Origin of the sequence: Vibrio sp. SG41-7, assembly GCF_014164465.1 — a bacterium.
GTDB lineage: Bacteria > Pseudomonadota > Gammaproteobacteria > Enterobacterales > Vibrionaceae > Vibrio > Vibrio splendidus.
The window spans coordinates 1-55,837 of the sequence record NZ_JACJFF010000005.1; the positions used below are offsets into that span (position 1 = coordinate 1).

Consider the following 55,837-nt stretch of genomic DNA (forward strand, 5'->3'; position numbering starts at 1 on the left):
GCCTGGCTTCCCTACTTCATCGCCGATTTTAACCATCGCTTTGCTAAGCCCGCTCAATACCCAAAAGACATGCATCGTCCGGTTCGAGAGTCCAAGCAAGAACTCGACGATATTTTCAGTTGGCAGGAAACGCACAAGAGTCAACTAGAACACTTCCTTTATTAAATTAACCTTACGATTCTCACAAGCTATTTAGTCTAAACAAAAAGTTACGTTGTATCTTATTTACAACTAACCTACTTTAGTTCGCTATTGCTCAACTACAAAACAAACCACTTAAACCGGTCACTATTTCGTGTTTAAATTTTGATCTATCAAACAGTTGTGCCAATAAATTTGGTGATTGAGCAATCAAATGCTATGCATTCGGGTATGAGTTATGAATTAAAGTGTTAACATCAAGCAATGTTGTAAACTAGGTGTTTGATATGTTGCCTAAACTTTATAAGTTCAGATCGCTCCACGACAGAAACATACAATCTATTGCCGAATGTTCGTTATGGTTTGATTACGCTAAGACCTTTAATAACCCATTTGAGTCTAACCATCTGCTCGACAAAGAACTTCAGAACGATTTCAAGGTTGTGTGTTTTTCTCAGTCAAGTGACCACCCAATACTATGGTCTCAGTATGGCGACAACTTTAAAGGCATGTGCATCGAGTATGATCTCAATTGTTATAATGGTGAGGCCAAGCTCAATTGCTTTGAAGTCCAGTATGAAGACGACCCAAACATGTTCCACTTAGAATCGTTGAATGAATTCCAAACATCTGAATTGGAAGCAGAAATATTTAAGATCAAGCATTCTAATTGGCGTTACGAAAAGGAATATCGCTGGGTGTTACCTAATGAGGAGATGCTCGGCAATAAGCTGTATCTTAATAGAGAATGTCTAAGTTCTGTGATCCTCTCTGAACACGCTCCTGCCGACAGGAAACTTAAAGTTCTGATGACTTGCCAACGCCTTGGTATTCCCGTTAAACACGCAACAGCCAAACAAGAGTCGTTTACATTCGAAGTGGTCAGTTAAAATATTATAACCTACTGATTCTTATTAAAAATAACAGTAACCATCAAAAGTTACAGTGTAAGAAAAGGGAGCCGCATTTAATGTGGCTCCCTTCTCTTATTTACATGTTCGTTGTCAGTTTTCCAGGCACTCTACTCTGCATTTGTTCAATTGTCGTTATAGACATTTGAACTGTGGAAAACCAATAAGGGCGATGCTTAACGTTAAACAATTCGCTGTTATCTAACGCTTCAAAAATAGAAAACTTTCTTCCCTGAGCAAGAGCTGCACCATAAACTGTTCGCTCAAGTACGGGGGTATCATTCACTTCCTCTAGAAGCGCCTCCTTTATAAATTGGTTACCCGGGCTCCAATCTATAAACTCAACAAAATTTTTGAGTAGCTTAAGATCCAATTGATCTACCATGGTCTCGAGAAACTGTGTGTTTGGGAGGATTTCAGTACAAGCATAATACTCATCATACTTGTCACTTGCTTCACGATAGCCAAGCATCGTTTTTACCAATGCATCTTCAAATATTGAAGAAAAATGGTTACAAATCAAAAACAAAGGCAGAACTCTCAAAACACCCAGTAGAATACCGACGTTAGGATCCTTTATCGACGTGTCTTGAAGTCGAATTCGAGTCGCGTTAGAAGTTACGACTAAATGTTGCCAAACCTTAGGAGTAATGTGTTTGATGTTAGCGTCGTTCCATTTAATTAGTTTCTGGCTCATTAGTAATGGAAACAATAAACGACAGTTGTCGATACCTATCTGCTGTGCTGCAACCTTAGGGTCGAGAATCACCTTAGACTTTCTGCCGTATTTCTCAGAAAACTCCGGATTGGAAACAAACTCTATTAAATTTGAACTCAACAATTTGCTCGTATCTAAAACCTGATGGATCTTAGAAAAGTTTAAGGATGGCGTATACGCAACACTAGCAAACTGGTTGTAGTCTGGTAGCTCTGAAAACAATGTGCTTATTAAGGTCCCTTGAAGCTTCTCAAGCATAAGCGCAGTGGCGGCATTACTGACATCTTCGACCACGTAGCGCAATGTTTGTTGCTTCGCGACGACTTTCTCACGATGAGCGTTAACTCTATCTTGTTCACAACGCAATAGAATACGTTGATTGCGAGATATGCGGTCAGATTCATCAAATATAACGCTATCACAGTATCTATTTTCCAAACTCAGTAATGTATCTACCGTAGATTGCTCGAGTTTATATTCCGGTGAGATCAGCCACCGATTAAAGCGAGCCTCAACATTGATTGAGACTTTTCTAGATATCTCAATCACTTCAGGGGTGTAATTTTTATGTGCTAACAACAACCGTGACTTTCCTTTGCCCTAAATGCTCTTTTACCGGCATACTCTGCCTTTATAATAAAACTAATATTAATAGAAATTAGAGATTGGTTCACGTAATTGTTTCAATAAATTAAGGTTATTTAGTTATAGTGCATGATGTCGGATTATTCTGAGATATGGAGGCGGATGTACTTTTCAGGAAAGCTGTATTTGAACTTTTTCTTCCTCGGTAAGTGCTTTTTAGCTTGTTTGCATGCTTTGCTATCGCCAGATGCCCTAACCTTTTTAATTCTGGCAAAACCTTTAGAGTGCTTCATTTCTATCATCAGGTCGCAATAACCATCAAAATCAATAGTACTCTTGTTGAGCCCTTTCAGCACTGTGGCTTTGATTTTTTTGGCTACGGGGTTAACCAATGCATCGTCGGCAAAAACGAATGGGGATAAAAAACACGACAAGAATATTAGATATCTCATACTGCTCTCTCTTTATTGGGGGGGAGAACAGTATGCTTACAGTTTAGGGGGATGAAGAATTAACTAAGTATGACGTTTTACCAGATAACTCGTAATTCTCGACAATTACGCTTTCTTTGAACCTTTGGATTTAAATCCATTATGCGGAAATACGTTACGAATACGTTGTTGAACGCTTTTAGGTACATCTTTAGTAAATTTGAGATTGTAACCAGAGCGCTTCGCATACACTTTCAACTCACCCTTGAAGGAATTATTGTGGCCAATTTCTTGAAGGTTGTGCTTAAAGCTCGGTGGAAGATGACCTTTAACTTGTTCGATCGCCCCGTCACTAAATTTGATTTTCAATACCGGCCGATCAACTGCGACTAACCAAAAAACCAACGCTGCACCAATTAAGATTACATACATCATAATGTCACCACTACTGTTGACGGTTATTTATCGTCAGAAAGGAGCTTACTCAAATCTTCTTTAAGGCTAGTAACTGTCTTGCTGGCCTGCTCACTTCGAGACGCTTCGCTAACCAAATACTCTATCGCATCAGATAACGTACAACCGAGTTCGTTTGCTCGTTGAGATAACTTCTCCCAGACTCGATAATCAAGATCGATAGACTTCTTTTTAGTATGAACTTGCTCAGCGTTGAAATGGCGCTTACGTTTGGCTCTGATCGCTTGCTTGAGTTTGTTATCAAGTTCAGGCGACATGTTATTTGAGATCCACTCAAGAACCCCTGTAGGTTGGTGTTCTAGCTCCAACAAAGCTTTAACGGCTACATCAGCTTCACTTGAATCTATATGGCAAGTGATCGAATCACCTTCTTTCCATTTTTTTACCAAGTAGTTCCATTTCCAACCACATTCTAAATTTTCAAGCTGCTGATATTTCATGTCTAATCTCGAGAGTTAACCTAGTGACAGCGTAACCCATAATAGGTCACTTAACAATTATTGTCTTGAAAGAATAGACCAAGATCATACTTATATTAGCTTAGTGTTTAGTAACTACAACATAGACCTATATGAGTCCTCGGTTTTTCTATATACTCCCTACCTTATTATCATTATCAGACATTTAAATGACTCAAGTAGATTGGCGACATGTAACGCCTCAGTACGATAAATATAGCGCTCAACTAGAGCAATTCCCTGACATCTCTCCTTTCACATTCTCAGATATTCAACATAGATTTAGAGATGCGCTAACCCGTTTTGTACGCCTATCCAATCTTTCACGAGTTCTACTTGTTAATGCGCCTGACAACTCAATCTATCGTCAACTTATCGTTGAATCTTTGACGACAGAATTAAAAGACGATGCTCAGCCTGTTATAAAAACCGAATCTTTAAATGCAGCCACTTTATTTGACCAAGTTCAGTCTAAAAATGGTGAAATTGTAGCGACCAAGCCAGGTCTACTTTCTAGAGCGAACAATGGTTACCTCGTTGTCTCAGCGAATCTGATCCTTGCAAATCCAGGAAGTTGGTTGTTATTGAAATCCGCACTTCTCGGTGAAGCAGTCGAACCAATTAGCAGTTTTCCAGAGCATCTAAATCAGACGCCTATCGCTGCACTGACATACAACATTAAGTTGATTGTTGTCGGAGACCGCGCTCAACTTGGTGATCTGGATTATCTAGATGGCGATATTCAAACAGGGTTTTGTCTATTCAGTGAAATAGAACAAGATATTAAGCTTTCACACGATACTTTGACCCAATATCTTGGGTATCTAAGATGGCTTCAGCAACGTTATAACCTCCCATACATTACGCAACAGGCACTAATTGGGATTCTTACCGCTGGCGCGCGTGAGACTGAAGATCAGAGCTATATCCCTTTATGCCCTATTTGGCACAATGCGCTATTGAGCGAAGCTTTGGTTGAAGCGGACAATGGTGACATTGATATTCACCATATTCAGCAAGCTCAACAACACAAATACAACCGCGAGTCTTACCTTCCTGAACGTGCTCTCGATGATATTCGAGATGGCCAAGTCATAATCGAAACTGAAGGTGAACAAGTAGGCCAAGTTAATGGCCTGACTGTTATCGATGTACCGGGGCACCCAATATCGTATGGTGAACCTGCACGAATTTCATGTGTTATTCACTTTGGTGATGGTGATATTGCAGATGTTGAGCGCAAAGCCGAACTTGGTGGTAATCTTCATGCGAAAGGCATGATGATCATGCAAGCATTTTTAAGTAGCTCGCTAAACTTAGAAGACCCGTTGCCATATGCTGCTTCTGTCGTGTTTGAGCAATCATACTGCGAAGTTGATGGCGATAGCGCTTCCCTTGCTGAGCTTTGCTCTCTGGTAAGTGCTTTGTCGGAATACCCTATCAATCAACAAATAGCGGTAACCGGTGCTGTCGACCAATTCGGCCGTGTACAAGCCGTTGGTGGGCTAAACGAGAAAATCGAAGGCTTCTACCATGTGTGTAAACACAACGGGCTAACTGGCGAACAAGGTGTGATCCTTCCAAGATCTAACTTAAGACACCTTGCTCTGAAGCCAGACCTAATTGAAAGCATCAAAAACAAAGAGTTTCATATCTGGTCTGTGTCTAATGTAGATGAAGCGATTCCTCTTATTATGAACGCACCATTTAGGGACGAAGAATAAGAAAGCGTTCTGAGTAAAATCGCGGAACGTATTGAAAACTTTGAAAGACATGAGCACCCTATTGGAATCGTTGGACGCATTAAAAACTGGTTTGTCTAGTACTGATCGGACTTGTTTAGCGTACACCTGTTCACTAATATGCACCTATCAAAAATCGGAGTAATTGATAATGCAAAACAAACGTGATTCTTACACTCGCGAAGATCTTCTAGCATCAAGCCAAGGCGAACTATGGCCAGAAGGTCCTCAACTACCAGCACCGAACATGTTGATGATGGATCGCATCACTAAAATGTCTGAGACTGAAGGTGATTTCGGTAAAGGTTTGATTCTTGCTGAACTGGATATTACTCCTGACCTATGGTTCTTCGACTGTCACTTCCCTGGCGACCCAGTAATGCCTGGTTGTCTAGGCCTTGATGCGATGTGGCAGCTTGTTGGCTTCTACCTTGGTTGGGTTGGCGGCAAAGGCAAAGGCCGTGCTCTAGGTGTTGGTGAAGTTAAATTCACTGGCCAAATCTTACCTACGGCTAAAAAAGTAACTTACGAAATTCACATGAAGCGTGTTGTTAACCGTCGCCTAGTAATGGGCCTTGCAGACGGTCGCGTTCTTGTTGATGGTAAAGAGATCTATGTTGCTAAAGATTTGAAAGTTGGTCTTTTCCAAGACACATCAGCATTCTAGTCTAATCGTTAGATTTATAATAAAGCAGCCAATGGTTGCTTTATTTTCATCCCAACAAATTTAGTTATAGTGCACCAAGATGTGACAAAATAACTCTCATCAATTATATGTCCACCAGCGAAACAACCTTAAATCACTTTCTAATCAGCCAGTTTTCGGTTTATAAGGCCTTGTATGGTTCTCAGAAACTAACAAGGCTCCAGCTGTTATACAACATGGAGCCTTGACCTTTGAATATGTTCGCCCTATCTACTTATAGAGACCTGAATGCTTATCATCTTTGGCATCACGCCAACCACCTAACCAATACGATTTAGAATCCATTTGACTGTATGGGCAAGCTTCTTGTGACCTGCCGTTTAAACCAGCTTTGTAACCTTGAGATTGTGCTCGTTCTAGGCGATCACGCTTTTGTCTCTTCATAGTACAGTCCTCATACGGGTGTTCGTTTACTAACATACAATGATTACAACTTCGTGGAGTTTTGTTGACTCCAACTTTAAGAGTCGACCACTTTTGCACTTTTCTCAAGGCGAAAAAAAGCCCGAGTTCAGAATTGTGAACTCGGGCTCAAGAGATAAAATTATTTAAATTTTCTACGGAACCCTAACAGGCCAAGCACAGTCAAACCTAACCAACCTAACCCTGCACCTTGGCGGTCAACTTTTACTGTATCTGTGCTACGAGTCTGGATATCTTCTTTAATAGCACCGCTAATAGGAACCAACTTAACCGCGACAACTTCTTCGACTGCGTTAGATGACGCTCCACCACAATATGAGTTATGTGACGTTGTATCGTATGGTTGTGTTGTTCCACCAACGGTACACTTGATAGCTGTTGCTGAGATCACACCTGCATCATTGATATCAGAAGCATCAATAATTCGGAACTTGTTGTTTTCTCCAGAAGCGTTGCCATCATTTGTTAGGTCATCTAACCACCAAGCTTGGCCGTTGAAGATGTCTACACGACGCTCATCTTTCGATGAAGCAACATTATAAGGATAAATAAAGCCACGGTGTCTACGCTCACTACCATTTACTTCACGAGTCGTCTCAGCGTCAATCTGGCCAACAAACTCATTGAAGTTGTTAACTGCTTTAGCTTCACCGCTCGAACCACCAAAGAATATGCCACCAGACAAGTATGTTGCAGTAGGAGTAGATGCTGATGCATCAGTTACAACGAAAATCTTGTTACCTGCGCTACCACTCTCTGGTACATAACCGTTGCGTTTAGAATAACCGACAGCAAACAAGTTATCGTTAATATCGGTCGCTACAGAGTTACTGTATCTAGCGTCATTATTAGAAGACCCAGAATTAACCTCAGTACCACTGATTACTTTAGTCGTCCAAGTAGCACCAGAAATATCCAATGAGTCACTCACAAAAACGCTTGCGTTCATGTCTTGTAGATCACCACTTCCATTTACTGTATCGAAACCAACGCCATACAGGTTTCCTGAACTCTCCACCAGACCACGCATGCTTCCCTGAGCAAAATAATCTCCGGTTTGAGGAATATCACCTTGTGTCCATGTAAATTGGTGAACTTCACCAACTTTCCAAATCGCAGCTTTAGAACTAAATGTAGTGTTTGAAGTACCTGTCGCTGGTCCTTTGACTGAAATACTACCAAAGTTGTAAATGATGTCAGTACCACCATTATCAACAGTGAGTGCACCCCAAGCTCGAGATTCAGAAGAAGCAGACAGAGGAACTGTTGCAACGGCATTATGACGAATATCACTACCGTTCGATTGGATACCCAATGGAGAACCAATTTTATTCAGAGAATTAATAACAACGTTGTATTGACTTATAGATGCTCCGCCTTGAACAAATGCTTGCGCACTAACATAACTTAAGTCATTTATTTCTCTGCTCCATGTATTCCAACGCTCGCCAGCCCAAGAATTGCAAGTGTTGTACTTTAATTCACGATCACAATAGTTTTCAAAATCTTTGAATTCCTGAATGTATTGAAATGCTGCATCCATCGCGAATGGAACTTCTTCACGGTAGCTCACGCCTTCCTCAAATAGTTTTTTATTGTCACCAAAACCTTCTTGGGCAAGTCTAACTTCTACAGCAGCTAAAAATTTATTATCTGCTGGATCTTCGTTAGGAGCATTTGAGCAATTTGTGGCCGTTGAGTCAAAGCAACCTAACAATAAATCATTGGTTCCATCGTTCGCCGAACCCGGTTGTATAGCAACACCAAAAGAGTTTTGGACATCACCGAGTACTATTGAAGTTGGTACCTCAACCTCAACAATATCATAAAGCGCAGCATTCGCATTAGTTGCAGCCAAAACTAGGGCTGCAACTGTTGTTAATTTAAATTTAGTACAAGTCATTATTACTTCTTAACTTTCCTGTTGTAGTGCCTCGAGCTCTTCCCAGCGCTCAAAAGCAACTTCAAGCTCCTGCTCTGCTGCAGATAGCTTATCTAATACTGGTTGTGTCTGCTCTACAGATTTTGAAAAGAAGCTTGGATCGTTGACTTCTTCCTGAAGAGTTTCAATTTGAGTTTCCAATTCTTCTAAACGCATTGGTAGCGCTTCTAGTTCTCGTTGTAGCTTATACGATAACTTCTTAGGTTTAGCTTTAACTGGAGCAGTTTTGGGAGTTTCCTCAACAACTTTTTCAGTCTTTGCTGGCTTTTCAACCTGACGATACTCAAGTGCTTGTGCTCTTTGCTTCTGAGCATCATGGTAACCACCAACAAACTCTTCAACTACACCGTTACCTTCAAATATCCAACTCGTCATTACCGTATTATCAACGAACTGACGATCGTGGCTCACGAGAAGCAACGTACCCTCATAGTTGGCAAGCAAATCTTCTAAAAGTTCCAATGTTTCGATATCTAAATCATTGGTAGGCTCATCGAGAATCAACAAGTTATTCGATTTAAGGAAAATACGAGCCAATAACAATCGGTTTTTCTCGCCACCAGATAGTGCTTTAACAGGGGTACGAGCACGTTTAGGAGAGAACAAGAAATCTTGTAAGTAGCTCAGTGCATGACGCTCACGTCCGCCTACTGTTACTTCTTGCTTACCGTCAGCCAGGTTATCAATCACCGACTTCTCAGGGTCTAGAATTTCACGGTATTGGTCGAAGTAAGCCACTTCCAGCTTAGTACCACAATGCAAACGACCTGAATCAGGTTTAAGTTGATCAAGAAGCAGTTTAAGCACCGTGCTCTTACCACAGCCATTTGGCCCGATAAGTGCGATGCGATCACCGCGCATGATGTTGAAGCTAAAGTCTGTAACGATCTCTTTACCTTCAAATGCAAAGTTAAGGTTCTCTGCTTCAAATACGATTTTACCTGAACGTGCAGACGTATCGATTTGGATATTCGCTTTACCTTGTACTTCACGACGATCTTGACGCTCTTCACGAAGCTTTTTAAGAGCACGAACACGGCCTTCATTACGCGTACGACGCGCTTTGATGCCTTGACGAATCCAAACTTCTTCTTGCGCTAGCTTTTTGTCAAATTCTGCGTTTTGCATCTCTTCAACACGTAGCGCTTCTTCTTTCTCTAGCAAGTAGTTGTCGTAGTCACCAGGAAAAGAACTTAGCTTGCCACGGTCAAGGTCGACAATGCGTGTTGCCATTGATTTGATGAAAGCACGGTCATGCGAGATAAAGATGATTGAACCACGGAAATCTTTTAAGAAAGCTTCTAACCATTCGATCGTAGCTACGTCCAAGTGGTTGGTAGGCTCATCAAGCAGTAATACGTCAGGGTCACATACAAGCGCACGTGCAAGTGCGGCTTTACGTTGCCAACCACCTGACAGTTCCGTCAGTTTAGTATTTGCTGTGAGTTTAAGTGCAGCAAGAACATTACTTACGCGATCTTCAAAACGCCAAGCATTTGCATGATCCAATTTTTCTTGAACACGAGTAAGACGGTTCAAATTCTTTTCGCTAGGATCTTCTGCAATCACATCAAGTAAGTTGTGGTATTCCTTAAGCAACTCACCTACCTCAGCTAAACCACCCGAGACGTATTCGTAAACAGAACCTTGCTCATTACGCGGTGGATCTTGCTCTAGACGAGATACAACCACATCTTGTGTGATCTGCATCTTGCCGTCATCCATGATGATGTTGCCAGATAAAATTTTCATCAACGTTGATTTACCTGCACCATTACGGCCAACCAAACACACACGTTCGTTTTCTTGCAGTGCGAAATCCGCACCATCTAATAATGGGTGATCGCCAAACGCTAATTGCCCATTATGAATTGTAAGTAATGCCATTCTTCTTTAACCAATCGTTAAGTTCTAACAAGCCAAAAGGCCAGTTAAGCTCTGAGTGTTTAGACAAGTCAGAGCTTTCAAATTTGAGTACCGGAATAGTGACCCCGTAACGGGAGAAGAGCTCATCATCCAATGCGATATCCACCACATTGATCTGATGACTTATATTCAGCTGTTCCGTGAGTTTGAATGCCATCTCACATAGATGGCACCCTTCTGTACTGTAGAGAGTCAGCACTATATATCCTTATACAATCTCTTAATTACTGATGAGTAATCAACCAGCAGTTATGAATGTGCTTGTTGCGAGAGAAATCCAGAGGCAACGTCTTAGACGAGATATTCTGAGCTTTAAGACCCAACTCTTCCAGTCCTTCCATATCCATCTTGAAATGACGCTTGTTGTTAGAGAACACAATCGTGCCTTCTTCTCTTAGAAGACGCTTTAAATCTTCCATCAACTGGATGTGGTCACGTTGAACATCAAAAGATTGATCCATACGCTTAGAGTTTGAGAATGTTGGTGGATCAATAAAGATCAAATCGTAAGATCCTTGCTCTTTCGCCAACCATTGTAAGCAGTCAGCTTGAACAAATTGATGTTGACGACCAACACGGCCGTTCAGTTCCATGTTCTCTTTTGCCCACTCAAGATACGTGTTCGACATATCAACAGTCGTTGTAGAGCGAGCGCCACCTACTGCAGCATGAACAGAAGCGCTGCCTGTGTAAGCAAACAGGTTCAAGAAGTCTTTACCACCAGCCATCTCACCAATACGACGACGAGTAATCTTATGATCCAAGAACAAGCCTGTATCTAAGTAGTCATGAAGGTTAACAATCAGCTTAACGCCGTATTCGTTTACTTCTAGGTTAGAAGAGTCTTGAGCCATCTTCTGATATTGAGAACGACCCTTCTGCTTCTGACGAACCTTAAGCACGACGTTGTTTGCTTCAACGCCAGTCACTTGAATCGAAGCTCGGATGATATCGGTTAAACGACGCTTAGCTTTGTCTTCCGGCACATCTTTAGGCGCTGCGTATTCTTGAATCACAAGGTGACCCGGATACACGTCAATCGCTACATTGTATTCTGGTAAGTCAGCATCGTAGATACGGTAACAATCTAGTTGCTCTTTCTTAGCCCACTTACCGATTTTGCCGATGTTCTTTTTAAGACGGTTCGCGAAATCAGGAGCAATCAACTGTTCTTGCTCGCCAGTTGGACGCTCAGACATAGGACGGTCTGAAATTGAGTAGTTTTTCTGGTGACACGGTAACGCACCGTTATTCAGTTTGAACTGTTTGTCTGCACGCATACGCAAGCAGCTAAGTAATTCATCAGAACTTGAGAAGATAGACGCGTTGCAGCCGCCAAACTCAGCCTTCAGTTGAGCACCAAATGCTGTGTACAGTGCAATCAAGCCCGGCTCTGTACCTAAACGCTCACCATAAGGAGGGTTTGACACAATCACACCATCATTGAACTCTGCAGGGCGTTTAAGCTTTGCTGCGTCACCTACTTCGAATTCAATCAACTCTTCAACGCCAGCACGACGTGCATTGTCACGCGCCGTTTTGATCATGCGTTCGTCGTTGTCATAACCGAAGAACTTACATTCTACTTTCTTAACGCCACGACGGCCTTGAACGTTCGCTTCTGCTTTCACTTCAGCCCAAAGCTCTGGTTCGAAATCTTCTAATGATTCAAAACACCATTTCTGACGTTTCACACCAGGTGCCATGTTTGCAGCCATCATCGCCGCTTCAATCACTAACGTACCTGAACCACACATAGGGTCTAGGAAAGGTTTCGTTGCATCCCAACCACTACGAAGAAGAATCGCTGCAGCAAGAGTTTCACGCAGTGGTGCGCGACCTGATTCTGGACGGTAGCCACGTTGATGAAGGCCACTGCCTACCATATCCACACCAAGAATCGCTTTGTCACGATGCAGACGAACGTGAATACGAATATCTGGATTTTCTTTGCTAATAGATGGGCGCGGTAAAGACTTCTTCTCGAAGCAATCTACAACGGCATCTTTTACTTTCATCGCACCGTATTGGCTATTACGGATTTCGTTGTTCGTGCCATTGAAGTCAACAACGAAACGCTTAGTGCTATGGAATTGATTTACCCAGTTAACCGCAGTGGTCGATAGGTAAAGATCCATGTCATCCATACAAGTGAATTCTGAAAGGACACGTACAAATCGAGAAGCCAAACGGCTCCACAAACAACAACGATAAATTTGCTCATTGGTGGCTTTGAATTTAACACCTGCTTGAACAGGTTTTGCGTTTGTAATCCCTAGTTGGGTTAGTTCTTCAACTAATAAATTCTCAAGGCCATTTGAGGTAACCGCTAGATATTGATTCATAGTGTTCTTTTATTGATAAAAATGAGCTCGATTATACCTGAATTTGCTATTAGAGCATCACACTAAACTCGTCTTTTCATTGAATCTTTCTACTAACTGCTTAGCAAATGGTCAGTCATGAAGCGATCGCTTACCCGCACTCCCTTACAACACAACAACTCTCAATCTTACAGAAATAACACTCATCGATAGGCTTAAATCATTAAGTGCATTTATATTCACCCTTAAATTGGTATATACCATACTGAAATTTAGGTTGAAATTTAGCAACAAAAGACCCCAAACAGGGAATAAACAGAGGAAACCCGCTATCGATAATGAGAGAATCGGTCTAAATTGAGGTTAAAAAAGATACGTTTTTTACAAATTAAATAAGTGAACAACGTCATTCAAATGAATGAACTACGTCGTATTTATTGAGATAGGCTTTTTTAGGCACAAAAAAATCGGCTATTAAGCCGATTATGGGGAAGGTATTACTGGTTTATTCGTAGCGATGGTTGGTCGAAATAATGCTCTAGTGATGCTCTAGATTAGAGATTAGAGGTTAACCCACCATAGCAATATGCGTTTGATGAAGGATGGCATTTGCGTCAGTCATTCTATCGTGCATGACTTTAATCGAGTCTCCAAAGCGTAAACCTTTTGAAGGGGTTAAGAGGAACTCTTCTAAGTCTACAAATGCACATAAGCTCGCACACTCTCCTACTTCCAATACAATGAAGTAACCAAGACTATGCTCGTTATTCATTTGTACAATATCCCCTTCTTGAGGATATTCATGGCCAGTGCCTTGTGAGTCGAAGAACCAGCTTTTAGGCTGTACAGGCTTATGAAAACGCTTCGCGGCCACGCAATAAAGTGCAAGCTCTGCTTGGCGTGGCTCAGACAGTTCTAAGCCAGAAATTTGTTCTTTGAAGGTTTGGTAGGAAGATGCATCATCAACAGTGAATTCATTATCTTTAAAAGCGCAGTCCACCAGCTTATTGCGGACCAGATTCGTTTTAAAAATCATATCCTCTCCGAGGTTTAGCATCAATGAACATTGCTGCTCATCGTAATACCAACTCCATGTATCGCTAGGTTTAAGCATCATTTCGTCTCACACTGTTGAACCATTCCATTAGGTAAAACGCAAAATTACCTTCAATTACAGTAATTTTACTGTGCGATAGGCAAAAAAAAAGAGGAAATGAATTCCTCTTTCTTATTGCTTTTCTCTACAACTCAGTGAGTTACAGTGTCTCTTTTATTAAGACGATGCCGGATTGTAGTCTTTGGACTAAGATCGTTTTTACGAACTATAGATTTTTGACGATATCGCCTACAAGACCTGGACCTTTGTAGATGAAACCAGAGTAAACTTGTACAAGCTTCGCGCCCGCCATCATTTTCTCTTTTGCAGCAACGTAAGAGTCAACGCCACCTACCCCGATGATCGGTAGTTGGTCACCCAGCTCTTGGTGAAGTTTGCGAACAACTTCAGTACTGCGAGATTGAACTGGACGCCCGCTTAGGCCACCCGCTTCATCGCAATGCTTCATGCCTTCAACGATACTGCGATCCAATGTCGTGTTGGTTGCGATCACACCGTCGATCTTATTTTTGATCAATGATTCACAAATCTGGCTGATTTCGTCATCACTTAGATCCGGAGCGATCTTAAGAGCAAGCGGGACATATTTGCCATGCTTCGCTTCTAATTCAGATTGCTTGGTTTTTAGCTCAGACAACAGATCATCAAGTGCTTCACCGTATTGTAGCGAACGAAGTCCTGGAGTATTTGGTGAAGAGATATTTACCGCAATGTAACCCGCGTATTGGTAAACCTTCTCCATACAGATAATGTAATCTTCTGCGCCCTTTTCAATTGGCGTGTCTTTGTTCTTACCAATATTGATACCTAAGATGCCGTCATAGTTAGACTTCTTAACATTCTCAATTAGGTTATCTACGCCTAGGTTGTTAAAGCCCATGCGATTGATAATACCTTCGGCTTCAACAAGACGGAACAGACGTGGTTTGTCATTACCTGCTTGTGGACGAGGAGTAACAGTCCCTACTTCTACAAAACCAAAACCCATTGCGCCAAATGCATCAATACATTCGCCGTTTTTGTCTAGGCCGGCAGCAAGGCCAACTGGGTTTTTAAAAGTAAGACCCATGCACTCTACAGGTCGGTGAGGTAATTGTTGGCGATACAAAAGATCAATAGGTGTGCCAGTGAAGCGTTTGAAATTTTGAATTGCAAGATCATGAGCCTTTTCGGCATCAAGTTGGAAAAAGCCAGTTCTGGCTAGACGGTAAAGCATTGTGCCTCCGATAGAAAAAAGCGCCGTGTAAACGGGGCGATATTATTTACTTATTTACCCAACTATTCAATCTATTACTGTCTGTAAGGGTAAGATAATCGAGTTTGCTAACGAATGAGGTTTATTATTAAGTAAACGTTACCGTATCCTCCGGCGAATAGTCCATTTGACTATCATTCGTGTAACGAGCATAGATTAACTCGACCTGGGATAAGCTAACTTGACCAAGCATAAGTGACTCAATGAAATAATCGGACACGTCATTCACTATTCAGCCAAATAGCACTGTTCTGTCAAATAACACTTTTCTGCCAAATAACATTGTTCGGCCAAACGAAAAAGGCAGACCTAATGGCCTGCCCTTGTTTCTTTTCGTTTTTATCTAATCGCTAGTCTGTTGACATGCAGTTCAGATTCAATAGCATCAATTCACGTAGTGCTACTGAGAACTTAGCAAACTCATGAACCGAACCCACTTTGAATTCATTCAAGATGCTTTCCCAACGATGTAAAGACACAGAATTACTTTCCATCCAATCATCAAGCGCTTTAATCACATCGATGTCTGAAGCACAACCGCAGTTAAGCACTTGGCCAGTTAGCTGACGTTGCTGCCAATCCAGATCTTCTCTGAATGCTGCACGCGCCAGTGCTTGCCAGTTGTTGTCTACTGCTTGGCCATTGATTTGCTTCAAGAACCAGTGCAAAGACAAGCGATCACCAAGATTGAAGTAAAGCTTAGACGCTTGTTGTACTGTTTTACCTGTTTCACGAGCTACTGTGGATATATCCAGTGCTGAGTACAAGCTAGACAAACGTGCGACGGAATTGGCTAACTCAGCGTTTACGCCTTGGTCAATCCATAGCTGTGCCATTGCGTTATGCTCTTCTACTTCAGAAGCCACTAGGTTTTCATCCAGTTTCTCTGTGATAGTAAGAACATCACCTTGGTAAAGTTCAATCAGTGCTTTCACCGACTGTTTACCGGTACGGTTTCTTAACAACCAACGAGCCAAGCGACGAAGTGTACGGCGAACATGGTAGATCAATTCATATTGAGCTTCAGAACTTGAAACATTGTCCAGTTCACGGATGCTCTTCAGAACTTTGCCAAGACCGTAGATTTCACGTGATGCCGCGTAAGCATTGGCAATATCAACGATATTTGCGCCCGTCTCTTCTTGCAGACGAGTGACGAAGTTACAACCCATCTCGTTAACCATTTGGTTAGCCAGTGCCGTCGCAATGATTTCAGAACGTAGTGGATGATTATCCATGTGCTGAGAGTAGTTACGACGTAACGCTGTTGGGAAGTATTGCATAAGCTGTTGAGCATGGAATTCATCATTAGCGATATCATCACTAACAAGATCTTCTTTAAGCACCATTTTTCCGTAAGCGACAAGTACAGAAAGCTCTGGTCTTGTTAGGCCTTGGCCCTGCTTTTCACGCTCAAGCAGTGTTTCGTCATCTGGGATGTATTCCAAACCACGATCCAAGTACCCTGCTTTTTCCATTGTATGAATAAAGCGGATTTGCTCTTTGACTAAGCCAACACCTTGATGCTCAGTAACCGAAATAGACTCAGCTTGGCAATATGCGTCGTCTAATACGATTTCGCCCACTTCATCTTCCATCGATTCAAGCACTTGGTTACGTTGCTTAACGGTTAGATCACCATTAGACACCAAACCATTCAAGAAGATCTTAATGTTTACTTCATTATCTGAGCAGTCAACACCGCCAACGTTATCAACGAAGTCAGTATTAACGCGGCCACCCGTAAGCGCGTATTCAATACGACCCAATTGAGTCATACCCAAGTTACCGCCTTCACCAACAACCTTAGCTTTCAGGTCACGGCCATCAATACGAAGCACGTCATTTGCACGGTCACCCACATCAGTATGAGTCTCGTTTGAAGACTTAACGTATGTACCGATACCGCCATTCCAAAGAAGATCAACCTGCATAGACAAGATCGCTTTGATCAAGTCATTCGGTGCCATTGATGCTTTCTTGGTACCCAGCATTTTCTGAATTTCAGGTGTCAAAGGGATAGATTTAGCTCGACGAGAGAAGATGCCACCACCTTGAGAGATAAGGTCTTTGTTGTAATCTTCCCAGCTTGAGCGAGGCAGATTAAACAAGCGCTCACGCTCTACCCAGCTTGATGCTGATTCTGGATTCGGGTCGATGAAGATATGCATGTGGTTAAACGCAGCTTGCATACGAATATGCTTAGACAACAGCATGCCGTTACCAAACACATCGCCCGCCATATCACCTACACCGATAGCGGTGAAGTCCGTTGTTTGACAGTTGATGCCCATTTCACGGAAGTGACGTTTAACAGATTCCCAACCACCTTTCGCGGTGATACCCATTGCTTTATGGTCGTAACCGTTAGAACCACCAGAGGCGAACGCATCGCCTAACCAGAAATTGTATTCATCAGATACTGAGTTTGCTAGATCTGAGAACGTTGCAGTTCCTTTATCTGCAGCAACAACCAAGTACGGATCATCTTCATCGTGACGAACAACACTCTTAGGTGGGATAACCTCGCCTTCAATGATGTTGTCTGATACGTCTAGTAGCGCACGGATGAAGCGCTTGTAACAACGTTGACCTTCAGCGAAGATCTCATCACGGCCAGACATCATGTGCTGACGCTTACAAACGAAACCACCTTTTGCACCAACCGGTACAATTACTGTGTTCTTAACTTGTTGTGCTTTAACTAGGCCTAGAATCTCAGTACGGAAATCCTCTTGACGGTCTGACCAACGTAAACCACCACGAGCGACTTTACCGCCACGTAGATGCACACCTTCAATGTCTGGTGCGTAAACGAAGATCTCAAAAGCAGGAACCGGCGCTGGAATATCTGGAATCTCGCTTGGTCTCATTTTCAGAGCCAACCAAGGTTTAGACTGTTTGTTGTCGTCTAACTGATAGTAGTTAGTACGAAGCGTTGCTGTGATCATTTCCATGTAGCGACGAATGATACGATCATCATCCAAGCTCTCTACATGATCCAACTGCTCAGTGATCTTCTTGATAAGATCTTGTTGGCCTTTCGCGCTGCCCTTCAATTTAGGATCAAAACGCTTGCCGAATAAGCTCACTAACCCTTTCGCTAGATCTGGGTAATGAGACAATGTGTCTTCAATGTATTGTTGACTAAATGGGAAACCAACTTGGCGCATGTAACGCGCATACGCACGTAAGATTGAGATTTCACGGCCAGAAAGACCTGCACCCAATACCAAGCGGTTGAAACCATCGCTGTCTAACTCACCCGCCCAAATCGCAGCAAAGGCTTGTTGGAATAGATCGCGAGCTTCACGAAGATCAATCGTCTTGTCACTCTTGTGTAGCATCGAGAAATCAAGGATCCAATAAGTCACCCCATTGGTCTTGCGCACTTCATAAGGTGATTCACCAATAACGCGCAGACCAAAGTTTTCAAGCATTGGCATAACATCAGACAAGTGAATCGGCTCATCACTGTGGTAGAACAATTTCAAACGAACAGCTTTAGAGTCTGCCGCCTCTTCTTGAGGTCGGTAGAAAAGCATGCCCAGTTTGTTGTCTTCACTTAGTGCTTCTAGACGCTCGATATCCGCAACAGCAGAACCAGGCATCATGTCTTCTTTGTACGAACGTGGGAATGCACGCATGTACTCTTTCGATAACGGAAGACCTTTGCTCTCACCGAAGTTAGCAACGATTGATTCAGACAGGCGGTCATCCCACGTAGACGATACTTCCATTAAATTTTGCTCAATTGTTTTCACGTCCACATCCATGTTGTTGTTATCAACACGAACAATATAGTGCGTTCTTGCCAGTGGGCTTTCAGAGAAGTACGTCGTGAATTCAACTTCTTCTTCGCAGCCAAAGTATTGCTTCAAGATGCGCTGGGTTTGACGACGAAGCTCGGTGTTGTAACGATCTTTTGTTACGTAAACCATACAGCTGAAGAAACGGCCAAACGGGTCTTTGCGAACGAACAAACGCAGAAGATCGCGATCCTGCATTTGTACAACGCCCGTACCCACTTCAAGTAGCTCTTCTTCTCGAGCTTGAAGCAGTTCATCACGCGGATAGTTTTCTAGAATATTGTGCAGTGCTTTATAAGAGTATGAACCCTTGCGGTAACCACTTGCATCTAAGATACGCTCAACTTTCTCGCGAACTAGAGGAATGGTTTCAACGGTTTGGTTATAAACGGCAGAAGTGTAAAGACCCGTAAAGCGGTGCTCACCAATGACCTTGCCGTTTTTATCAAACTTTTTGATACCGATGTAATCATTGTAAGCTGGGCGGTGAATACGTGAAGCCGTGTTGCCCTTGGTTACGATCAATACATACGGTTTTTTCGCTTCTAAGCGTGCCGAGTCTGAAAACTCAGACAGCTTAACGTTGCGTACACGATCTGAATTTGCGAACAAACCAAGGCCTTGCTCCTTGGTAGGTTGTAGTTCCGTGTCGCCATTTACAGAAACAAGGTCATATTCCTTGTAGCCCATAAACGTAAAGTTGTGCTCGCCTAACCAACGAAGGAAAGCCAGAGTTTCATCAAAGCGCTGGCCATCGACTGGAATCGTCTCTTTTTGCTGTTCAACTTGATTGGTGACTTCTTCAAGTCTTTCTACCATTTGTAGCCAGTCATTAACCACAAGGCCAGTATCGGTAAAAATATCCAGCAGCTCTGTTTTAAGCGCTGTCATTTCAGCTTTGCTGCTAAGACGGTCAACCTCAATATGGAAAAGCGATTGGAATGCACCTTCATTGTTGCTGACACCAACAACACTTCCCTTATCAGAACGGGAGATTTGTGTTGGGTTGTGAAGCATAAGGTGAGAAGAGAGGTCGAGGCGAGTTAATGCCATTTTTACAGAGTCAACGAGGAATGGGCTATCTGGTACCACTATCTCAACGATAGTGTGAGTAGATTGCCAGCCTTGGCGACTTACTGTCGGGTTAAAAACACGGACAGAAATTTCGTCGGCTTTCTTTTCATTGATGTGATGCCATAAGCTAACTACAGCACCGTATAAATCGGATTCGTTTCTCTGAGTCAGGTCGTCGTGAGAAACGTTACTAAACAAGTGTTGAGCAAGTTGAGTTACGAGAGGTCGATGAGCAAGGTCAAGTTTGTCTTGAATCAGTTTGTACACTTTTTCAAGTAAAACTGGAACCACAGTTTCACGTGCGGTCATAGTCACACTCCACAATTAGAATTATATTTTATTATTAGGGGGCTTACTTAAGCTGGTGTTTGAATTGAGCCGTTGAGCTCTTTTCTACTAACGAGTTAAGCAAAGGTAATGCATTCATTTATTGTAAAAGCATTATTGAGAAATAGTTAATTGTTTTGGAGGTGGTAAGAGGTGAAATGTTTGATTATGTGATTAAGATTCCTTTTAACTCACTAGGCACGCCAAGGTTTACAGAGCTTCCAACTTAATAAACTTATTTTTTTGGTCAGTTGTCAGTCTAAACTGCCCTCTAACCCCTATTTGTGTAAGAAAAGGTCTGAACCGAGTTGCAGGTAACTGTAGGCGTAATCCAGTGGTCGTTATCACTTGGACTTTACTTGCCGCACCAGAATAGCTGGCCAAAAACTGCTGATATGAGATGTTAAGTTGGAAAATATAGCGATTCATACGATACCTGTGTAAATATACAGCACCAGTGTTTTTTGGCACTTAACGATGTCTGACTGTACAACTGAGCTTGAAAACTTGTCTAGCTTATCGAAAATTCGATGACCCAGAAACAAAAAAATCAGTGGCAGATATTCTCTACCACTGATGACTTTTGTTATTAATAACCAGTTTATTAGCAAGCCGCTTATTAGCAAACCACTTATTAACAAACAGTTACCTTAATGAGCGCGAACTTAAGCCTCTAGTGCTTTCGTCACTTTCTCAAACAAGTCTTTTGCTAGGTTGTCCATGTTCTTTAACGTCTCAAGTTCTTTTCTGATCAGAGCTTGGCGGGCATCGTCGTACTTACGGAACTTAAGCAGCGGGTCAATCAAGCGCGAAGCCACTTGCGGGTTGCTGCTGTTCAGCTCACGTAGGATCTCGCCAGCAAACGCATAACCTTGACCTGACTTGTCATGGAATTGAACCGGGTTCATGTTTAAGAACGAACCAACCAAGTTACGAGTGCGGTTCGGGTTTTTCAAACTGAACGCTTGGTGTGACATAGACGCCTTGATCACTTCAAGTGCGTTTGAACTTGGGTTCGTTCCTTGAAGAGCAAACCACTTGTCCATGACAAGACCATCGTGTTTCCACTTATCGCTGTAATCCGCCATTAAAGTTTCACGACATGGGAGTTGAGCACTATTCGCCGCGCCCATTGCTGCCATTGTATCTGTCATGTTGTTTGCTTGCTGGTACATAGCGACAACCAAGTCATTACCCTTTTCAGTATGAGCCAAGTAACTTAGACAAACTTTACGCAGAGTTCGCTTACCAATTGAATCATGGTCAATCGTGTATTCTGTTAGTGCGTGACTGTGGTAAACCGCAGCAAGTTCATCTTCGAGCTCTTTCGCTAGCGTCACTTTCATCGCTTTCAATACAGATGCAACCGCATCGATATCGACACGCTCATACCAACCAGACACTTCATTATGACTTGGTAGAGAAAGCATCTCTGCAATAAAAGCTGGCTCTAAAGAATCACTAAGCAGTACGCCACGGAATGCATCAATAACAGAAGCTGAAAGCTCAAACTCTTGACCTTGTTGAACCTTCTCAACGTTACTGCGGATGTACTTAGCCAATAGCATTTGACCCGCATCCCAACGAGAGAACTCATTGCGAGCATTCACCATCAGGAAGATCAGCTCTTCATCTGAATAATCGTATTCCAATTTCACTGGCGCAGAGAATTCACGAAGTAGCGATGGGATCGGTTGATCTGAAACGTTTTCAAACACAAACGTTTGTTCCGCTTCTTTCACATCTAATACATTGTGAACTGGCTGACCGTTACATTGTAACTCAATCACATCACCCGACGCTGTGTATAGCTCGATATCTAGTGGAATATGCAGAGCCTGCTTTTCGGTTTGCTCATGAGTTGGCGCTGTTACTTGGCGAGTCGTTAACGTGTACTCTTTTTTCTCTGCATCGTAGTGGCTTTCAACAGAAAGCGTCGGCGTACCAGACTGGCTGTACCATAAACGGAACTGAGACAGATCAACACCCGACGCATCTTCCATTGCCGCGACGAAGTCTTCACATGTTGCCGCCGTGCCATCGTGACGTTCAAAGTACAGCTTCATGCCTTTTTGGAAACCTTCCTCACCCAACAATGTGTGGATCATTCGGATCACTTCACTGCCCTTTTCGTATACTGTCAATGTGTAGAAGTTATTCATTTCTATCACTTTTTCAGGACGAATTGGATGAGACATAGGGCTCGCATCTTCAGCGAATTGTGGGCCGCGAATAATACGAACGTTATTGATGCGGTTTACTGCACGAGAACCAAGATCAGAAGAGAACTCTTGGTCACGGAATACCGTTAAACCTTCTTTCAAGCTTAACTGGAACCAATCGCGACACGTCACTCGGTTACCAGTCCAGTTATGGAAATATTCATGGCCAATGACGGCTTCAATACCTAGGTAATCGGTATCAGTTGCTGTTTGGTCATTTGCTAAAACAAACTTAGAGTTGAATACGTTCAGGCCTTTGTTTTCCATCGCGCCCATGTTGAAGAAATCAACGGCCACGATCATGTAGATGTCTAAGTCATACTCAAGATTGAAACGCTCTTCGTCCCACTTCATTGAGTTAATCAAAGAAACCATCGCGTGATTTGCGCGGTCGAGGTTACCTTTGTCGACAAAGATTTCTAGATCGACATTACGACCTGACTGCGTTGTATACACGTCACGAAGTACATCGAAGTCACCCGCAACTAAAGCAAACAGGTACGCAGGTTTTGGATGTGGGTCTTGCCATTTTACCCAGTGACGACCATTTTCAGCTTCGCCTTCATCTACACGGTTACCATTACTTAATAAGAATGGGTTTTCGGCTTTGTCTGCGATGATCGTTGTCGTGAATTTCGCCAACACATCTGGGCGATCCATGTAGTAAGTAATACGACGGAAACCTTCCGCTTCACATTGAGTACAGAATGCACCACCCGATTTGTACAAGCCTTCAAGAGCGCTGTTCCCTTCAGGGTCGACTTCAGTCACGATCGTTAGCGTAAATTCTTTCGGAAGGTCATTCAGAGTAAGTAGAGTTTCAGACTGCTCATATTGCGTCCACTCCGTACCTTCTACCAAAACAGACACCAACTTCAAGCCTTCACCATCAAGTACTAATGTCGAGCTTTCTTTCTCCTGCTTAACACTAGAAACAGCGGTAATGATGGATGCCGAATCGTACAAATCGAAAGTAAGATCAATTTCAGAAATAGTGTGAGATGGTGATTGATAATCTTTACGATATTTGGCTTGAGGTGTATGTGCCATGACGGGTTCCTTTTGATCGTTATACGTAATTATATTTTAACTGTATATATCTAAAGGTTGAGCGCCAAGAACACAAGAGGATTATTGAAAAAAGGAGGCATTGTAGGAAAATGCCTCCATGTTTTGCTATTTTATCAATCAAATCAGGCGGGAACGGCTAAGAAATGAACTGTGAACCATATTATCAACGAGCCTGACTTTACGGCGAGATATAGTGCTTAACGAATGCGATTAAGCACCGCAAACATGTCTCCTTCTTCACCTTGAAGCGTCAACACATCACTGTTCAATGTGTAACGAGTACCGTGTTCGCCATTTTCATACAGCAATACTAATTGGTCGCCTTCGGTGTAATACACTCCGCGACGAATGACTTCTCCCCCTTCTTCATCGGACACTCGGAACATGAAGATAAAGTCAGGCTGAAGCACTAAATCCATTTTTTGAATGTTACTGGCACGCAAATCGCTTCCGGACAGTTCGGCACTTGACCATATTCCTGCCAGGGCGTTGGGCAAGGCTTTGGTGAACATAACGCCGTTAAGGTTCAGCATATTGTGATTACTGCTGTAAGCGTAAACCTGAGGCTCAGAAGTATTCAAACCCAAAATAATGGTGTCTTCATTGGCGTTATACAAACCTTCCCAATGGTCGACACTGTAGTCTTTCTTCTGAATATCAATGGAGAAAGAGTAGTTTGAATCGAGAGTCAACTTGATTGCTCTAAAATTTTCAGTGCCTTGTTCAGGATCTGGGTTCATCAAATACCAATCACCAAGCAACAGAGGAAGGTCAAAATGAGATAGATTGCTATCACTTTTTGATTGTTGATCGTTCGAAGCTACCTCGCTCCCAAAAGCAACAAAACTTAAACAAGATAAAAATAGTAGAATCCATTTCATACGCGCCCCCTCGTTTTCTTTAAGCTTAGGCACGTAATGAATAGAAAGCGAAAAAATATGATCCAAGTCACTAAATTTTAAGTGCAAAGTAACTTAAATGTCATTATTCGACGCAAAATAGAGCTAAATAACCCTGAGTATTGAGTGTTCTTTGCGACTATCTCAACGGTTACAATCAGGTATTCCTGTCAAATCATAGACACAAAAAAAGCGAGCCTAGGCCCGCTTTTTAAATTGTGCATCTTTAAACAATCACCTTTTAACAGGTATTTGCTCTATTTCTTGATCATATCCAGCATGATAGCAACAGACTCATCAAGATAAGCATCCGGGGCTTCATAGTCTTTAGGAATATCATCTAACGTTTTAAATGCCTCTAATTTAGCGGCTTTTTGACGTTGGTTGATACGATCTAGACGAAGCATATCCGCATCATCGCTCTCTTGCTGACGTACCTTTTCATTCAAAGAAAGGTCGTTATCGTCTTTATCTGCCTTATATTTTTCAATATCTTGCGCAATAAAACCGAATTCCATGTCAGTAGCAATGCGAGCTTGATGTTGGGCAGTCAAAGCAATTATTTCGTCATCGTTACGCTGTAACACTGAATAATTTGCTTTATCAATACTGTCCCAAGGCAGAGCATTATCTTCAACACTTTCACCAGTATCAGCAGGATCAATTGGCGTTGGATAAGCAATATCAGGTACTACACCTTTGTTTTGCGTACTGCCACCATTGATTCGGTAGAATTTCTGGATTGTGTATTGAACGTAGCCCAACTCTTTATCGAATAAATCATAGATATGATTCAAAGAGCGATGTTGTTGTACCGTTCCTTTACCGAAAGAGTTTTCGCCAAGAATGATTGCACGACCGTAATCTTGCATCGCTGCCGCAAAGATCTCAGAGGCTGAAGCACTGTAGCGATTGACCAATACCGTTAGTGGACCTTGGTAACTAATTTCGCCATCAGTATCACTGTTCACTTTGACACGACCGTAGCTATCACGCACCTGAACAACGGGTCCCTCTTTGATAAACAAACCAGAGAGTTCAGTTGCTTCAGTGAGTGCACCACCACCGTTGTTTCTCAGATCAACAATAATGCCTTCAACACCTTGCCCTTTAAGCTCAGTGATCAGTTTGTCTGTATCTTTAGAAAGACCAACATAGAAGCTTGGTACTTCTAGTACACCAATCTTCTTGCCATCTTTCTCGATAACTTCTGATTTAACAGCGCGGTCTTCTAAACGAATCTTATCGCGTACAATTGTGACAACGTGACTTTTTGCATCTTTACCATCTGGCAGGATCTGTAGCTTAACTTTGGTCCCTTTCGGTCCTTTGATTAATTGCACTACATCGTCTAAACGCCAGCCGATAACATCAACAATCTCTTCGCCATCTTGACCGACACCAACAATACGATCACCGTCGCTCAATTGTTTGCTGTTTGACGCAGGGCCACCAGCAACGAGAGATCGAATAACGGTGTAGTCGTCAGTCATCTGAAGTACAGCACCAATACCTTCTAAAGATAGATTCATCTCTGATTGGAATTGCTCTGCATTTCTTGGAGAAAGGTAGCTGGTGTGAGGATCAACTTCACGCGCAAATGCGTTCATGTAGATTTGGAAAGCATCTTCATTATGCGATTGCGTGATACGCTTCATCGCATTGTTGTAACGCTTTTCCAAAACTTCTTGAATCTCTGGCCACTCTTTACCAGTAAGTTTTAGGTTCAACGCATCGTATTTAACACGCTTCCTCCAAAGCTCATTCACTTCGGCGATATCTTTCGGCCATTCCGCTTCATTGCGATTGAGCTCAATACTTTCATCGGTATCAAACTTAATCTCAGTGTCTAGCAAAGACAGCGCATACTGAAAACGTTCAAAACGCTTCTGCATAGAAAGATTATAAACATCGAAAGCAATCTGGTTATTACCCGCTTTCAGCTGATCATCAATTTGAACAGATGATGAGGAGAAAGAGTCAATATCAGCTTGAGTGAAGATATTACGATTATAATCCAGCATCTCTAAATAACGATTAAAGATAGCTTGAGAGAAATCATCGTTGAGATTGAAGTGTTTATAGTGAGAACGAGTAAATCGAGAAGTAACACGTTTACTAGCAGTTTCGTGTTGGGCCTCAGGAACGAGTAAAGGTAAATCGTCCTGATCTAATTTGGCTTCAAGAGCCTGAGCTGAAGCTGCTAGACAAAAGCTAGCAGCAATCAGTGTCAATTTTGAACGGCATTTCATGCGTAGGAGTATCTCCTTTAAGCGCGCAAGTGCTCCGCTTTAACAACCATTTGTAGGCCGTTTGCTAACTGAACACGCACATCTTCCTTATTGATTTCAACAATGGTCGCAGCCATGTTTCCTGTACCCATGTTCACATTTACTTCTTTGCCAGCGATGAATTCGTCAGCGTTCAAAGCGCGTGTTTCTACAGGCTTTTCTACTTTCGGTGCTTTAGGCGCTTGACGACGAGGCTGTTGAGCTTTCTTCGCCTTAGCTTTCGCTTTGCCTTCTTCACGAGCTTTCTGTGCTTGTTCTTTACGACGAGCCTGAACTTTCGCTTTGCTTTCTGCAAGTGTAGCTTTAGCGTGCTCAACGTGCTCTTCTTCTAACGTGCCACACGTGTTGCCGTCTAGGTCAACACGATCTGCGCCAGCTTTTACGCCGTGCAGGTAACGCCATGATGATGTGTACTGTCTTAACGCTGCACGAAGCTGAGTCTTACTTACTTTTTCGTCTTCATTTAGACGTTCAGCAAGATCTTGAAAAATACCAATTTTAAGTGGTTTTGCTTCACCTTCTAGAGTAAAGCATTTAGGGAAACATTCAGCAATATATGCGATAACTTCTTTGCTGTTTTTTAACTTTTCAGTGTTTTCCATGTGGGTTCCTGGTTTTTGCGGTTTTCCGCGAGCATTAAGAAAATATTTTTACGTATTATAGAGAGATGCTTGGGAAAAACCACAGTAAGAGAATAATTTATGCCTTGTTCGCGTGCGAATTAAGCACCTTTTCCACTTCAGCCATAAAAAATGTCAATCCGTCTTCATCAATTTGCGAAAAACGACCAATATTTGGACTATCGATATCAAGAACACCCACAACTTTGCCACCGATAGAGAATGGAATAACGATTTCTGAGTTACTTGCAGCGTCACAAGCGATGTGACCTTCGAACTCATGCACATCATGAATACGCTGAACTGTATTTGTCGCAACCGCAGTTCCACACACACCACGCCCTACCGGAATTCGAACACAAGCAGGTTGGCCTTGGAATGGGCCCAGTACTAGTTCGTCTTTTTCCTTAGCTAGGTCTTGCTTGATTAAATAGAAACCTGCCCAATTCAGTTCATCCAATTCCATGAATAAGAATGAACTAATGTTTGCAAGATTTGCAATTAGATCGGTTTCAGATTCAATTAATGCAACAGCTTGTTTGGTTAAGCGTTGGTAATGTTCTATTTTCATATTAACTTCCAATTAAATTGAGACTTCCATTATCAAGAGAACGCAGTAAAATGCGGCCATCAAACTAAATAGGACTTATTCTCATTACAATGAACAATTCAGAAGACACTATTAGCCGTTCTTGGTTGATAACTCAAGTAAAAAAACACAAGTCCAAATTACTGTTTGCTAACTTTGTTGCCATTCTTGCAACATTAATTAGCGTCCCTATCCCTCTGCTTATGCCACTCATGGTCGATGAAGTTTTGCTTGATAAGCCAGCTTCAGGGTTAGAGATGATGAATCATCTACTTCCAGTCTCATTGCAAACGCCGACTGGTTATATTGCGCTTACTCTCTTGTTGGTTATCTTAATGCGCTCGGCCAGCCAAGCGCTGAATATTCTACAAGGTCGACAATTTACTTTGGTTTCCAAAACGATCACCTACCAGATGCGTAGCAAGATGATCGATAAACTTGGCCGCATTAGCATCCGACAATATGAGACCAAGGGCAGCGGCGGTATTAATGCTCACCTAATTACAGACATAGAGACCATTGATAAGTTCATTGGCTCGACCCTTTCTAAATTTATCATCAGTTTCTTGACGGTGTTCGGAACCGCTATCGTCCTACTATGGTTAGAGTGGCGACTTGGGCTATTTATCTTACTGGTCAATCCTGTTGTTATTTATTTTTCTCGTAAACTCGGCAGCCGAGTTAAACACCTCAAAAAATATGAGAACCAGTCTTTTGAGCGTTTTCAGAATCGCTTAGTTGAAACCTTGGATGGCATCTATCAACTCCGTGCCGCTAATAAGGAGCGTATCTTTCTTGATGAACTTAAAGTTCAAGCAAACCAAGTGAGAATCGATGCTGATAAATACGCTTGGCAATCTGAAGCCGCCGGTCGGGTGTCCTTTTTACTGTTTCTGTTAGGCTTTGAACTGTTCCGCGCCGTCGCCATGCTGATGGTGTTATTTAGTGATTTAACCATTGGCCAAATTTTCGCAGTCTTCGGCTACTTATGGTTCATGCTCGGCCCTGTTCAAGAGTTATTAGGCATTCAGTTTTCGTGGTATAGCGCGAAAGCAGCGCTGCAACGTATTAACGACCTACTGCAACTAGAAGAAGAACATCGCCCTGTTAGCAAGGTAAACCCTTTTGATGACCATAAAGAAGTGACAGTCGACATTGAAGACGTTACATTCTCTTACACATTAGAAAACACTGTTTTAAACAGGCTATCGCTACACATTCCAGCAGGAAAAAAAGTTGCCTTAGTAGGTGCTAGCGGTGGTGGTAAATCAACGTTGATCCAGTTGTTAATTGGGGTTTATCAAGCCGACTCTGGTTGTATACGCTTTAATGGTGAAACAACGGACGACATCAGCTTTGACATAATACGCAGTCAAATTGCCGTTGTTTTACAACAACCTATACTCTTTAACGATACATTAAGGCATAATCTGACCCTTGGTGCTGAATACGATGAAATGTCGTTGTGGCGGGCGCTTGAAGTCTCTCAAATGCAAGATGTTATCAAACAGCTGAGTAATGGCTTGGATACGCAAATTGGTAGGAATGGCGTTCGACTGTCTGGCGGTCAACGACAACGCTTAGCGATCGCCCGCATGGTGCTGAGTAACCCTAAGTTTGTTATTCTTGACGAAGCGACATCTGCACTGGATACAGCAACAGAGTCAGCACTGCATAAAGCACTAAGCGAGTTTTTGAAAGATCGCACAACTTTGATAGTGGCTCATCGATTATCAGCGGTGAAACAGGCCGATCTAATCTATGTTTTAGAAGATGGGCAAGTCACACAGACGGGAACGCATGGTGAATTGGTTGAACAACAAGGACTATATCAAACACTCTATGGCAGTGTGCAATCGCACGCCTGATGTTTATTGTTCTAGGGACTTAAATCAGTGTAGTTCTAGGCATTTAAATCAGCTTAAAAGTCTGATTAGTGTTTCAACTTGGGAGGTCGCGTGACCTCCCCATCCGAAACCAACTCTTTATCGACTCAGCACCAGTTGTCAACTGAGTCTCCGTTGACAACTAAGTCTCCGTTAGCAACTGAGTCTCCGTTAAGAACCGAGCACCAGTGCGATAGCAGCTCTGTACGTCTGTGTCAGGGCTGCGAACTCCCCGTTGATAAAATGGATATCCCTCTGGGAAAATCCGCATATTGTCCAAGGTGCGGCACCCAGCTTTACCGAGGCGGTACACCGAGCCTGTCTGGAAACCTAGCAATCGCGATTACCTGCTTATTGCTGTTTATCCCCTCACACTTTTTTGAATTTATCAGTATTCGTCTGATTGGCGTCATGATACCTGCGACGTTACCATCAGGTGTCTTTACTTTAATGGGTGAAGGCTTCCCTCTACTAGGCCTACTCATCCTATTCTGCAGTTCGATCGCCCCGTTACTCGTTTGTACCTCTGTACTCGTCACTCATGCAGCATTGCGCTTTAAGATTTTCACGCCATTTAGGTATGCGTTATCCATCATCCAGACATTAAAGCATTGGATGATGTTGGATGTATTTCTGGTAAGTTTGGCTGTCTCATGCTTCAAACTGCAGGATTACTCCGATATTTTTGTCGGCCCTGGTTTAGTTGGATTGATTTTACTGCAGCTTTTCAGTGTATTACTGGTAAGCCGTATCAGTGTGCGTCGCTATTGGGAAGCTTGGGCTCAAGAGTCTGATTACTCTTTTGTAGAAAGTAAGAACGTACACTGCCACAACTGCCACCTTTCTCAACCTGAAGGTCATACTTGCGTACGTTGTCACCATGACTTATATCACCGTAAGCCCTACTCTATACAGAAGACATGGGCTCTATTGTTTGCTGCGTCAGTGGCTATCGTACCAGCCAACGTTATTCCTATTTCAATCCTTATTACAAACGGACAAAGGTTAGAAGACACGATAATTTCTGGTGTCGCTTCGCTAATCAATAGCGACATGTATGGCATCGCAGCGATCATTTTCATTGCCAGTATCGTCGTGCCTGTTGCGAAAATACTTGGCCTAACGTACATCTTGATTTGTATCAAGATGAAGCGCGCGGTTTACCACAGGCAGCGCATGACCATCTATTTCATTGTGAAGTGGGTGGGAAAATGGTCGGTGATGGATCTGTTCGTTATTTCGATCATGATGACCTTGGTCGACCGTGGACAGATTTTAAACTTTACACCAGGTTATGGTGCAGTCGCTTTTGGTGTCGTTGTTGTTCTCACGATGCTGGCAGCGGAAAGCTTAGATCCTAGGCTAATTTGGGATAACTACACCTCTAAAGATGAGTCAGTGAATGAACAACGATAACCAATCACAAACGTCATATTCACCAGAAGTAAGAAAAAACAAAGGCATCTCACCTTTGTGGATTTTGCCGATATTAACCGTCGCCTTAGCCGGTTGGTTGGTCATGAAATCGATACACGATGCAGGGCAACGTGTGCAGATATACTTCTCAAATGCCGCAGGTTTAGTCGCAGGTCGAACAACGATTCGTTACCAAGGCTTAGAGGTGGGTATGGTACGCGACATCACCTTGTCCAAAGATTTATCGAGCATCTATGTCGATGCTGACATCTACCCAGAAGCGAAGAAGCTACTTTCAAAGGGCACACGTTTCTGGCTCGTAAAACCAACGGCGAGTTTGTCTGGTATCTCAGGGCTAGACGCGCTTGTTTCGGGTAACTACATTGCTATTCATCCTAGCGAAACGAAAGAAGAACCAGAAACCGTTTTCCAAGCCCTAGAATCGTCCCCTTCTGATTTACTCGCTTCTGAAGGTTTGAACATTTCACTGACAACCAAAGATCTGGGCGGCGTGTCTGTTGGCTCTCAAATCGTTTATCGTAAAATTCCAATTGGTGAGGTTTACAACTACCAGTTAAACGACAACGCGAAATCCGTTACGATCCAAGCGTCGATTAAAGATGAATACAGCCATATCATTACCGACCAAAGCCGTTTTTGGAATGTCAGTGGTTTAGGTGCCAGTATCGGATTTTCTGGTGTTGATGTTCGTTTAGAGAGCCTAAGTGCATTGCTTGGTGGTTCAATTGCGGTTGACTCTCCCGGAGAAGGTCAGCCCGTCGAGATGAACACCAAGTTCAAGCTCTACCCAGATTTGAAAACCGCCGGTCGTGGCATCTCTATAAAGATCGCCGTGCCAGATGACAACAAGATCAGCGCAACAGGCGCTCCGATCATGTATCGAGGCATTGAAATCGGTCAGATCACTGATTTATCTTTAAGCGAAGGTCGCGAAAATGTGGTCGCATCTGCGGCTATCCAACCGGCATTCAGTGACTTTTTGAATAGCGGCAGTAAATTCGTTTTAGAAGAAGCTGAACTGTCACTCACTGGTATGAAAAACATTGCCAACTTAGTGACAGGTAACTTTTTAACCTTGGTACCGGGCGAAGGTGAAAAGGCGCGTCGATTTACTGCGATTCGTAAAAACGAGTTCAGTCAGGAACAAGAAAAGTCAGTCGCGATTCGCTTAACATCGAACAATTCATTCGGATTGGATGTCGGTACACAACTGCTCTACAAAGGCATTGCCGTTGGCTCTATCATTCAAGTTGGCTTAGTTGATGGTGTTGGTACTGGCTCTGACAAGCACGAAGTGTTTATGGATGCGCTTATCGATAACGAATATGCGCACCTAATCAAAAGCCACAACCGTTTCTTTGTGACAGGCAGTGCGACCGCAGAGCTGACCGAATCAGGTCTAAGTGTTACGGTTCCACCGGCAAAACAGCTTCTTACTGGCTCGATCAGCTTTGTGAGTGAAGGTAAACCTGAAGTTCGAACTGACTACCAGCTTTTCCAAAGCAAGTCGTTAGCAGAAATCGCTAAGTTTAATCAGTCAGGCTCAAAGACGCTTTCGTTATTTGCTAGTGAGTTACCTTCAATTTCTAAAGGCAGCCCACTGCTCTACCGTAACCTACAAGTGGGTAGCATTTCGGATTTTCAGCTTGCAGATGGTGGTGTAAGAATCAAAGTCACGATCGAAAATCGTTACACGCACTTACTCAATAAACATACCGTTTTTTGGAACCGCTCAGGCGTTGAGATTGATGCTTCGCTATCGGGTATTAGTATTAAAGCGGCACCCGTTAAAACGCTAATTCAGGGTGGTATTGCTTTTGATTCGCTTCCCGGTATAGACAATAAGCTTGGCGATGTCTGGAAGCTGTACAAAGATTCTAAATCCGCTCGAAAATTTGGCCGCGCGATTACGATTACCTCTTCTGGCGATCAAGAAGTCAGCAAGGGTATGGCGATCAAATACCAAGGTGTCACTGTAGGTGAGGTCACTTTGGTGATCCCTAACTTCAATAAAGGCGGCATTGAAATTACCGCGCGAATCTTACCTGAGTACGTTGACAAGATTGCCGTGGCGAACAGTCACTTCTGGTTGGCAGAACCTGAGATCGGCCTTAATGGCATCAAAAACGTCTCTGCGCTTCTCTCTAAGCACATCAACGTAGATCCGGGCAATGGTGACAGAAGTACGAAATTTAAGCTTAGCAAAGGACCAGTGCAGCCTGAAGGCAAGATATTCCAGCTACAAAGCGAAACGCGAGGCTCGGTGTCTGAAGGCACGCCTATCCTATTCCGTGAGCTAGAAATCGGTAGTGTTATCGATGTTCAACTCGGCGAGTTTGCTGACCGCATCATCTCTACGATTCAAATAGAACCTGACTACGCGTATCTGATCCGCGCAAACACAGTGTTCTGGAACGTGTCGGGTGTCGATGTTTCTATCGGTCTCTCGGGTGCAAACATCAAAGCCGGAACGGTAGACAGTTTATTAAGAGGCGGAATTACCTTCTCAACGCCACCGACGAGTGAACTTCAGCCTGTGGCAAGCGAAGATCAGTCTTTCTACCTATACCCTCAAGCAGAAGATGAGTGGAAATCATGGAGAACCGCGATTCCTCGCCCATAGAGTGAATCCTCAGAAGATCCATGCAAATTAATACAGCTTAACGAAGATTAATTCTTCATCAAAATGCAGCCATTCGGCTGCATTTTTGTTGTTTGCCGTAAATATGGTTTAGGACGACCTCATTTTGCTTTAAACTCCCCGCATTAATGCAATAATTCGAGATACTCTTTTGCACGCTAACGTATATATTCCTGAAGAATTCCTAACGCACATCGAAGCGATCATGCCTAGTCACCTAGATATGGCTTCTTTTGTTGCCTCATGCCAAAAACCACTGCGTAAAAGTATTCGAGTCAACACACTGAAAATCAGTGTGGAAGACTTCCTAGTAAGAGCAAAAGAGAAAGGCTGGGAACTGGAACCTGTACCTTGGTGTGAAACGGGTTTTTGGATTACAGCCGATGAAAGTGAAGCGCCTCTAGGTAATACGGCAGAACACATGTCTGGTCTTTTCTACATCCAAGAAGCCAGTTCTATGATGCCACCTTCGGCTCTTTTTCAAGGCGAAGCTGATTACCAAGCCGTGCTAGATACTGCTGCTGCACCCGGATCTAAAACAACGCAAATCGCTGCGCTAATGAATAATCGCGGCGTGTTGGTTGCCAATGAATACGCTGCAAGCCGTGTGAAAGTACTTCACGCCAACATCGAGCGTTGTGGCGTTCGTAATGCCGCACTCAGTAACTTCGATGGTCGAGTTTTCGGTGGTTGGTTGCCAGAACAGTTTGATGCTGTCTTACTGGATGCACCCTGCTCTGGCGAAGGTACCATTCGTAAAGACGCTGATGCGATGAAGAACTGGACGTATCAATCTGTAGTCGATATTGCTGACACGCAAAAAGACCTGATTGAAAGTGCATTCCATGCTCTTAAACCTAATGGTGTTTTGGTTTACTCAACATGTACGTTAAGCACTGAAGAGAACCAACAAGTGTGCCATCACCTAAAAGAAACCTTTGGTGATGCGGTTGAGTTTGAATCTCTTGAATCACTGTTCGACAACGCAAAAGCAACGACTACTGAAGAAGGCTTTCTTCACATCTTCCCTCAGGTGTATGACTCTGAAGGTTTCTTTGTTGCACGTATCCGTAAACTAGCGTCTGTGACTCCACCAGAAGTTAAAAAACGCATGGGTAAATTCCCATTTGAAAAAGCGTCAAAGAAAGCTCAGCAAGAAGTCGCTGAACAACTGCTTAGTGCTCTCGATATCGAACTACCAAGTGATACTCAAGTTTGGATCCGAGATAAAGACGTTTGGCTATTCCCTGAGGCGCTTGAGCCTATGATCGGTGCATTCCGTTTCTCTCGTATGGGCATCAAGATCGCTGAAACCCATAAAAAAGGTTACCGATGGCAACACCAAGTCGCGACAACGCTCGCGACAGGTAATGAAACTAACATTGTAAACCTCAGCATCGAAGATGCTCGAGAATGGTTCATGGGCCGAGACGTTCGCCCAGAAGGCTTGTTAGGCAAAGGCGAAGTGCTAGTAAAATACAACGGCGCAATCATCGGCCTTGGTAAATGGGTAGGTAACCGAGTGAAGAATGGCTTACCAAGAGAACTAGTACGCGACAAAAACCTTTTCTAGTCGTTCGATTAAAGCTCTCACTGTACTGAGAAAAACAAAAAGCCCAAACAACCTTCATTGTTTGGGCTTTTTCTATTCTTGTCGGCTAGTTCATTTCAAGAGAAGCACTGAAAAATCAACACTTAATTACACAAATATCAATTCAAGTCGCTATTTCCAATAACAAAAATCGCTTATTAGGGAATTTAAACTAGACTTCAGTCTAACAGTCAAAGAATTAAAACGATTAGCGTAGGCTCTTCGGAGCCCTTTCCCCTAAGCCCAAACAGGAAGGTTTGGGCTTTTTTTTGACCGACAAGCTCGCTTATTTAACTAGGCTGATGCCTTCTTTGTCGATAGTGATCTTGCCAGACTTGTACAAACCACCAATTGTCTTCTTGAACGTACCTTTGCTGGTTCTGAATGCAGAGAAAATAACTTCCGGAGAAGATTTATCATTCAAAGGTAAGTAACCACCTTTCTTCTCAAGCAGATCGAGAACCTTAGTGCTTAGGTCATCCATTTTAGCCACACCAATTTTCTGAAGAGACAAGTCAATCTTACCGTCTTCTTCACGAACGTTTTTAATGTAGCCTTTTAGCGCTTTACCTATGAACAGCTTACCGATGATGTCTGATGGGAAAATCATGCCCCAGTGCTCGCCGTTCACGATCGCTTTATAACCTAACTGGCTGCGCTCAGCGATAATGAGATCCACTTGCTCGTTTTGCTTATAAGTCGCAGGCGTGTTGTCTAACCACTTGTTGAACTTTGTTGTACCTACAATGCGGCTAGATGCTTTATCAATATACACATATACTAAGATTGACTGACCTTCGTTTAAACGGCCACGTTGCTCGCTGAAAGGAACAAGAAGATCTTTACCTTTCACGCCCCAGCTCATGAATGCACCGGTGCTGTTTACGCCTTCAACCGTCATCAAGCCAAATTGCCCCACTTGAGCAATTGGTTTTTCAGTCGTTGCAGCGATCTGGTTGTCAGAATCAATGTATAAGAAAACATCCAGTTTTTGACCAATTTCAACACCTTCAGGAGTAAATCGTTTTGGCAGCAACACGGTTCCATAGTCGCTAGCGTCAAGGAATACACCGAAGTCGGCTTGCTTTACTACTTCTAAGTTGTTTATTTGACCAATATTAATCATCAAGATTTTCTCTACTTTAAATTTGGCGGTGATTATACGTGATCTCTGATATGCTTTCGCTAGTTTCATTCATATTTTTACATTCTAGGAGACATCGTTGATCACCGTTGATAAACAAGATGCGATAACACTTAAAATTAACCATGCAATGGCGAAGACCAAAAAGCTCGACATGGACGTTTATCTATTCATTCCCGGTGAACTCGGACTCACTCCCGAAGTACTTTCTGAAAGTGCCTTTTTCTACAGCTCAATTACTCAAAAGCGCGCCTACTACAGTGACAAGACACTGTTACCTTTGGTACACAGTCGCTTGGCAAAACGTGGACGCTTATCAACGACACAGTATCGTGTGAGTTTGAGTTTGTTCGCATATCAATATGTTATTGCTTTAGATAAAGCCGTGAGCAGTTTAAATAAGACTGATAGTGACGACGTAACCGCTGATGAGGTTGATGAAGTCATTGAGCTCGCGTTAGACATCTTGAAGAAGCTTCGCCGAAGTATTCCTTATGAAGAAAACCTCAAACGCTACTACGCAAACATTGATAACTATCTTTCTTGGTACACAGAGCAAAAGTTCTTATCTCTGGTCTCTCATATGCCGCGTGGCAGTGAGTACTCGACGATAAAAGAGCGACTCTTGACGCTGTGTGACAAAGAGACAGCTCATCGTAAACTTAATCGCTATAACTCAGCCAAAGTTCGTGAAGACGTCACTCGTTTGAGTAACAAGATGCGACTGCTGCGACGTTTGATAGAGCACCCTATCGTACTCAAAGAAAAGACTACCTCCATGGGTAAAAACGTTAAGCGTGCCGTTAAAGGTATTGCGACAGGCTTAGTCATGGTAGTCGTGACGACAACCGTCATATTAGCTCGTGATTTTCTGGGAGAGATTACTGCTTCTTTCATCGTGTCGATGTCATTTATCTACGCACTGCGTGAAATATTTAAAGATGACTTGAGAGACATCCTTTGGCGTTGGCTTCGTAAAGGCAAACCCAAGTGGAAGCGTCGCTACTTTGACCCAACAACCAATAAATCTGTCGGCCACAAGCTTGAATGGTTGGACTATGCGAACTTTTCCAAGTTAGCTGATCGTATTCAATCAATACGCAAGAAACGTGTCGTTCAGCGTGAAGAGCAAGTCTTGCACTATCGTTCACATACCGAGATGTCGACGTCAACATTCATGAGTGGTTACGAAGAGACTCGTGAAACGTTATCGATCAGCCTGAGAGCACTGACACGCTTGATGGACAAGGGGTCAAATAACGTATATCGCCTGAATGAAGGGCAAGTAAGCCGTGAGTCTGTCGAAAAGCGTCACCTGCTCAACCTGATCATTAAAGAGAACAATCACGATACTGAACCAACCTATTACCGTTGGAAAATCGTAATGAACCGTTCAAAGATCGTCGACATCGAGCAAATCACTCAAGAATCTTAACTTTGCTACGGTGTGCGGCACGGTATGTGGATATTCAATTCACATACCGCTCTTCCACTTGTTCAACAAATGCTTTCTGTTGAACTATAATCTTCAGATTCCGACCAACCTTATACTTCCGAGCTATTTTCTAGAAGGAACTTTCTTAATCGAAAGCGTTAGCGTGAACTCTGCCATTGGTTCATCGCCATGCAAAGACGGACAAGTCGCGATTATGGTTACGGGTTGATTCACACGCTCGCCAGTAGACATAGTTTCAGCCAGCATAGTGTTGATCAGCTCACCATCGTTACAAGTGAAGTGTACGTCACCTTCCGGGCGCTTCAAGAAGTTACCTGTTACCTCTTTAAATGCCAGCGAGATCTTTTCGCCTTGCTGCTGGGATTTACTCATTGCAAGAAAGCCCCCCGCCACATCAGCACCTACTGCTAACACACCAAAGTACATGCTATTGAGGTGGTTCTTAGTTCGTCTTTTGAGAGGAATTTTCACTTCAACATGTTGATTATCCAGCGCGAGCAGTTTTGGTCGGCATAGCCAGATCAGAGGCACTTTGAAAAAGCCAAACATGCTCAAGTAGAAATTTGCTTTTTGTAGAGGGGTCAACATTCGAGTTACCTAGTCAAATAAGTCATCAGACCAGTTAATCGATTAGCGCTCGAGATGTCAAAAAAATGTTACAAAAAAGAGATATCATCGCATAATGATATCTCTTTCATTCTCAAAGCTTTATTGCTTTAAATAAACTCATACAGCAAGTTGATTTATTTAGACAATAAGCTGATCTATGCAGTAACGACTGTCTCAACACCGTCAAGATCAGCGATAAAGCCTTGTAGACGCGGGTAGTCCACCAAGCCTTGAGTCACAAGCAGGACGGGCTTCTTCGCGTTCAGCGTTGCTTTAACAATCATACTCAACAAGGTAATAACCGCCTCGTTTTGTGGATCAAAAGCATGTTGCTGAGCTTCATTGTGCTTGTCTACGCCTAAAGTGAAAGACGCTAAGCTATCAACGTTCACTACAACACCATCAAAGTAATGCAGCAATCTTTCGCTCAGTAGCACTGCAGACGGCACATCGCACGAGAACAGTACTTTCAAACCATTAAGGCCTCGCGGTAAACCTTGCTCTGCAAGCAAATCAATAATCTTAGCGGCATCGCTTAATGCTCGTACATACGGTACAACCACTTCAACGTTAATACCCTGCTCTCGCAATGCTTTAATTACCTGACACTCTAAAGCGAATGCTTTGCTGTACTCTGATGTTGCATAACGAGCAACCCCACGAACACCTAGTGCTGGGTTTATCTCTTCGGCTTCACAGCTACCACCAAGTAGTGAACGGAAGCTATAGCTGTCAGCACTACTTAACGCGATACGAACAGAAGTATGATTTGGCTGAACGGCAGCTTGGATGGCAATCACTAAGGTCGAAACAAAATGCTCATCGACTGTTTTATCGCCAAGGATCGCATCTAAAGAGGTTTTTTCGATATCAGTCAGTGTATCTAAGTGACTTTCAATACTTGGGTGATAGAAGATACGATCCATAACCAATTCAGATAATGAAACGTATAAATGGTTAGAATTATTATTATCGTTGTAAGAAGGCAGCACATCACCTAAGACTAGTTCTGGGTGCAAAGTGCTTTGATTTTCTTGAGTCATTGCTGCTCCAGCATTTTTATGTTGTGTTCAAACGAAAATACCGATAGCTGCCTGTTAATACAAGTGAAAATCCCTTATTTGGCGCTGGCCTGCTGATAAAAATAAGAATATTAGCAATAACAGAGATAACTTTGACTTAAGAGAGTTTATTCCTCTGTTCAATTCCGTTATCTTAACCACTTCGCAATAGAATAAAAAAGCCATCACATGCCATTAAAAACTGATGAGTTGAGAACCCAAGCTCTGGGTCCTATGCCAACTCCTGCCGAACTAGGCAATGCACATCCTATTACTGACGACGTTGCTGAGCGCATTAAAAATTCTCGCCGCCAAATCGAAGATATTCTAACGGGTCGTGATAACCGCCTATTAGTTATCGTAGGCCCTTGCTCTGTTCACGATACAGAAGCGGCACTTGATTACGCCGAGCGTCTAAGTCAGATTCAAGACCAGTACAAAGATGAACTGTTCGTTGTAATGAGAACCTACTTCGAGAAACCTCGTACTGTTGTAGGTTGGAAGGGTTTGATTACCGATCCTAACCTTGATGGGTCATACGCACTTGAAACAGGCTTGAACAAAGCTCGTAAGCTTCTACTAGATATCAACAAGCTTGGCCTAGCTACCGCGACTGAATTCCTTGATATGATCACCGGTCAGTACATTGCAGACCTTATCACTTGGGGCGCAATTGGCGCTCGTACGACTGAATCTCAGATTCACCGTGAAATGGCTTCTGCACTGTCTTGCCCAGTTGGTTTCAAGAACGCAACTAACGGCAACATCAAAATTGCTATTGATGCGATTCGTGCTGCGCATGCTTCACATTACTTCTACTCGCCAGATAAGAACGGCCGTATGACGGTTTACCGTACTTCTGGCAACCCATACGGTCACGTAATTCTGCGTGGTGGTGATAAAGGCCCTAACTTTGATGCTGAATCTGTAGATAACGCATGTAAGCAACTGGCTGAATTCGATCTACCTCAACGTTTGGTTGTAGACTTTAGCCACGCTAACTGTCAGAAACAACACCGTAAACAGTTAGAAGTTGCACAAGACATTTGTGAGCAAATCAAATCTAACAAGAATCAAATTGCAGGCATCATGGCGGAAAGCTTCATTGTTGAAGGTAACCAGCCAATGACAGATATCAACAACCTAGAATACGGCAAGTCTATTACTGACCCATGCCTAAGCTGGGAAGATACTGCAACAATGCTAGATATGCTTGCAACAGCAATTAAAGATAGAAACTTAGCTTAAGGAAACAACACAATGCCATCATTTGACATTATCTCTGAAGTAGAAGCAGTAGAACTGCGTAACGCGGTAGACAACGCAAACCGTGAACTATCGACTCGTTTCGATTTTCGCGGCGTTGAAGCAAGCTTTGATTACAAAGATGAATCAGTAAAATTGACTGCTCAAGACGATTTTCAACTGAAGCAAATGCGCGATATCCTTCGTAGCAACCTAACAAAGCGTAATGTTGATCCTAACGCGATGGAAGCGAAAGCGGCAGACCAAACAGGTCGCACTTGGCACCAAACGGTTATCTTTAAGCAAGGCATTGAAACTGATGTCGCTAAGAAGATCGTTAAGCTAATCAAAGACAACAAAGTTAAAGTTCAAGCTTCTATCCAAGGCGACAAAGTTCGTGTAACGGGTAAAAAGCGTGATGACCTACAAGCTGTTATGGCTCTAGTTCGCAGCGGTGAACTTGGTCAACCTTTCCAGTTTGACAACTTCCGCGACTAATTTGCGAGTTTGAGCGACTGCTTATTGTGGTTGCTCATTCATCAGCACAATGTCGTGTTTAAAATCGCAAAAAGCCACTTCTTTTAGGAAGTGGCTTTTTATTTATCGGTCAGCTTTATTCGCATACCGCGAGGGCATTTGAACCGAGCTAGATAGATCGAGCCTTACTTGAGTACTTTGGCTGCAGACAATTTTAGGTCTTTGCCGACCAGCAGATTGAACTCTACGCTTGCTGGTGGAATAAATACACACACTCGCAATTTCTCTGCTCTTGCCTGCTCAAGCTTGGTTGATAGCTCTCCGCTATTAACATAGCTCTCTCTTTCTGCATCTCGACGGCATAAGTCTATAAATTCGAATGGACAATCGATTGGTGAAAGTACTAGCTCTGCCTCTTGCATCAGACGTAAAGCCTTCATAGAAAGTAGCTCAACATCTTCTTCAAATTCGATCCAAGTGACCTGCCCTTCACTATCAACTTGCTCAGTCAACGACTGTTGATAGTACGATTCAAGTTGATCCCTATCCGTCACTTGATTAATAAAACTGGACGACAAAAAGCGCTCCCAGAATTTTCGGCGTTCATCAACAGTAGGAAAGGACTCTTTAATTGAATTGCGTTTTGATGCACCGAAATCCGCTATCAAACCTATGTTCTGTGGCAATACAGTTTCGAGTTTTTCTCTAATATTTCTCACCAAAACAGGTGATGCACCCCCACTTGAGATCGCTATTTGGATTCGTCCGCGATTTATCATTGAGGGTGTGATGAAATCACAATAGGGTAAGTCATCGACCACATTGACAAGAATACCCATTTTTTTTGCATCATTATGTACTTGATGGTTTAGGTTTGGATTGTCTGTGGTTGCCCACACTTGTAAGTAGTTTTTCGAGATAAGCTGTGACGAGTAAAAATTTTGAACCCAACGAAGTTTGTCTTCATCGGCTAGCTCTTTTAAGTAAGGTGCAACCTTAGGAGAAACCAAAGTTACATTAGCACCCGCTCGTAGCAAACTGTCGACTTTTCGGCAAGCAACCTCGCCCCCACCAACCACTAGAATTGGCTTATTCTCTACATCCAAAAACATTGGGAAATAACGCATGTTCTTCCTTGAGACTACTTCAATAACTATTCAGACATGCTACCAAATTTGGAGCATATTCATAACTATCCGAGCGTAATAAAAATATTTATTGACCAAATTTTCAACTTTCTTAAGGCTAATGTGCCACCAATACGACTTTAATTCAGAATATTTACCTAGCCCACCATCAATATAAAAACCTAAATCTCGTTGCACCAACAGTGTGAACCGTTGCACTATTTACATTCAGTTAACATTTGGTCATTCTAATTGTGTTCGGATTTGTGATTTCATTCAAAATTCTTTTTAAATTATACATTTGTGAAACTACGGATCCTTTCCTAACCTTATAAACAGTTGTTTAAATCGCACACGGTTTCATTTGCAAAATGCAACTCGCTTAATTTGAGCAACAAGGTCATAGACAACGCAACACACAAGAGACACTCAAACGAGTATGAGTATCAGGTGTCACCTGGTTAACAAGGAAGGATACAAATGACAAATAAACTAACACTTCTTGCTTCAGTAGTAGCTGCATCAACTGCGATGATGGCAACATCAGCATCAGCGGCAGAAAGCACTCTGGACAAAGTCACATCCCAAGGTTTTCTAACTTGTGGTGTAAGTACAGGTCTTCCAGGGTTCTCTAACCCTAACTCAAAAGGTGAATGGGAAGGAATTGATGTTGAGTATTGTCAAGCTCTTGCAGCGGCTGTACTCGGTGACAAGACTAAAGTTAAGTATGTACCGCTAACAGCAAAAGAGCGTTTTACCGCGCTTCAATCTGGTGAAATAGACGTACTATCTCGTAACACAACATGGACGCTACATCGTGACACTGCTCTAGGTCTGAACTTCGTAGGCGTTAACTACTACGATGGTCAAGGCTTCATGGTTAAGAAAGAACTCGGTCTAACAAGTGCTCAAGAGCTTGATGGCGCTTCTGTATGTGTTCAATCAGGTACAACAACTGAACTTAACCTAGCCGATTACTTCCGTAACAGTGGCATGTCTTACAAGCCAGTGGTATTCGATACGGCAGCACAAACATCTAAAGGCTTCGACGCGGGTCGTTGTGATGTTCTTACAACTGACCAATCTGGTCTATATGCTCTTCGCCTAAATCTAGCTGATCCTAAATCTGCACAGGTACTTCCTGAAATCATCTCTAAAGAGCCACTAGGCCCTGTTGTTCGTCAAGATGATGACAAGTGGTTCAACGTTGCTAAATGGACCCTTTCTGCAATGATTAACGCAGAAGAGTACGGCATCTCTTCTAAGAATGCTGACGAAATGCTTAAGTCAAAAGATCCAAACATCAAGCGTATTCTTGGTGTTGACGGTCCTAAAGGTAAAGGCCTTGGCATTCGTGACGATTGGGGTTACCAAGTCATTAAACAAGTTGGTAACTACGGTGAGAGCTTCGAACGTACTGTTGGTACAGGTTCACCACTACAGATCTCTCGTGGCGTAAACGCACTATGGAATGCGGGCGGCTTTATGTACGCTCCACCAATCCGTTAATAAATTTACAAGCATCAATTAGGGCGGACTTTTCCGCCCTATTTATTAAATGGATTTGAGGTTATAGCAGTATGAAACCTAATGAAACTATTTCTCCAACTCAAGAAAAACCACAGCCCAAAAGTGCCAACCTTTTTTACAACCCCACTTTTCGCTCAATTGTTTTCCAAATTCTCGCCGTCGCGGCGCTTTGTGCTTTCTTTTACACGATTGTAAATAATGCACTCACAAACTTAGACTCCCGTGGTATCGCCACTGGTTTTGATTTTCTCTCCCAAGAAGCTGGTTTTGGTATCGGCTTAACACTGATTGAATACGACGAAACATTCTCATACGGCCGTACATTCTTTATCGGTCTTCTCAATACCGCTTTAGTTTCAGTATTAGGCATCATGTTAGCCACAGTACTGGGCTTTAGTATGGGTATCGCTAGGCTATCTTCAAACTGGCTAGTTAGCCGATTTGCAGCTGTCTACATTGAGATATTCCGAAATATCCCTCTTCTTCTACAAATATTTTTTTGGTATTTCGCCGTTCTACAAGCATTGCCTTCCGCTCGTCAGAGTATGAGCCTTGGTGAAGCTATTTTCTTGAATGTACGTGGTTTGTACTTCCCAGCTCCAGTGTTAGAACAAGGCAGTAGCATTGTCATCGCATCATTGATTGTCGGTATCATCGCTACTTTTGTTATCAACATCTGGGCTAATAACAAACAAAAGCTAACCGGCCAACAAACACCAATGTTGCGAATTGCTGCAGCGCTGATTGTGGGCTTACCATTAGTCACTTACTTTGTTATGGGTATGCCTATCTCTGCGGAGTACCCTGTTCTGAAAGGGTTTAACTTCAAAGGTGGTATCAGCATCATTCCTGAATTGGCAGCATTGATGCTCGCTTTAAGTATCTACACAGCAGCATTCATCGCCGAGATTGTGCGTTCAGGTATTAATGCGGTAAACCATGGGCAAACAGAGGCTGCTATGTCTCTAGGGCTCCCGCGAACAAGAACTCTTAAGCTAGTCATTATTCCGCAAGCATTAAGAATTATTATCCCACCACTAACCAGTCAGTATTTAAACCTGACCAAAAACTCATCACTTGCGATGGCCATTGGTTATCCCGATCTTGTCTCTGTCTTTGCAGGAACAACATTGAACCAAACTGGACAAGCTATCGAAGTAATCGCGATGACAATGGGCGTCTACCTAACTCTAAGCCTATTGACATCCGCTCTAATGAACATATACAACCGCAAAGTAGCGTTGGTGGAGAGATAAGATGAGTACACATCAATTTCAACCTGATCTTCCGCCTCCAGCGAATACTGTTGGACCTGTCGGTTGGTTAAGAAAAAATCTATTTAATGGACCAATTAACAGTGTCGTCACTGTGGTCCTTGGTTATTTTGCTTTCACTTTATTGTGGGCAATAGCAGATTGGGCATTCATTAATGCTGATTGGATAGGAACAACTCGAGATGCCTGTACAAGTGATGGGGCATGTTGGGTTTTCATTAGTGTTCGTTGGGACCAATTCATGTATGGCTTCTATCCAGAAGCTGAACTGTGGCGCCCTCGCCTTTTCTACGCAACGTTAGCTATTTTTGTCGTTTTGTTAGCTTACGAAAAAACACCTAAGCGCACGTGGATTTGGTTGTTCTTCGTAAACATCTACCCGTTTATCATTGCTGGCTTACTATACGGTGGTGTATTTGGACTAGAGGTTGTTGATACCCATAAATGGGGCGGTCTACTGGTTACGCTGATCATCGCACTTGTTGGTATTGTAGTGTCACTTCCTATTGGTGTTGCACTGGCACTTGGGCGTCGTTCAGAGATGCCGATCATCCGCAGTATGTGTACCGTTTACATCGAGATTTGGCGTGGTGTACCGCTGATTACGGTTCTATTTATGGCCTCGGTAATGCTTCCGCTCTTTTTATCAGAAGGGATGGAAACCGATAAACTGATCAGAGCGTTGGTTGGGGTAGTACTATTTAGTGCGGCTTATATGGCAGAGGTAATCCGCGGTGGTTTGCAAGCAATACCAAAAGGTCAATACGAAGCCGCTGATGCTTTAGGGTTGAGCTACTGGAAAAAAACAGGGCTTATCATTCTACCTCAAGCTCTTAAAATCACGATTCCTTCAATTGTGAATACCTTTATTGGTTTGTTCAAAGATACCAGTCTGGTTTTAATTATCGGTATGTTTGATGTATTGGGAATTGGCCAAGCCGCGAATACCGATCCTGAATGGCTTGGGTTTTCAACAGAAAGTTATGTATTTGTCGCGTTAGTGTTCTGGGTGTTTTGTTTTGGCATGTCGAGATACTCGATTTGGCTAGAAAACAGACTTCACACCGGTCACAAACGATAATTAACAAGATCAAGGACGTATTATGACGCAGCAAACAGAAAACAACTCTCAAGGTCTTATGATCGAGTTAAAAGACATGAACAAGTGGTACGGTGAGTTCCACGTTCTTAAAAACATCAATTTAGAAGTTAGAAAAGGCGAAAAAATTGTAATTTGTGGCCCTTCTGGTTCAGGTAAATCCACGATGATTCGCTGTATCAACCGATTAGAAGAGCACCAAAAAGGTCATATCTTCGTTTCAGGTAATGAACTGACAGAAGATCTGAAGAACATTGAAGCCGTGCGCAGAGATGTAGGTATGTGTTTCCAACACTTCAACCTATTCCCTCACTTAACGGTTTTAGAAAACTGTACTCTGGCCCCTATTTGGGTGAAGAAGATGCCGAAAGAGGAAGCTGAAGCCATCGCTATGAAATTCCTCGAGCGTGTAAAAATCCCTGAGCAAGCGGATAAATTCCCAGGACAGCTTTCAGGTGGCCAACAACAACGTGTAGCAATCGCTCGTTCTTTATGTATGAACCCTCAAGTCATGTTGTTTGATGAACCAACATCGGCACTCGACCCGGAAATGGTTCGTGAAGTACTAGACGTTATGGTTGAGCTTGCAGAAGAAGGCATGACGATGTTGTGTGTAACGCACGAGATGGGTTTTGCTAAAGAAGTTGCCGACCGAGTTATCTTTATGGATGCAGGTGAAATCATAGAAGAGAACAACCCTGTCGACTTCTTTGAAAACCCACAATCGGACAGAACGCAGAACTTCTTGAGCCAAATCTTGCACCATTAATGTGTTATGATGCATAAACTATAGAGGCGGCTTAGGTCGCCTCTTTATTTTTCAAGGTTATAGATAGTTTTTCAAAGGTTATAAATCATTAGCCAGTAACTATAAAAGTTTGAACATCGAGTATTAGCGACACTTTATACGTCATTAGAAACACTTTGTTACACCTTAAGAAACACTTAACCGACTATTTTGATTATTATTTTAGGTATACAAAAGGAATGAAAGACTTGATTTTTCGAACTTTCAGCCCCATAAATGTACTAATAACTATTGAAGTCACCTTACGAGGAAGATTATGAACAGCCCTATGTTTTCACGCACAGCAACTCAAGAGAATGCTCTGCAAACCAATAAAGTGTTGCGTAACACGTACGCACTACTGTCTATGACACTACTTTGGTCTGCTGTAGTAGCAGGCGTATCTATGGCGATGAACCTTCCTCGCCCTGGTCTTATCATTATGCTAGTTGGTTTCTACGGCCTACTGTTCCTAACAGAAAAGAACCGTGACAACAGCATGGGTCTAGTCTTCACATTCCTATTTACAGGTTTCTTAGGCTACACCATTGGTCCAATCTTAAACATGTACGTTGGCGCAGGCATGGGTGATGTCATCCTTACTGCACTTGGTGGTACAGCATTAGCATTTATGGGTGCATCAGCTTACGCACTGACGACTAAACGTGACCTTTCATTCCTTAACGGTATGCTAATGGCTGGTTTTGTTGTTCTGCTAGTAGGGATGGTTGCAAACATCTTCCTACAAATGCCTCTACTGTCTTTAGCAATGAGCGGTATGTTCATCCTATTCTCGACTGGTGTTATTTTGCTAACAACGCAAAGCATCATCCGCGGCGGTGAAACAAACTACATCTCAGCAACTATCAGCTTGTATGTTTCGATCTACAACATCTTCATCAGCCTACTAAGCATCTTAGGTATTATGAACAGCAACGACTAATCATAGTTCGTTCAAAATTGAGCCCAAGAGCCTGTCTCTTGGGCTTTTTTGTATCTATCAATGTAATAATTCTTTAGATAGCTACAATATCTATTGAGAAAGGCAAACGTGGTCATGTACCCTATCTGCATAGTTAATTGGATTCTGGATTAAACATGTTTGAATATAATGGCAAGCAAATCGAAACCGACGCTCAAGGCTACCTATTGGACTACACACAATGGGAAGAAGGTATGATTGAAATTCTTGCTCAAGACGAGGCGATTGAACTGACTGATGCGCACTTAGAAGTGGTACATTTTGTAAGAAGCTTTTACGAAGAATTCAAAACCTCTCCGGCTGTTCGTATGCTCGTTAAAGCGATGGAAAAAGCGCACGGCCCAGAGAAAGGTAACAGCAAGTACCTATTCAAATTGTTCAAGAAAGGCCCCGCTAAACAAGCAACCAAGCTCGCGGGTTTACCTAAACCAGCAAAATGCTTGTAAAGCTTAAACAGCTTTAGGTTGCTCTCAAGGTAAAAAGGTAAATACTGTAGTGCGCTAGCTACAGTATTTTAAATTCCCCTATACGCACATCCTGCCGCTCACTTTCTTTAACTTGATGCATCACTACATGATCTACTGTCGCACTCGAAGGGCCAATATTGAGCCAAGCTTGGAACTTCTCTATTCCCTTACCCTTTCCGACAGCTAACACTTCAACTCGGCCATCATTTAGGTTCTTTGCATAGCCTGAAATGCCCAGAGCTTGTGCCTGCCTACTGGTGTGATAGCGAAAACCAACACACTGAACTACGCCTGATACGACAAAAATATATTGTGAACTTTCCATAACGTTGCCTCATAAATTGTATGAATGATATAGTTGCGACTCTATTCATTCACCGCTTATTGGTGGACTTACTTCGAGTATAACGATTATGAAAGAAATCCCATTTCGTTGGATTGACAAATATCTCATTCACCTAAAAATCCAAGAAAAGTTCTATCTACTCTTCTTATTACCTCTTCTCGCCCTGGTTATATTAACTCTTGTTTTAGATAGCGCCGCAGACTCTTTACTTGCTCATCTTTATCAAGAAGAAATGCTCTTGATGAAAGGACTTATCGAAGCGGGTCAACTCACGAAAGATCAAGTTGCTCAGCTTGTCAGTAGTTCTGAAACCATCTCTTTAGGCTATGGTGCTGGTTCCGTCTCAGTTATGAACGGTGCATTCAGCTTAGTTGCGAACCATGACCAAAACTTATGGTCAGCTCTATCTACGACTCAGGTTTCAATTATCGCAGTAACCCTAACGCTGATCGCTCTGGGTGTTTACTACATCATGACTTTCATCGGTGGCGCAATGTTCTCTATGAACAAAGCGTTAAGCACGCTAGCGAGTGGTGACCTCACCTGCCGTATGAACTACTTCCTCGTTCGTGATGAGTTCAGTGAAATCGCAATTACTATTGATAAAGTAGCAGAGCGTGAACAAAACATGGTTCTATCAATCCAAGAGTCTGTCGCACTCATGCAGCAGATCAGTTCTGACTTAAACCAGTCGACACAACAGAGCTCAGACATCTCGGGTAACCAACAAGAACATCTGAATAGTTTGGCAAGTGCAACCGAACAAATGGCAGCTACGATTCGTGAAGTCGCAACCCTTGCTCATGAGTCTAGCTCTCAAACTATGGACGCTCGCGGTGTTGCACAGAGTGGCCAAGTAAAAGTTTCAAATACATTGGAATCTATCTCAAGCCTATCTCAAGAAATTCAATCAGCTTCGCAAGCGGTAGAAGAGCTTGATGCTAATGCAGCGCAAATTGATGAAGTGGTCGCAACCATCAATGGCATCTCAGAACAAACTAACCTATTAGCCCTGAATGCTGCCATTGAGGCTGCACGTGCTGGCGAGCAAGGTCGTGGATTCGCTGTTGTTGCCGATGAAGTCCGTGCCCTAGCAGGAAGAACACAGCAAGCAACGGTTGAAATCCAGAGCATGATCGAATCATTACAACGTAACAGCCAATCACTGACAAAGTTGATGGAAGTGACTGTTAGCAATGCTAACGAAGGTCAAACACTGATGTCGGAAGTAAACGTTGAGATTGGCTCGTTAGCTGAAAAGAACCAATCTATTTCTGATAGCAGTACTCAAATTGCTACTGCAGCTGAAGAGCAAGGTGTTGTTGCAGATAACATTGCGCAAAGTGTTGAAGAGATTCGTCATCAATCAGACAGCATCTGTGAAATGATCAGTAAGAGTAATGTAAATGTTGACCAACTTCGTAAGCAAAGCGATACGATGGAAGGTTTGCTGACGGGTCTCAAAGCTTAATACTGACATCTAACCACTATGTGTTAATTAATCATTACTAGGGCTGCTTCTGCAGCCCTTTCTTATTTGCTTTTCCCTTGTACTTCCCCGACAATACCCCTCCTTCAAATTCAACAAACAGAGTAAATTATGACTCCTTCAATTCATCTAGCTAAAGGCCGAGATAAATCACTACGCCGCAAACACCCTTGGGTATTTTCACGCGGTATCGATAAGGTCGAAGGCGAACCACAACAAGGTGAAACTGTAGACGTATATGCTCAAAATGGTCAGTGGATCGCAAAAGCAGCTTACTCACCAGAATCTCAAATTCGCGCTCGTGTTTGGACATTTGAAAAGGAAGAAATCAATAAAGCGTTTTTCATCAAAAGATTTAGAGACGCACAATCACTACGTGAAGATATCATCGAACGTGATGGCCTAACGGGATACCGATTAACGGCGGCTGAATCTGACGGCCTGCCAGGAATTACTATCGACAAGTACCAAGACTTCTTAGTTTGCCAACTACTGAGTGCTGGCGCGGAATTCAACAAAAGCGTTATCGTTGAAGCTTTAGTTGAATGCTTCCCTGAATGTAATATTTACGAACGCTCTGACGTAGCGGTTCGTAAGAAAGAAGGTTTAGAGCAAACCGTCGGCGTACTGCATGGCGAAGAGCCACCTAAGTCAGTAGTCATTGAAGAAAACGGCGTGAAAATCAGCGTGAACATTATGGAAGGCCACAAAACGGGCTTCTACATGGATCAACGTGATAGCCGTAAAGAATCTATGAAATACGTTAAAGACAAAGATGTACTGAACTGTTTCTCATACACCGGTGGCTTTGGCCTTTACGCACTTAAAGGCGACGCGAAGCGTGTGATCAACGCAGATGTATCTCAACTTGCTCTTGATACTGCTAAGTTCAACGCTGAACTTAACGAGTTTGATATCTCGAAAAAGCGTGCTGTATTCCTAAACGCTGACGTATTCAAACTGCTTCGCGAATACCGTGACCAGGGCACCAAGTTTGACGTAGTGATCATGGATCCACCAAAGTTTGTTTCAAGCAAGAACAACCTAACTTCAGGCGCTAACGGCTACAAAGACGTTAACATGCTAGCGATGCAAATCCTGAATCCAGGTGGAACACTACTCACCTACTCTTGCTCAGGTTTGATGGGTGCTGACCTATTCCAAAAAATCATCGCTGACGCAGCTCTAGATGCGGGCAGAACAGTGAAGTTTGTTGAACGCTTCGAGCAAGCTGCCGATCACTTGATCGATACAGCTTACCCAGAAGGATTCTACCTAAAAGGTTTTGCTTGTAAGGTGCTTTAATTCTAGTGCTTTAGAAGCTAGTTTTGATAGCAAAACTGACGTATTAAAAAAGGGCCTTTCGGCCCTTTTTGTTATTGATGAATTAAGAGTTTGGTAGGTTAGTCATTAATGAATTAACTAAATTCGTCAATTCATCACCGGAATAAACACCAGAAGAATCGACGTCAAAACCACTAAGATTATTTGCTTGGCCCTGCAAGACTATAGTTTGAGAACCTTGATCGTTAGTAATGGTTAACTCTAGGTCTTGGTTATTATCGCTAATCTTAGCTGACAAATGTTCAAGAACATCATCCATTGTATTTTCATCGTGAAGGAGTTCAGATAAATCAATATGGTCACTGCCCACTTCAAAGTCAGTAATAACGTCTCGATAGTCGTCAAGCGGTTCATCTACCCATTTGAATATATCATCACCTTCTCCTCCGACTAAGATATCATTTCCTAAGCCACCAATTAAGGTGTCATCTCCTCCTTGACCATAGATAATATCCTTACCTTCGCCACCTTCAACCGTATCGTCACCGCCGCGAGCATCATCTATGTCGAATATTTCATGATTGTCTCTAATGTATTGGTAAATTTCCATATCAGAGGGTTCAATACCATTATTATTCAATTGTAAGAAGCTAACTAAAGCTGATAGACCAGCACCATCATCTAAATCAATAGGCTTGTCAGGGTTGCCATCAATCCCCCAAGGTAAGTTATCAGTATTAATGGCATCACCAAATAAGATGTCATCACCTTCATTACCAAGAACTTGATCGCTCCCCATACTAGCAATTTCTTTAATTGTCTCACTACCCTGTAGTGCAGCTTCAAGCTCATCCGGAGTATTAACAATCTGTACTTCTCCGACATTAACAGGTGTATTCTGTGTTAGTGATATGTCATCGATTGAAGCATACGTATTTCTATATCCACTATACCCATCATGACTTAACACAATATAGTACTTACCTGATGATATGTCAGTGACAGATATTTCAAATGTACTACTTCCACTTTTATTTCCAGAATCAACTAGATTTCCACGCTTTGTAAACAACTCCCATGCAAAATTACTATTACTTAATTGGACATCGAAAGAGATAGAAGAGCCATCGAAAGCAACATTAAAATCATCACTCTTCCACTCCGTCGTTAATGAGTTGTAACTATTACGGTCATTGTCCACTAAAACTAAGTCACCACCAGAAACATAAGTATTACTTGAAGAATCATTATTCTGATTAGTTCCCTCTAAATCAGAGGAGTCGGAAAATTCGAATATTTTTGACGTCTGAGAAACAAGTTCCTGAGTTATGGTCGAAGTATTATCGAAGTATTTAAGGTAATCCGTAGTAACTTCAGAACCGATTCCGATAGCCATTACTTCCGCATTATGTGTAGTAACTAGTTCATTGTATTCAGTCAAAGCTTGATCTAATGTGCTGGTATTAGGCTCCCCATCAGTCAAGAACAACGTCATATTTTCATAAGCATTGGAGTCGATATCATCACTGCCAAACCAGTCATTAGCTTCAGAGAAGCCAACGCCATAATCAGTTCCGCCGCCAACAGGTAGGTTATGTTCAATCTTCGAAATAAGCTCAACTAAGATATCAGAATCTTCAGTTATATTAAGAGCTTCAAAACTAACATCAATATTGTCATCAAAGCCAATCAAACTGATATTAACAACACCATCGTGACCAGAAAATGAAGTAACTAAATTAATCAAAGCGACTTGCATCATATCCATGCGTGTCATGCTTGAACCATCAGGGTTTTTCAGTACAACATTATTTGAGTCTTTAACAAAAGCGCCCATACTACCGGATGCATCTACTACTAAAGCAATATTATAATTTAACCCCGGTGTTACTGAAGTTACGTACCCTCCACTATCACCCATTACCACATCATCACCACTACTACCTTCCACTTTATTATCACCATTAGGGTCAGTATCTGGGGTCGCAATGGAACCTGTTTCAGCTTCAGCATACTTAGGTAAGTCAACGGGTTCACCTTGTGCGTCAACTTCTTGAGCACCTACGCTAATCGTTAGTACAGGTTGTGACCCTACAGGAGCTTCGACAACAACAGAGATATGACCGGAAGCATCTAATTTATCTGAAGGTATTGACCATGAACCATCTTGGTTTTGTGAACCTACATTCAGAGTTGAACCATCTGGCACACCATTGATGACAATATCAGTAATGATTTCGCTGCCGTCGTTATCCATCAAACTGACATCAATATCTAAATTAAAGAAATCAGTGACCTTAGTAACTACACCATCATTCACAGAATAGGTTCCATCTTGTAAAACAAACGTTTCTATATCGTAGAAATCATGGTATGTCACTGCATTATCATTTTCAGTATCGACATATTTATATGAGAAATCAGCCTGAGGCGCCAAGTTGTTATCGCCACCAGGTATAAACTTTAATTGACTCAAAGATGCTGGTATATAGGCCGTATCGCTACCTGAACCGCCGTAATAAGCAGTCGTGGCCGTTGCAGACTGTGACACCAATACATCATTACCTGCACCTGCATTTAGTGAAACGTTAGTTAATTCGTAAGAGTTACCACCAATTAGGATATCGTTTCCTTCGCCGCCAGAAGCTTGAAAGTCGTTAGAGACACCACCATCGACGATAATGTCATTACCACCATATCCCTCTACCCAAGCTCCGTTAGTAGAAACTAGTAAGTTATCGCTTGAATTACCACTACCCTCGATTACTGTGCCTGTTTCAAATTGAGCTTCTGCATCACTTATAATCAGGTCTGCTGGATTAATGTCAGTCCCAAATGACAACTCTACGTCTACAGACAATCCACTAGATTTAGGCTCGACATGAACAGTTACAGTCGCACTATCAGTCAACCCGTCTGCGTCAGCCACTACATAAGTGAAAGTCGCGTCACCAGTAAACCCATCTTCGGGCGTGAATTGAATATCACCATTCTCACTAAGGGTCACTGTACCGCCGCTAACAGAAGTTACTGACTGGATTGTAAGACTATCACCATCAGGGTCACTGTCATTCGCTAACAAGCTAGCCGTACTAATTGTGGTTAATAGCCCTTCAACAGTGCAAAGTTCATCGTTTAATGTAGGAGCATCTAACAATGGAGAGAAGTCACCAATTAGACTACCGCCTTGATCATACTGGCCAACGTCAATATCAAGTACAGCGTTACCACCTTGATCCCAATATACAATCTCAATGGTGTGATAACCTGCATCAGTGATTTCAAAGACATTATGAATTCGCTCTGTTGGTGATTGGTTACTGTCTACTTCAGCAACGACAACGCCATCAATTTTGATTGAATAACCGTCATCAGCATTCACCTTAAGCGCAAATTCCCCTTCATCTAAATAAATGGCCCCAGTTAAATTGAACACTCCATCGGTTGTACCGTTAGGAACATTACCAGAAATACTATCCGCGTCGTCACCTAAGAAGTCACTCAATTGAGCGTCATCATCAACTCCACTCGTCACGCTCAAGGAGTAATCAAGATCCGTTGCTGTAAACGTGACATCTGGATCGCCAGCGTTAATCACTGAAAGGGCAACCGCTACACTGCTCACTTGACTATTGTGTCCATAATAAGCACCTGATAAACCGTGAGTATGTGTGTATGTATCGTCGTTGGCGATTGGAGAAACATCGTAGTCGCCGTCGGTCGCATCCGCCGTCGCCGTCGCTTCGTTACCCGCGTCGTCTGAGGTCGTCACGCTCGCTTCTACGCGCGTATCTTCATCATCAACCAGGTCGCTGCCGTCAACTTCGATGCTGTACACCAAGTCGCCTTC

The 55,837-nt window shown here is 42.7% G+C and carries 41 protein-coding genes and 1 pseudogene; 18 read left to right on the forward strand and 24 right to left on the reverse strand.

The window, feature by feature from the left end; all coding sequences use genetic code 11:
- The first annotated feature begins 428 nt into the window (after nt 1-428).
- A complete protein-coding gene (locus H5300_RS02100; protein ID WP_004733659.1) occupies nt 429-1,031 on the forward strand; it encodes a DUF2971 domain-containing protein in 603 nt (200 codons plus the stop codon).
- A gap of 100 nt (nt 1,032-1,131) precedes the next feature.
- Here H5300_RS02100 and H5300_RS02105 read toward each other — a convergent pair whose 3' ends face one another.
- The 4 genes from H5300_RS02105 to matP all read right to left on the reverse strand — a co-directional run bounded on the left by H5300_RS02105 (nt 1,132) and on the right by matP (nt 3,700).
- Nucleotides 1,132-2,352 carry a hypothetical protein gene (locus tag H5300_RS02105; protein WP_182795319.1) on the reverse strand — a complete coding sequence of 407 codons (1,221 nt, stop codon included), beginning with the start codon at nt 2,350-2,352 and terminating at the stop codon, nt 1,132-1,134.
- A 143-nt stretch (nt 2,353-2,495) separates the two neighbouring features.
- Nucleotides 2,496-2,807 carry a hypothetical protein gene (locus H5300_RS02110; protein ID WP_017086275.1) on the reverse strand — a complete coding sequence of 104 codons (312 nt, stop codon included), beginning with the start codon at nt 2,805-2,807 and terminating at the stop codon, nt 2,496-2,498.
- Nucleotides 2,808-2,912: 105 nt separating this feature from the next.
- The gene (locus H5300_RS02115; protein WP_017082208.1) at nt 2,913-3,221 is read right to left on the reverse strand and encodes a DUF3634 family protein; all 309 of its coding nucleotides are present in this window, start codon (nt 3,219-3,221) and stop codon (nt 2,913-2,915) included.
- Between the two features lie 23 nt (nt 3,222-3,244).
- A complete protein-coding gene (matP, locus tag H5300_RS02120; RefSeq protein WP_004733655.1) occupies nt 3,245-3,700 on the reverse strand; it encodes a macrodomain Ter protein MatP in 456 nt (151 codons plus the stop codon).
- Between the two features lie 188 nt (nt 3,701-3,888).
- Here matP and H5300_RS02125 point away from each other — a divergent pair.
- Together H5300_RS02125 and fabA are read left to right on the forward strand one after the other, a co-directional pair.
- Nucleotides 3,889-5,541 (forward strand): annotated as a pseudogene (locus H5300_RS02125) (AAA family ATPase).
- A 70-nt stretch (nt 5,542-5,611) separates the two neighbouring features.
- Nucleotides 5,612-6,127: a bifunctional 3-hydroxydecanoyl-ACP dehydratase/trans-2-decenoyl-ACP isomerase gene (fabA, locus tag H5300_RS02130; protein ID WP_010440782.1), complete on the forward strand. Its 516-nt coding sequence runs from the start codon at nt 5,612-5,614 to the stop codon at nt 6,125-6,127.
- A gap of 249 nt (nt 6,128-6,376) precedes the next feature.
- Here fabA and rmf read toward each other — a convergent pair whose 3' ends face one another.
- From rmf to H5300_RS02200, 14 genes are all read right to left on the reverse strand, one after another.
- Nucleotides 6,377-6,550 (reverse strand): ribosome modulation factor, encoded by a 174-nt coding sequence (rmf, locus tag H5300_RS02135; protein WP_017074275.1) that lies wholly within the window; start codon nt 6,548-6,550, stop codon nt 6,377-6,379.
- A 160-nt stretch (nt 6,551-6,710) separates the two neighbouring features.
- Nucleotides 6,711-8,492, reverse strand: a complete 1,782-nt coding sequence (locus H5300_RS02140; protein ID WP_065682441.1) for a DUF3466 family protein — start codon at nt 8,490-8,492, stop codon at nt 6,711-6,713.
- 9 nt (nt 8,493-8,501) lie between these two features.
- A complete protein-coding gene (locus tag H5300_RS02145) occupies nt 8,502-10,418 on the reverse strand; it encodes an ABC transporter ATP-binding protein (RefSeq protein WP_017082212.1) in 1,917 nt (638 codons plus the stop codon).
- Nucleotides 10,396-10,656 (reverse strand): glutaredoxin family protein, encoded by a 261-nt coding sequence (locus H5300_RS02150; protein ID WP_017077217.1) that lies wholly within the window; start codon nt 10,654-10,656, stop codon nt 10,396-10,398. The genes H5300_RS02145 and H5300_RS02150 overlap by 23 nt, the downstream gene beginning before the upstream one ends.
- Nucleotides 10,657-10,681: 25 nt before the next feature.
- Entirely contained in the window at nt 10,682-12,802 is a 2,121-nt protein-coding gene (gene rlmKL, locus H5300_RS02155; RefSeq protein WP_102538167.1) for a bifunctional 23S rRNA (guanine(2069)-N(7))-methyltransferase RlmK/23S rRNA (guanine(2445)-N(2))-methyltransferase RlmL, read from the reverse strand.
- Nucleotides 12,803-13,349: 547 nt separating this feature from the next.
- Nucleotides 13,350-13,898: a cell division protein ZapC gene (locus H5300_RS02160; RefSeq protein ID WP_102561920.1), complete on the reverse strand. Its 549-nt coding sequence runs from the start codon at nt 13,896-13,898 to the stop codon at nt 13,350-13,352.
- Nucleotides 13,899-14,103: 205 nt separating this feature from the next.
- Nucleotides 14,104-15,114, reverse strand: a complete 1,011-nt coding sequence (gene pyrD, locus H5300_RS02165) for a quinone-dependent dihydroorotate dehydrogenase (protein ID WP_061024219.1) — start codon at nt 15,112-15,114, stop codon at nt 14,104-14,106.
- A 389-nt stretch (nt 15,115-15,503) separates the two neighbouring features.
- Nucleotides 15,504-20,345, reverse strand: coding sequence for an NAD-glutamate dehydrogenase (locus tag H5300_RS02170; RefSeq protein WP_076646455.1), 4,842 nt, complete (start codon nt 20,343-20,345; stop codon nt 15,504-15,506).
- Between the two features lie 228 nt (nt 20,346-20,573).
- Entirely contained in the window at nt 20,574-20,792 is a 219-nt protein-coding gene (locus tag H5300_RS02175; RefSeq protein WP_004733645.1) for a DUF2835 domain-containing protein, read from the reverse strand.
- A 236-nt stretch (nt 20,793-21,028) separates the two neighbouring features.
- Nucleotides 21,029-23,635 (reverse strand): aminopeptidase N, encoded by a 2,607-nt coding sequence (pepN, locus tag H5300_RS02180; protein ID WP_182795320.1) that lies wholly within the window; start codon nt 23,633-23,635, stop codon nt 21,029-21,031.
- A gap of 218 nt (nt 23,636-23,853) precedes the next feature.
- On the reverse strand, nt 23,854-24,537 hold the full coding sequence (locus tag H5300_RS02185) for a hypothetical protein (protein WP_102566686.1): 684 nt from the start codon (nt 24,535-24,537) through the stop codon (nt 23,854-23,856).
- A 275-nt stretch (nt 24,538-24,812) separates the two neighbouring features.
- The gene (prc, locus tag H5300_RS02190) at nt 24,813-26,807 is read right to left on the reverse strand and encodes a carboxy terminal-processing peptidase (RefSeq protein WP_017082218.1); all 1,995 of its coding nucleotides are present in this window, start codon (nt 26,805-26,807) and stop codon (nt 24,813-24,815) included.
- Between the two features lie 17 nt (nt 26,808-26,824).
- The gene (gene proQ, locus H5300_RS02195) at nt 26,825-27,448 is read right to left on the reverse strand and encodes an RNA chaperone ProQ (RefSeq protein WP_004733641.1); all 624 of its coding nucleotides are present in this window, start codon (nt 27,446-27,448) and stop codon (nt 26,825-26,827) included.
- 97 nt (nt 27,449-27,545) lie between these two features.
- A complete protein-coding gene (locus H5300_RS02200) occupies nt 27,546-28,037 on the reverse strand; it encodes a GAF domain-containing protein (protein WP_182795321.1) in 492 nt (163 codons plus the stop codon).
- A gap of 89 nt (nt 28,038-28,126) precedes the next feature.
- On the opposite strand from H5300_RS02200, the gene H5300_RS02205 reads away from it, so the two are divergent.
- From H5300_RS02205 to rsmF, 4 genes are all read left to right on the forward strand, one after another.
- On the forward strand, nt 28,127-29,923 hold the full coding sequence (locus tag H5300_RS02205) for an ABC transporter ATP-binding protein (protein WP_102500068.1): 1,797 nt from the start codon (nt 28,127-28,129) through the stop codon (nt 29,921-29,923).
- Nucleotides 29,924-30,001: 78 nt separating this feature from the next.
- Nucleotides 30,002-31,357 carry a paraquat-inducible protein A gene (locus tag H5300_RS02210; protein WP_182795322.1) on the forward strand — a complete coding sequence of 452 codons (1,356 nt, stop codon included), beginning with the start codon at nt 30,002-30,004 and terminating at the stop codon, nt 31,355-31,357.
- On the forward strand, nt 31,344-34,001 hold the full coding sequence (locus H5300_RS02215; RefSeq protein ID WP_182795323.1) for an MlaD family protein: 2,658 nt from the start codon (nt 31,344-31,346) through the stop codon (nt 33,999-34,001). The genes H5300_RS02210 and H5300_RS02215 overlap by 14 nt, the downstream gene beginning before the upstream one ends.
- Before the next feature lie 169 nt (nt 34,002-34,170).
- A complete protein-coding gene (gene rsmF, locus H5300_RS02220; protein ID WP_102445342.1) occupies nt 34,171-35,592 on the forward strand; it encodes a 16S rRNA (cytosine(1407)-C(5))-methyltransferase RsmF in 1,422 nt (473 codons plus the stop codon).
- 304 nt (nt 35,593-35,896) lie between these two features.
- Here the strand turns inward: rsmF and H5300_RS02225 are convergent, their stop codons facing one another.
- The gene (locus H5300_RS02225; protein ID WP_004733627.1) at nt 35,897-36,805 is read right to left on the reverse strand and encodes a S1 RNA-binding domain-containing protein; all 909 of its coding nucleotides are present in this window, start codon (nt 36,803-36,805) and stop codon (nt 35,897-35,899) included.
- Nucleotides 36,806-36,833: 28 nt separating this feature from the next.
- On the opposite strand from H5300_RS02225, the gene H5300_RS02230 reads away from it, so the two are divergent.
- Nucleotides 36,834-38,189 carry a hypothetical protein gene (locus H5300_RS02230; protein WP_004733628.1) on the forward strand — a complete coding sequence of 452 codons (1,356 nt, stop codon included), beginning with the start codon at nt 36,834-36,836 and terminating at the stop codon, nt 38,187-38,189.
- Nucleotides 38,190-38,312: 123 nt separating this feature from the next.
- On the opposite strand, the gene H5300_RS02235 is transcribed toward H5300_RS02230, so the two are convergent.
- Together H5300_RS02235 and H5300_RS02240 are read right to left on the reverse strand one after the other, a co-directional pair.
- Nucleotides 38,313-38,798, reverse strand: coding sequence for a PaaI family thioesterase (locus H5300_RS02235; RefSeq protein WP_017082222.1), 486 nt, complete (start codon nt 38,796-38,798; stop codon nt 38,313-38,315).
- A 176-nt stretch (nt 38,799-38,974) separates the two neighbouring features.
- A complete protein-coding gene (locus H5300_RS02240; protein WP_102445343.1) occupies nt 38,975-39,862 on the reverse strand; it encodes a putative PEP-binding protein in 888 nt (295 codons plus the stop codon).
- 207 nt (nt 39,863-40,069) lie between these two features.
- Between H5300_RS02240 and H5300_RS02245 the strand changes: the two genes are divergently transcribed.
- Complete coding sequence (locus tag H5300_RS02245; protein WP_017077204.1) at nt 40,070-41,128, forward strand: 3-deoxy-7-phosphoheptulonate synthase; 1,059 nt, start codon at nt 40,070-40,072, stop codon at nt 41,126-41,128.
- Nucleotides 41,129-41,140: 12 nt separating this feature from the next.
- Complete coding sequence (locus H5300_RS02250; RefSeq protein ID WP_004733632.1) at nt 41,141-41,623, forward strand: YajQ family cyclic di-GMP-binding protein; 483 nt, start codon at nt 41,141-41,143, stop codon at nt 41,621-41,623.
- A 164-nt stretch (nt 41,624-41,787) separates the two neighbouring features.
- Here the strand turns inward: H5300_RS02250 and H5300_RS02255 are convergent, their stop codons facing one another.
- Nucleotides 41,788-42,729, reverse strand: coding sequence for a bifunctional precorrin-2 dehydrogenase/sirohydrochlorin ferrochelatase (locus H5300_RS02255; RefSeq protein ID WP_017103471.1), 942 nt, complete (start codon nt 42,727-42,729; stop codon nt 41,788-41,790).
- A gap of 480 nt (nt 42,730-43,209) precedes the next feature.
- On the opposite strand from H5300_RS02255, the gene H5300_RS02260 reads away from it, so the two are divergent.
- The 6 genes from H5300_RS02260 (at nt 43,210) to H5300_RS02285 (ending at nt 48,847) form a co-directional block, all read left to right on the forward strand.
- Complete coding sequence (locus H5300_RS02260; RefSeq protein WP_004733634.1) at nt 43,210-44,238, forward strand: amino acid ABC transporter substrate-binding protein; 1,029 nt, start codon at nt 43,210-43,212, stop codon at nt 44,236-44,238.
- Between the two features lie 71 nt (nt 44,239-44,309).
- Complete coding sequence (locus tag H5300_RS02265; RefSeq protein ID WP_009846641.1) at nt 44,310-45,515, forward strand: amino acid ABC transporter permease; 1,206 nt, start codon at nt 44,310-44,312, stop codon at nt 45,513-45,515.
- A 1-nt stretch (nt 45,516) separates the two neighbouring features.
- Nucleotides 45,517-46,614, forward strand: coding sequence for an amino acid ABC transporter permease (locus tag H5300_RS02270; RefSeq protein WP_004733636.1), 1,098 nt, complete (start codon nt 45,517-45,519; stop codon nt 46,612-46,614).
- Nucleotides 46,615-46,636: 22 nt separating this feature from the next.
- On the forward strand, nt 46,637-47,401 hold the full coding sequence (locus H5300_RS02275; protein WP_004733637.1) for an amino acid ABC transporter ATP-binding protein: 765 nt from the start codon (nt 46,637-46,639) through the stop codon (nt 47,399-47,401).
- Between the two features lie 295 nt (nt 47,402-47,696).
- Complete coding sequence (locus tag H5300_RS02280; RefSeq protein WP_017077199.1) at nt 47,697-48,362, forward strand: Bax inhibitor-1/YccA family protein; 666 nt, start codon at nt 47,697-47,699, stop codon at nt 48,360-48,362.
- A 155-nt stretch (nt 48,363-48,517) separates the two neighbouring features.
- Nucleotides 48,518-48,847, forward strand: coding sequence for a TusE/DsrC/DsvC family sulfur relay protein (locus H5300_RS02285; RefSeq protein ID WP_004733621.1), 330 nt, complete (start codon nt 48,518-48,520; stop codon nt 48,845-48,847).
- Between the two features lie 58 nt (nt 48,848-48,905).
- On the opposite strand, the gene yccX is transcribed toward H5300_RS02285, so the two are convergent.
- Complete coding sequence (yccX, locus tag H5300_RS02290; RefSeq protein WP_102495589.1) at nt 48,906-49,193, reverse strand: acylphosphatase; 288 nt, start codon at nt 49,191-49,193, stop codon at nt 48,906-48,908.
- An 88-nt stretch (nt 49,194-49,281) separates the two neighbouring features.
- Between yccX and H5300_RS02295 the strand changes: the two genes are divergently transcribed.
- Nucleotides 49,282-50,685, forward strand: coding sequence for a methyl-accepting chemotaxis protein (locus H5300_RS02295; protein ID WP_182795324.1), 1,404 nt, complete (start codon nt 49,282-49,284; stop codon nt 50,683-50,685).
- Between the two features lie 129 nt (nt 50,686-50,814).
- Nucleotides 50,815-52,008, forward strand: coding sequence for a class I SAM-dependent methyltransferase (locus H5300_RS02300; RefSeq protein WP_182795325.1), 1,194 nt, complete (start codon nt 50,815-50,817; stop codon nt 52,006-52,008).
- An 82-nt stretch (nt 52,009-52,090) separates the two neighbouring features.
- On the opposite strand, the gene H5300_RS02305 is transcribed toward H5300_RS02300, so the two are convergent.
- Complete coding sequence (locus H5300_RS02305; RefSeq protein WP_182795326.1) at nt 52,091-55,825, reverse strand: Ig-like domain-containing protein; 3,735 nt, start codon at nt 55,823-55,825, stop codon at nt 52,091-52,093.
- Nucleotides 55,826-55,837: the final 12 nt, after the last annotated feature.

What these genes read in the sequence shown, in the direction of transcription:
- H5300_RS02175 (WP_004733645.1), bottom strand. Translation starts at nt 20,792, where the DNA reads ATGAATCGCTATATTTTCCAACTTAACATCTCATATCAGCAGTTTTTG.
- H5300_RS02280 (WP_017077199.1), top strand. Translation starts at nt 47,697, where the DNA reads ATGAACAGCCCTATGTTTTCACGCACAGCAACTCAAGAGAATGCTCTG.
- rmf (WP_017074275.1), bottom strand. Translation starts at nt 6,550, where the DNA reads ATGAAGAGACAAAAGCGTGATCGCCTAGAACGAGCACAATCTCAAGGT.
- H5300_RS02285 (WP_004733621.1), top strand. Translation starts at nt 48,518, where the DNA reads ATGTTTGAATATAATGGCAAGCAAATCGAAACCGACGCTCAAGGCTAC.
- H5300_RS02205 (WP_102500068.1), top strand. Translation starts at nt 28,127, where the DNA reads ATGAACAATTCAGAAGACACTATTAGCCGTTCTTGGTTGATAACTCAA.
- H5300_RS02240 (WP_102445343.1), bottom strand. Translation starts at nt 39,862, where the DNA reads ATGACTCAAGAAAATCAAAGCACTTTGCACCCAGAACTAGTCTTAGGT.
- H5300_RS02250 (WP_004733632.1), top strand. Translation starts at nt 41,141, where the DNA reads ATGCCATCATTTGACATTATCTCTGAAGTAGAAGCAGTAGAACTGCGT.
- H5300_RS02215 (WP_182795323.1), top strand. Translation starts at nt 31,344, where the DNA reads ATGAACAACGATAACCAATCACAAACGTCATATTCACCAGAAGTAAGA.
- yccX (WP_102495589.1), bottom strand. Translation starts at nt 49,193, where the DNA reads ATGGAAAGTTCACAATATATTTTTGTCGTATCAGGCGTAGTTCAGTGT.
- H5300_RS02300 (WP_182795325.1), top strand. Translation starts at nt 50,815, where the DNA reads ATGACTCCTTCAATTCATCTAGCTAAAGGCCGAGATAAATCACTACGC.
- fabA (WP_010440782.1), top strand. Translation starts at nt 5,612, where the DNA reads ATGCAAAACAAACGTGATTCTTACACTCGCGAAGATCTTCTAGCATCA.
- H5300_RS02115 (WP_017082208.1), bottom strand. Translation starts at nt 3,221, where the DNA reads ATGATGTATGTAATCTTAATTGGTGCAGCGTTGGTTTTTTGGTTAGTC.
- H5300_RS02275 (WP_004733637.1), top strand. Translation starts at nt 46,637, where the DNA reads ATGACGCAGCAAACAGAAAACAACTCTCAAGGTCTTATGATCGAGTTA.
- H5300_RS02235 (WP_017082222.1), bottom strand. Translation starts at nt 38,798, where the DNA reads ATGTTGACCCCTCTACAAAAAGCAAATTTCTACTTGAGCATGTTTGGC.
- H5300_RS02145 (WP_017082212.1), bottom strand. Translation starts at nt 10,418, where the DNA reads ATGGCATTACTTACAATTCATAATGGGCAATTAGCGTTTGGCGATCAC.
- H5300_RS02170 (WP_076646455.1), bottom strand. Translation starts at nt 20,345, where the DNA reads ATGACCGCACGTGAAACTGTGGTTCCAGTTTTACTTGAAAAAGTGTAC.
- prc (WP_017082218.1), bottom strand. Translation starts at nt 26,807, where the DNA reads ATGAAATGCCGTTCAAAATTGACACTGATTGCTGCTAGCTTTTGTCTA.
- H5300_RS02185 (WP_102566686.1), bottom strand. Translation starts at nt 24,537, where the DNA reads ATGAAATGGATTCTACTATTTTTATCTTGTTTAAGTTTTGTTGCTTTT.
- pyrD (WP_061024219.1), bottom strand. Translation starts at nt 15,114, where the DNA reads ATGCTTTACCGTCTAGCCAGAACTGGCTTTTTCCAACTTGATGCCGAA.
- H5300_RS02110 (WP_017086275.1), bottom strand. Translation starts at nt 2,807, where the DNA reads ATGAGATATCTAATATTCTTGTCGTGTTTTTTATCCCCATTCGTTTTT.
- H5300_RS02140 (WP_065682441.1), bottom strand. Translation starts at nt 8,492, where the DNA reads ATGACTTGTACTAAATTTAAATTAACAACAGTTGCAGCCCTAGTTTTG.
- H5300_RS02245 (WP_017077204.1), top strand. Translation starts at nt 40,070, where the DNA reads ATGCCATTAAAAACTGATGAGTTGAGAACCCAAGCTCTGGGTCCTATG.
- matP (WP_004733655.1), bottom strand. Translation starts at nt 3,700, where the DNA reads ATGAAATATCAGCAGCTTGAAAATTTAGAATGTGGTTGGAAATGGAAC.
- rlmKL (WP_102538167.1), bottom strand. Translation starts at nt 12,802, where the DNA reads ATGAATCAATATCTAGCGGTTACCTCAAATGGCCTTGAGAATTTATTA.
- H5300_RS02200 (WP_182795321.1), bottom strand. Translation starts at nt 28,037, where the DNA reads ATGAAAATAGAACATTACCAACGCTTAACCAAACAAGCTGTTGCATTA.
- H5300_RS02265 (WP_009846641.1), top strand. Translation starts at nt 44,310, where the DNA reads ATGAAACCTAATGAAACTATTTCTCCAACTCAAGAAAAACCACAGCCC.
- H5300_RS02100 (WP_004733659.1), top strand. Translation starts at nt 429, where the DNA reads ATGTTGCCTAAACTTTATAAGTTCAGATCGCTCCACGACAGAAACATA.
- proQ (WP_004733641.1), bottom strand. Translation starts at nt 27,448, where the DNA reads ATGGAAAACACTGAAAAGTTAAAAAACAGCAAAGAAGTTATCGCATAT.
- H5300_RS02160 (WP_102561920.1), bottom strand. Translation starts at nt 13,898, where the DNA reads ATGATGCTTAAACCTAGCGATACATGGAGTTGGTATTACGATGAGCAG.
- H5300_RS02255 (WP_017103471.1), bottom strand. Translation starts at nt 42,729, where the DNA reads ATGCGTTATTTCCCAATGTTTTTGGATGTAGAGAATAAGCCAATTCTA.
- H5300_RS02295 (WP_182795324.1), top strand. Translation starts at nt 49,282, where the DNA reads ATGAAAGAAATCCCATTTCGTTGGATTGACAAATATCTCATTCACCTA.
- H5300_RS02225 (WP_004733627.1), bottom strand. Translation starts at nt 36,805, where the DNA reads ATGAAACTAGCGAAAGCATATCAGAGATCACGTATAATCACCGCCAAA.
- H5300_RS02270 (WP_004733636.1), top strand. Translation starts at nt 45,517, where the DNA reads ATGAGTACACATCAATTTCAACCTGATCTTCCGCCTCCAGCGAATACT.
- pepN (WP_182795320.1), bottom strand. Translation starts at nt 23,635, where the DNA reads ATGGCACATACACCTCAAGCCAAATATCGTAAAGATTATCAATCACCA.
- H5300_RS02260 (WP_004733634.1), top strand. Translation starts at nt 43,210, where the DNA reads ATGACAAATAAACTAACACTTCTTGCTTCAGTAGTAGCTGCATCAACT.